The following is a 48,023-nucleotide window of genomic DNA, read 5'->3' on the forward strand; positions in this document are numbered from 1 at the left end:
CGAAGTTCTTCGCGGCCCCGGAGGTCATGGCCTTGAAGCCCTCCGGGTCGGCGGCGGCGGCCCTGGCCAGGGTGAAGACGAAGGTCAGATGGGCGATCTGGTCCGCGACGGTCCAGCCGGGGGCGGGAGTCGGGGCGTTCCAGGCGTCGTCGTCGATGTTCTCGACCAGACGGGCGACCTCGTCGATCTCGGCGGACAGGTCCTTGAGCACGTCGTTCAGGGCGGTCATTCTCTTGCTCCTCTGCCTGTGAGGGGGCGGGTTTTTTGAAGCAACCCACTGGTCCGGAGAGAAGGACTCACTCGTGTGGCGAGTCCTGCGGGAGGGGTGTTACCGAAGCCGAGCGGGTCCTTTGGAGCAACCCACCGGGCCGAGAGAAGGGCGCTAGGCGGCGTGACCGGCCAGCGGGAGGGTCTGAACGGTGGTCCGGGTCGTGTACGGCTCCAGGGCCCGGGCCAGTGCGCCCGGGATGAGGGACGGGACCGTCGCGGTGTTCGGGCCGCGCATGCAGGCGATCCGCTGCCTGCCGCGGGCGACCAGGACCTCACCGCCGTCCTCGGCCACCTTGACGTAGTCGAAGGTGAACTCCAGCTGGGTCTGGCCCAGCTCGGCCAGCCGCATCCGGATCGACAGCTCGTCGAAGGCGGTGATCTCGGCGAAGAACTCGCAGTCCACCTTCAGCGTGAACAGTTTGAGGTCGTCCTGCACCTCGCGCAGCACCGCCGGCGCCCGCTGCTTGAGGAAGAGTTCCCGGCAGCGGCCCTGCCACCGGAGGTAGTTCACGTAGTAGACGTTGCCGACCAGATTGGTCTCCTCGAAACCGACGGTGTGGCGGTACTCGAAGTAGTCGGACATGGTGTTCACCCCTCGTTCGCTGTGCGTGGTGTGTGACGTGGTGTGTTGCTTCAAGCAACCCACTCGGTGGAGAGGTCCGCCCCGGGCGGTCCCCGCGTCGCGGGCACGTGGGAACCGCCCGGGTGCGGTGGTGCCGGGACCCGGTGGGGGAGGGTCACCTGCCGGTGAGCGAGGGCAGCAGCGGCAGGACGTTCCTGCGCGCGCTGCGGGATCCATCGGGCGCCGGCGCGCCGTAGGTCACGGCGACGCCCTTGCGCTGGGCCGCACGCACGATCCCGGGGATCGCGCGCTCGGCGAGCGCGGCGATGGTCATGGCCGGATTCACGGTCAGGGCACCCGGAACGGCCGAGCCGTCGGTGACGAAGATGCCGGGGTGGCCGCGCAGTTCGTTGCGGTCGTCGAGCGCGGAGGTCTGCGGGTCGTCTCCCATGCGGCAGGAGGCGAGGGGGTGCACCGTGTAAGCGCCGATCAGGTCGTTGGTCCAGGGCATCACCTTGGCCAGGCCGTCCTTCTCCAGGATCTCCTTGACCTCGGCGTCGGACTTCTTCCAGGCGCTCCACGTGTGGTGGGTGGGTTCGTACCGGAGGCTTCCCCTGCCGAGCATCTGCTGCGAGATGCGGTGGGCGTTGCCGGTGGCGGGGGGCGGGCCGAAGACTCCCTCGTTGTCGTCCTCGATCATCGTGAAGATGGTGAGCCACGAGGTCCAGCGCCTGAGGATCTCCTTCTTCTCGGGACCGAACCAGGTCGGTCCCGTGGCATCGGCCACCTGGGCGAGGATCGTCCCCAGGCCCGGCGGGAAGTAGAGCTGTTCCAAGGAGTAGCGGGAGTACTCGGGCAGGGATCCGTCGAGCCGGTCCCAGTTGGCGACCGTGGGGCCCTTGCCTATGTGGTTGGCGGCGTAGGCGAGTCCGTTCCCGCGGTCCAGGCCCAGGAGCTCGGCGGCCTTGTCCTCGTCGATGACGGCGGTGTTGAGCCGCTCGCCGTTGCCCGAGAAGTACCGGCCCACCGACCGGGGCATGGTGCCGAGCGCGGCCTCGCTGCGCTGCAGGATGACCGGTGTCGCGCCGGCGCCCGCCGCCAGGACCACGATCTTGGCCTCGATCGTCCCGTTGCCCACGTGGATGCGGTAGTCCTCGTCGTCCACGATGTCGAAGTGCACGCGGTAGTCGCCGGCGGCGGTCCGCGATATCCGCTGCACCTCGTGCAGCGGCCGTATCTCGGCGCCGTGGGCGAGCGCCGCGGGCAGGTAGTTGACCAGCAGGGACTGCTTCGCCTCGAAGCGGCAACCGGCCATCATGAAGTTGCAGTTGACACACTTGGAGTTGTCGACGGCGACCGGGAGCGGGTTGGCGGTCCGTCCGGCGTGGTCGCAGGCCGCCGCCCACAGTCCGCCGGCGTAACTGACGTCGCTCCACTCCTGCTTGGTGATGGACAGCGATTCGGCCACCCGGTCGTACCAGGGGTCGAGGGTGTCGCGGTTGATGGCTCCGGGCCACATCCGCCGGCCGATGGAACCGTGCCGTTCGAAGACGAAGCGGGGCGCCCGCGGCATCGCGGCGAAGTAGACGACGCTGCCACCACCGACACAGTTGCCGCCGAGGACGCTCATCCCGTCGCCGACCGTGAAGTCGAAGGCCCGGGTGTAGGAGGAACCCAGCTTGTAGTCGTGCTCGAACTCGCTGCTCTCCAGCCAGGGACCGCGTTCCAGGACGGTGACCTCGGCGCCGCCTGCGGCGAGGTGGTACGCGGCGATCGCGCCGCCGAAGCCACTGCCGATGACGAGTACGTCCGTACGTTCGGCTGTGCCGGTCATGCGGGACTCCCGGTGGACGTCGTGTCGGGGTGCAGTCGGGCGAACGCGCGGCCGTAGCCGAAGTCGCGGAAGCGGTACAGACCGTCCGGGTCGGGCCTGCCGATGCCCATCGCGGTGAGGCCGGGGTGGCCTTCCTCGACTGCTCGGGCGGTCGGCAGGTGCGCCGCCGAGTCGAAGGCCATGTTGCAGAAGAGCGAGAGCATCACCCAGAACTCCTTCTCCGGGTGACCGGGTTTCGTCAACCGCAGAACCAGCTCGGCCCGGTCCTCGTACGCCAGGGCCACGAAGGGGGGCACGTCCTGGTCGAGCGTGAGGTCCCGCTCCTTCGCGTAGGCCTCGGTGTGGTCGTTCAGCAGCCGAGCCAGCTCGTCGAGTCCGTCGTGGATCCCGGTGGCATCCCAGGCGAGCAGGTCGAGCGCACCGGCCTGGACCGCGCCGCCGCCGGTGGCGACACCGGCGACGGCCCGGTCCCCGGCCCAGCGCTTCTCTCCCGGGACGATGGTGTCCGCGTACGCCTCGAGGGTCATGGTGCGGTACTCACCATCGAGCGCCACATGCGTCCCATGGTTACTCACCTCGGCCTCCATTCTGCCGCTTTGTGGGGGAGCGCCCTTGCGGCGTAAAAGGAAGTTACGTCGATTCGGTGCGTTCAAGCAACTGCCCGAAGTAGCAGCGGGAGCGAATTGAACTACCCAGAGTTGACGCGTCGGTTCCGCAGGATTCCTTTCGCCTGACTCACGGTCACTAGGCTGCCCCTCCGGATACATTCCTCAGCCGCACGTGACATTCTTCTGCGCTGGCATCCGCGCTTGCGGAAGTGCATCTCGGTCTCATGTTGGAGGAAACGTGAAAAGCGTCGGCGATTCACAGCCCGTACCGGAGCACTCCGCGCGCACCACGCACCGCGTGCGGATCGACGACCTCGTCCCCGCGGACTCGCCGCGCCTGAAGGGCATCGACAAGGCTCACGTGCGCCGGCTCTCCGCCATCTACCCGCTGCTGCCGCCCGTGCTCGTGCACCGCCCCACCCTGCGGGTGGTGGACGGCATGCACCGCATCGGTGCCGCCGTGCTGCGGGGCCTCGACACCGTCGAGGTCCAGTACTTCGACGGCGCCGAGGACCAGGTCTTCCTGCGCTCGGTGACGGCGAACATCGCAAACGGCCTGCCCCTGTCCGTGGCCGAGCGCAAGACGGCCGCCTGGCGGATCCTCGCCTCGCACCCGAGCCTGTCGGACCGGGCCGTGGCCGCTTACGCGGGACTCGACGCGAAGACCGTGGCATCGGTCCGGGGGTGTTCAACCGCGGGATCTCCCGCGCTGAACACGCGCACCGGCGCCGACGGCAAGTCGCACCCCCTTGACCGCACCGCCGAGCGCCTCCACGCCGCCGAACTGATGACGAGGGATCCCGAGCTGTCGTTGCGGGCCGTCGTCAAGGAGACCGGCCTCTCGCTCGGCACCGCGCACGACGTGCGACGCCGGCTTCTCCGCGGCGAGAACCCGGTTCCGCCCGGACGGCAGAGCAAGCCCGTACGGGCCGCCGCGCGCAGCACGCCGGCCCGTACGGCCGAGGTGCCCCGTGCGGCCGAGGTGCCCCGTACGGCCGAGGTGCCCCGCAAAGCCGCCCCCGCCGTCCCGGACCGCCCCCGCGCCGCCGTGCCCGCGCGCACCCCGCAGGGCAGCCCGGTGTCCCCCCGCTCACGCGGCCCCCTGGAGAGCCTGCGCAACCTGGCCAACGACCCGTCCCTGCGCCACTCGGACAGCGGACGCGACTTCGTCCGCTGGCTGCACACCCACTTCATCGTCGACGAGGCCTGGCAGAAGCGCGCGGGCGCGGTCCCCCCGCACGCCACCGAACCCGTGGCCGAACTCGCCCGGCACTGCTCGGACGCCTGGCGCCGCTTCGCCGAGGACATGTCCCGGCGCAGGCACGCCGTCGACAGCCGCGGCACGGCCAAGCACGACTCAGCCAATTCGGCGTTGACGCCGCGCCACCCCGGAGGGTTACGGTGACCACGACCACCGTCGAGCACGCTGTCCGCCGAGTCATCCGCTATATGCACATCAATCTCGGCCAGGACCTGACGATCGATGACCTGGCGCGCACCGCGATGTTCAGCAAATTCCACTTCACCCGGATATTCAGGGAAGCGACGGGGACCTCTCCGGGGCGTTTCCTTTCCGCCCTGCGGATGCAGGAAGCGAAAAGACTCCTACGGGACACGGATTTCAGTGTGGCTGATATCAGCAGCCTGGTCGGTTACAGCAGCGTCGGCACCTTCAGCTCGCGTTTCAAAGCCTGTGTCGGGATCTCGCCGCGCGCTTATCGCGAGCTCGACGGTTCCTCACCGGGATTACCCGCCACGACGGCAGTCGCCCCGGCCGTGGCGCACAGCATGTCGCTGCGCGGCCGGGTCGTGCTCTCGCCCGGTGCGGCGCTCGGCCGGATCTTCGTCGGGTTGTTCCCGAGCTGTGTGCGCCAGGGCCGCCCCGCACGCTGGACGATCCTCGACGGACCCGGCGCCTTCGAACTGAAGGACGTTCCGGGCGGCACCTGGCACGTCCTGGTCCACTCCGTGCCCTACAGCCACGAGGACGAACTCTTCGGCCGGCCCACCCCCGGCCTGCTCTCCGTCGGACGGTGCGGCCCGGTGACGGTGCGCCCGGGCGCCTTGCTGCAGCCGACCGAGATCACCCTGCGCCCACAGGACGCACTGGACCCGCCGCTGCTGCTCGCGATCCTGGACGTGACCGCCGCTCCGGAGCAACGGACCGGCCTCTGACCCATCACGACCGTCCTCCCCGAACCGTTCCGCACACGCACGCCGAGGGGGCGGGCCGGCCACCGTGTCCCGTGGCCGGCCCGCCCCGGCCGCCGTCGCCCGGAGCTCACTGCACCGGACGGACCGTCATCGGCAGACCGCCGTGCATCCGCAGGGAGAGCATGGGCTCCGCGACCGCCTCGTGCCCGGGCACGGTGCGCAGCTCCAGGTCGCGGGTGACCAGCGCCGTGACGAAGACCGCCTCCATCATGCCGAGGTTGCTGCCGACGCAGAACCGCGGTCCTGCGCCGAACGGGATGTAGGCGTACCGCGGCCGCCTGGCGACCCGCTGCGGTTCGAACCGCTCGGGGTCGAAGTCCTCCGGGGCGTCCCACAGGTCCGGGTGGCGGTGCATGATGTAGGGGCAGACCAGGACATCCGCCCCGGCCGAGACGGTGTAGCCGCCGACCTCGTCGTCCTGCTGGGCGACGCGCGGCAGCACCCAGACCGGCGGATAGAGCCGCATGGCCTCCTGGACCACCATGGTGGTGTAGGTGAGGCGGTGCAGGTCGTCGACCTCCGGGTTGCGCCCGCCCAGGACACGCACGGCCTCCTCGCGGACCCTCATCCGTGCCTCGGGATGACGGTCGAGCAGATGCAGGGTCCACCCGAGGGTGCTCGCCGTCGTCTCGTGCCCGGCGAGCAGCAGGGTGACCAACTCCTCCCGCAGTCGGTCGCGGGCCGCCTCCGGGCCGAAGTTCCGGCGTGCCGCCCAGATCATCCGGGACAGCGCGTCGTCGGCTTCCTCCCCGTCGGCCATGCGCGCGGCGCGGTCGGCCAGCAGGGAGTCGACCACGTCGTGCAGTTCCCGGCGTGCCCTGCGGAAATTGCGCTGCCCCCGGGTGGGCAGCCAGCTCGGCACCAGGCCCTGGGTGACCATCTCGAACATGGCCTGGTCCTGGATCGCCTCGAAGGAGTGCGCCACGGATTCGTGCGCGCCGAGGTCGCTGTCGAGCAGGGACCGGCCGAGCACCCCGAGGGTGAGCCCGGTGACCTCGCGCAGGACGTCGACGGGGCCGGCGCCCTCGTGACAGCGCAGCAGGGCCACCAGTTTCGAGGCCTCCTCCGCCACGACGTCCGCCTGCTGGGCGATGCGGCCCGGCTTGAACGCGGGTTGCACCACTCTGCGCTGGGCCCTCCACACCTCGCCCTCACTGGTGAGCAGGCCATCGCCGAGGATGCGCCGGGCTTCCACGAGCCCGATGCCCTTGTGGTAGTTGGCGGCGTTGTCCGCCAGCACGTGCTTGGCGTAGTCGGGCCGGTTGAAGACGTAGAGCTTCTTGGGACCCATGGAGACGCGGACCGCGTCGCCGAGGGCGGCCGCGTCCCTCATCAGGCCGAGCCGGTCCACGGCCAGTTTCCTCAGCAGTCCCGGCAGGTCCTTGGCGGCAGGCCCGGGTGGGTGCACGGTCATGCTGCCCTGCCTTCACTCGGCTCGGGGGCGGCCTGGCGGAACCTGCCGTTGTGGAAGAGGAGCGCCTCGTGACCCGGGCACCTGGCTGCCGCGAGCACCCTGCCGAGGAAGATGGTGTGGTCACCGCCGTCGTACACCCGCCACTTCTCGCACTCGAGCTGGGCCACGGCACCGGCGATCAGCGGGGCGTCGCTCCCCCGGCCCGGCACCCAGCCGACCGCGGCGAACTGCCCGGCGCCGGCCGGCCGTGAGCGGTTGGCGAAGTGCCGCGCCACGGACTCCTGGCCGGCGTTGAGCACGGACACCGAGAACGTGGCCGCCTGTTCGAGGCGGCGGTGCATGACGGCGTCCCTGTTGACGCAGACCAGCACGAGGGGCGGCTCCAGGGAGACGGACGTGAACGAGTTCGCCGTCATGCCCCGGGGAGCGTCCCCGCCGACGGTCACCACGGTGACCCCGGTGGGGAACGCTCCGAAAGCTCCGCGCAGTTGTTTCCCGTCTTCGAGATCGACCGGCTCCTCGGACGGAGCCACCAGGAGAGTCATGTCTGCCTCCCTGCCGGCGGCCGGGGTCCGGCCACCGCGTAGGGCGCCGGCGCCCGCGCCGGCACGTCGGGGATCGGTGTCGGTACGACGGAGGACCCCGGTCCGCGCACACGGGCGGGCCGCCGCCCGCTCCGTGCCGCCGGTGTCTCCGCGCCGTCCGTCACCTCGGTGTGGTGGAACGTGGTGCCGGGCTCTGTGCGGCCACGGCCGGCCTGACGACTCGCCGGAGGCCCTGATCCCGGCGGGCGGCTCGCGCTCCGTCCGCGGTGTGATGGGCTCCGGCTGCCCCGGTGCGCCGGTGGGGACGCCGGGTCCCGGTCGGCGGGGGGACCGGTCCGGGCGTCCCCCCGCCGGCGGAGGAGGTGCACGTGGTCCGCGGTTCCGGACAGGCCGGACCGCGCACCCGTGACCGCGTGACGGTGTTCGGGGCGGCCTCCCACGGCTACGGCCGCCCCGAGGAGTCGGGACCGCTCCCCGCGAGCACCGCGAAGACGGCGGGCTCCGCCGCGTCGCGCAGTGCCGTGACGAAGGTCGCGATCCGCAGGTCGCCCGCGGCCATGACCACCCAGTTCGCCTTGTCGCACGGAGCCAGGGTCAGGGGGGCCGCAGCCATCACCCCGGCCTTCCTCAGGCACTCGACGGCGCTCCACACACGGGTGGCGGCGGTGTCGGGCGCCTCGCCGGTCTCCTTGGCCACGAGGGCGGCCAGCGGGGCGTGTTCGCCGAGCAGACCCTCCCACGCGGCCTCGGTACGGACGTTCACCGCTTCGACGTCGCAGGCCACGGTCTGCCCGGCGGTGTCGGAGACCACGCCGAGGGTGACGCCCAGGGCGTGCGCCGCCGACATCCGCCGTCCGCCCGCCAGCTCGGGGCGGCCGTCGGGGCGGTAGCGGACCTCCTCCGGGGCACCGACGGCTCGCTGCACGGCGGCCGCCGTGCTGGCCCGGCGCTGCTCCGTGCCGTCGCCCCCGTACGGCTCGACGGCGACGGCGACGTGCGTGCCGAGCACCTCCTCGAGCGCCCGCTCCAGGTAGGAGCCGAGCAGCGGCGCCACCCACGGACCCGAGCCGTCCGTCTTGCGCACGGCATGCAGGGTCAGGCCCTCCCAGCGCTCGACGGCGGTGCCGTCGGGGGCGCGGACCACGATGTCGTACACATAGGTGTCGCCCTCGTGGTACCGCTCGGAGGCGCAGTAGCGCAGTTCGCCGGGAACGTCGGTGGCGGAGCCGAGCGGGTGGAGCCGCTCGATGCCGGACGGCAGCAGGGTGGCGTCGGGGACGCAGACCTGGTTGCCGTGCATCAGGGCGTCGCGCATGCCGGGGTCGGCGAGCAGGAGCGTGCCGGGCAGGAAGCCGGCGAACCAGTTCCCCGAGGCCTGGACGGAGACGTCCGCGTCCACGTGCCGGGCCGCCGCCCGGTGGAAGCGGCGCAGCCGGTGGAAGCGATCGCCCTGGAAGTTGACGCCTCCGTAAAGGTCCGTCTTCGGGTCGAGCGGGGCCGCCGGGACCGCGGGGTCGACCTGCTCGGGCGGGCCGTCGGGGACGGCCGCGCCGCCGTAGAGGAGACGGGCCCGGAAGTGCTCGGCGACGAAGCCGGTCTCCTCGGCCCGGACGGCCACGTCGACCGTGGCGGATCCGGTGACCGTGGCGGCGATCCGGATCCGGGTGGTGCCGTTCGGCTGGACCACGATGGGCCGCAGGAACTCGACCCCTTCGAACACCGGGACGCCCGCCCAGCCGGTGGCGGCGGACGCGACCTGGGCCATCGCCTCCATGCCGATCACCGCGGGCAGCAGCAGGTTGCCGTCCAGGAGGTGATCGGCGAGGTAGGGGTCGGTGCCGGCGTTCAGCTCGACCTCGGTGACCAGCTCGACGCCGTGGTAGCGGATGAGCGGGTTGCCGATGAACCGCAGCAGCGGCAGCTGCGGCAGGTCACGGCGTACGGTCTCGATGCCTTCCGTACGGCCGCTGATGACCGTGACCACCGGCGCGTCCGGGTCGTTGACCAGGCGCAGCAGGAGATCGATGCCCTGGTCGGGCGAGACCGGCGTGATGCCCTCGCGGGAAAGGGACTCGACGACGGAGAGCTTTTCGCCCATGCCGATGCCGGACCACACCGACCACTCCAGGCACACGGCACGGCAGCCGGGCCGGGTGTGCGCGACCCGTTCGGTGAGGTCGGCCAGCCACTCGTTGGCGGTGGCGTAGTGCGCCTCACCGCGCAGTCCCGCACGGCCGATGATGGAGCCGAAGGTGACGAGCAGCTTCAGGTTGTCCTCGCCGACCGCGTCGAGCACGGTGCGCAGTCCGTCGACCTTCGGGGCGAGGGTGGAGCGGACGGCGTCCATGTCCAGCGAGGCCAGCGATCCGGGCTCGTTGCGGGCCGCGCCGTGCATCAGCGCGGTGACCGGTCCCAGTTCCGCGGTGAGTTCGTCGACCGCGGCGCGTACCTTCCGCGGGTCGGTGACATCGGCGGCGGCGTAGGCCAAGCTCACCCCGCTGTCGGCCATGCGCTTCAGGTTCGCCGCGAGGTCGGCGTCCTCGGCCGGGTCGGAGCGGCCGAGCAGGGCCAGGCCGGCTCCGCTGTCCTTGGCCAGCGCCAGGGCGCACTCCGCCGTGATGCCCTTGCCGCCGCCGGTGACCAGGAGCACGTCCGAGGCGTCCAGGACGCGCTCGGTGCGCTCGGGGACGACCGGTAGCGCGCGCAGCGTCGGCACCCGGCGCACGCCGTCCGCGTCGTAGCGGACCTCGGTGAACCGCGTGGTCGCGGCGACCTCGGCCACCACCTGCTCGATCGCCTCGTACGACACCGGGGTGTGCACGATGGTCGTCCTCAGGTGCGGGGCCTCCAGGTGCAGGGTCTTGGCGAGTCCGGCCGCGCCACGGCCGGACTGCACCAGGACGAAGCGGCGGTCGCGGTCGCCCGCGAGGGCGTCCTTCGCACCGTTCAGGGCCTGTTCGACGTGCTCCTGCGGGCAGTCGGGGGCCAGGCAGACCAGCACGCCGGAACCGACCTCGGCTTCTTCGAGTGCCTGCTTCAGCCGGGCGGCGAAGGGGTGGTCGCCGTCGGCGAACAGTTTCCAGGCGCCGCCGGTCTGTCCCGGTGCGGCCGGTGGGACGGGCAGCTCGTCGAAGTCCACGGCGAAGGCCCTGGCCCAGGCGGCCGCGCCCGCGACGACGGGTGCGGCCGTGTCGTTCGGACCACTGTTCCGTGCCAGCGATTCGAGGGCTTCGGCGAGTTGCCCCACGCTCGCGGTGGCGAAGTTGGTGGGCACGTGGGCGGCGGCGAGGCCGAGCTTGGTGGCGGCCTGGTTGACGATCTGGCCGACTGTGATCGAACTCATGTGCAGGTCGTCCAGGAGGCTGCTGTCGTCGGCGACCAGTTCGGCCGGCAGCTCGGCGCGTTCGGCGACCAGCGCCCGCACCACTTCCAGGACCGGTTCCCCCGCCGCGTCGCCCGCGTCCGCGACGGTGCCGGCGCCGTCCTCGACCGGCCGCGACACGGCCGGGACCGCGGGCAGCTCGACCTGCGGAGCCGTTTCACAGGGGCTGGTCAGGAAACTGAACTCGGCACCGATCTGCAGGGGCCGGGTGAGCCGGTCCTGGAACAGCCGTTCGTGGATCAGCGGGGCGCCGATCACGTAGGCGGCGCCCACGACCTGGAGGAGACCGCGCAGGGACTCGTCGTCGGTGTTCACCGCGAGGGACGGCACACCGGTCGCGGCGGCGGTGAGCGAGCTGAGCACCCCTCCGGGACCGACCTCGACGAACAGGTCGACCTCGTCGGCCGCGACCTGGACAGCCTGGCTGAACAGGACCGGTTCGGTGATCTGCCGGCGCAGCACCTCGGGCAGGTCCGTTTCCGCGTCGAGTTCCCCGCCGGTGACCGTGGAGACGACCCGGCGCTTCACCGGCCCGAGACCGGCGCTGTCGAGCCACTGCCCGAAGGAGTCGGCCGCCGACGCGACCAGCGGTGAGTGGAAGGCGTGGGACACCGCGAGCCGGGTGCAGGTGATTCCCGCCTCGGCGGCCCTGGCCGCCATGGTCTCGATGTCCGCCACCGGTCCGGCCACGACCGTCTGCTCGGGGCCGTTGTACCCGGCGACGACGACGGGCAGCCCGTCGGTGAGGACCGTGACCCGCTCCGGCCCGGCGGCGAGCGAGGCCATCGTGCCCGAGGCGCCGTGCTCGGCCATGGCCTGTCCGCGCACCCGGGCGGCGTCGAGCAGCTCCCGGTCGTCCAGGGCGCCCGCCCAGTGCAGGGCGGACAGTTCACCGAGGCTGTGGCCCACGGCGACGTCCGCCTCCAGGCCGAGCGCTTCCAGCACCCGCAGACCGGCCGTCGAACCGGTGACGATCCGCGGCTGGGCCACGTCGGTGGCGACCATGTCGCCGGTGGCGGGCAGGTCCGCCCGGTCGTAGACGCCGGCGGCCTCGGGGAAGCGACGGCGCAGCGCGCCGCCCCCGGTGCTCCGGCCGGAGCCCTGGCCGGGGAAGAGGAAGCCGATCCGGGCGTCCTCCCCGGCCCGGCCGAGGAAGACGCGCCCGTCGGGGGAGAACCGGCTGGTCTCACCCGCGTCGACGGCCTCGAGCAGTCGGCGCAACCGCAGTTCGGCGTCCTCCGGGGAGGAGACGACCGCGGCCGCCCGGTAGGGCAGTTCACGCAATTCGCGCTGCAGCGTCGCGGCGAGGTCGCCGACCTGCGCGTACGAGAGCCGCGGCACGAAGTCGGCCACCTGGCTGATCCGCTCGCGCAGGGCCGCGGGTGACTCCCCGTCCAGCAGGAGCAGTTCGCTGTCCTGGAGCGAGCCCGCGAGGGTGGTGGCGCGGCGGCTGAGCGGTGCACGCCGCCCGGACACCCGTTTGTCGAGGACGACGTGGGTGTTGATCCCGCCGAAGCCCATGGCGGTGATGCCGGCCCGTCGTTCCTGGTCCTCGGGCCAGGCCTCGGCCTTGCGCAGCACCCGCAGGGTGGCCCGGTCGTCGGTGAGCAGGTCGTGCGGGTCGACACAGCCGATGGCGGGCGGCAGCATCCCGGTTTCCACGGCCATCGCGGCCTTGATCAGACCGGCGACTCCGGCGGCGGCCTTGGTGTGGCCGATCATGCCCTTGATGGAGCTGATGGCGGCTCTCGGCGCGCCAGGGGCGGCCTCGGCACGCGCACTCGTGATCGCTTCGAGCTCGGTGGCGTCGCCGACCCGGGTGCCGGTGCCGTGCCCCTCGAAGAGCGGTACCGTGCCGATGCCGAATCCGGCCCTCTCGTACGCCCGGGTGAGGGCCATCCGGTAGCCGTTCACCTCGGGGCGGGTGATGCCACCCTGCCCGTCGGAGGAGATGCCCCAGCCCGCCACGCTCGCGTAGATGCGGTGACCGGCGGCGAGGGCGTCCTCCTCACGCATCAGGACGACCATGCCGCAGCCCTCGCCCGGCCAGAAGCCGTTGGAGCCGCGGTCGTAGAGCCGCATCTCCTTCCTGGCGAGCGCTCCGGTCTTGGCGAAGCCGATGATCTCGAAGGGGTCGATGGACAGGTCGACGCCGCCCGCGACGGCGACGTCGAGGTCGCCGCTGAGCAGGGAGGTGGCGGCCGTGGTGACCGACAGCAGCGAGGAGGAGCACGCGCCGTCGACCGTGTAGCCGCCGCCGTTGAGGTCGAAGTAGTTGCAGATCCGCCCGGCGATGGTGTTGGCCAGGCCGCCGGCGAGGGTGTCCTCGTCGATGGCCGGGAACGGCTGCTTGTACGCGCTCTCGACCCCGGCCAGGAACTCAGCCGTGCGGTCGTCGTCCCAGTCCTGGTCCCTGAGCGCGGAGGCCAGCACGCGCCGAACGTAGGGCCACCGCAGCCGCATGCCGTTGGCCCGGGAGAATTCACCGGTCAGGGTGTTGCCGACGACGACGCCGGTTCTTGCCCTGGGCAGCCCCTCGGCCGCCGGGAACCCGGCGTCGGCCAGGGCCCGGCCGGCGATGTCGAGGGCCAGCCAGTGGGTGAGGTCGGTGGAGCGGTAGGTGCTGCCGGCGATCCGGTGGGCGATCCGGTCGAACTCGTAGCCCTCCAGGACGGCGGCGTTGCGGGCGTAGAAGCGGTCGGGGGCCCGGGGGTCCGGGTCCCAGTAGTCGTCCAGGTTCATCCGGACATCGGGCAGGCGCCGGAAGGCGCGCCGGCCGGCGACCGCGTTGTCCCACAGCTCGTGCGGGGTCTCGGCGTCGGGGTAGCGGCATGCCATCCCGACGATCGCTATCCGGTTCATACGGGGACCACCACCTTCTTCTCCGCCGCCTTCTGCTCGGCGGCCCGAGCGGCCGCGCACTTGCCGTGCGCGCAGGTGCCTGCCGCGCAGGCGTCGGCGGGCTTGTCGGGGACGGGCCCGCCGGGTGCCGGCTTGACGGGGACGACGGCCCTCGTCTCCTCGGCCCGCGCCGCGCGCTGTTTGTCGAGGAGGTGCAGGCCCCACAGGTAACCGCCGCGGATCAGGCAGACCAGGGCCGTGGCGAAGAAGATGCCGTAGGCGATGCCGAGGGCCGTGAGCAGGCCGTACATCGCGGCGACCCCGCCGCCGAACGCGATCTGCGAGGAGCGCTTGGAGGGAGAGGTTCCGGGGTCGGTGACCATGTAGTTCGTGAAGAGCACGAAAGCCACACCGGTCATCATGCCGAGCGCCGCGGGGATGGAGGTGCCCAGCCACAGACCGCGGATGATCGCCTGCAGCGCGAAACCGACCAGCCAAGCGCCGATGAGCCACATGCGGCCCGTCAGCTTGGCGTTCAGCATGGTGCCGAGCGTGATGATGATCGCCGGCAGGACCCAGTCGCCCGGGCCGTGGAGGTGCTCGGTGAAGTGGTAGGGCGGCGCGATGCTGGCCCAGGGGAAGAGCAGCAGGATGATCGCGATGCCGAAGTTCGACGGGTTCATGTAGTGCCGCATCCGGCCCTTGAGCGGGGCCCTCAGCACCCACTTGGTGCCGACGGCGACCAGCACCCCGAACATCATGACCCAGACCCGGTCGTTGACGTAGGTGAGCATGTTGACGGCGAGACCGGTGATGTGGGCCGGGTAGAGGAACTCCATCAGGCCGCGTGGACCGTTGCCCGCGTAGCGGGGTCTCCGGCCCTCCGTCCTGGCGGCGATCGCCTCCAGGAGGATCTCCACGACGTAGGCGGTGCCGACGGCGATGAACGGCCACAGCCAGGGCTGCTCGAATCCGAGGAACGTGTAGCCCGCGATGTTCAGGACGGTGATCGAGATCGCGAACCGGCGCAGTGCGGTGATGATCTTGTTGTCGTGCCGCGGCGGGGCGGGTGGCCTCTGGGGTGTCGTCCCGTCCTGAGCGTCCGGTATCTGTGAGGTGGTGGACACGGTCACTTCTCCTTGGCCTCGGCGCCGAGCTCGAGCGTGTGCCAGCCGGGACTCAGCTCGAGATCCTGGTTACGTACCTGGCCGCTGCGGTCCCGCCAGGTCAGGTGGACCTGCAGGGGTCCGTCGGCCTGGTCGCCCAGGCCCATGTGCAGGTCGGTGCTGCGCTTGCCGGAGTGACCGCCGCCGCCGTCGACCCGGCCGACGCGGATGCTCCCGTCGGACACGGTCACCGTGGCCTGCGCGCCGACCACATCGGATCCGGCCTCGTCGACGAGCTTGAGCCCCAGGTAGCCGCCGTCGCTCTCGCTGGTGTTGTGGTAGAACACCGGCGCGTCCCACTGCCGGGCCACGGCGAGGTCGAGGCGACCGTCACCGTCGGCGTCGCCGGTGGCGATGCCGCGGGTGGGCACGGGCACACCCAGCCCGAGGTTCTTGGACAGGTTGCTGTAGGAACCGTCTTCGTTCTTCACGAAGAAGCGCAGGAACTGGTCGCCCGCGAGGTCGTCGCCCTCTTCCACGTTGGGCCAGAAGGAGGGGTGCTTGACCAGCGCGTCGTTGGCGGTGGCCAGCTCCTGCAGCTGCGCCCAGCGGTTGCGCTTGCCCTTGACGAAGCCGGTGGCCTGGGTGATCTCCAGCTCGCCGCTGTTGTCGAAGTCACCCATCTTGGTGTCCCAGCCCCAGCCCGACCAGGCGAGGTTGAGCGGGCCGCTGCGGTCCTTGAACGGGGCCTCGCCCTCCTTGAGCCTGGCCCGCAGGTCGGCCTTGTCGTCGGCCGTGTCGAAGAAGGCGAAGTTCGACTCCTGGATGCCGAAGGACGTGGTGATGTTGGAGACGAACAGGTCGTAGAGGCCGTCGTTGTCGAGGTCACCGAAGTCGACGCCCATGCCCTTGAAGGAACTGCGGCCCATCTCCTTGGACTTGGGGACGATCGGCGAGTGCTTGCCCTTGACCTCGGTGAACTCGAAGGTGCCGGGGCGCGACTTGTTGTAGAGGAGCGCCGACGTGCCGAAGTCGTGCGCGAGGTAGAGCTCGGGCCGCTGGTCGCCGTCGAGGTCGTTGGCGGACGCGGCGAGGGTCCAGCCCCTGGAGAGGTTCTTGGGCAGGACGTTCTTCTGCTCCTCGAAGCCGTTGCCGGTGTGACGGAAGAACTTCCCGCCGCCGCCGTTGCGGGCCTGCGACAGCGAGTCGTTCATCTCCACGCCGCCGTCCTTGGACGGGTCGAGGACGGGGCTGTCCGGGAAGTAGTTGCCGATGAAGATGTCGTTGTGGCCGTCGCCGTCGAAGTCGGCGACCGTGGCGGCGTTGGAGTTCCACAGCGGGCCGCTGTAGACGTCACCGCCCCTGCCGGGCACCAGCTCCACGGGCGTGAAGCACTCGGCGGCCAGCGGCGGCTGCTCGCCTTCCGCCGGCTTCTTGGCCTGGAAGATGACCGGGGTGCGGCCCCAGTAGTAGACGAGGAGGTCGGTGCGGCCGTCCTCGTTGAAGTCTCCGGGGACACAGCCGATCGGCGCCGAGGTCCTGCTCTTGGGCAGCGGCGCGAGGTCGAGTGCGAACGGCTTGTACGACGGGCTCTTGCGGCCGGGTACGGGCGCGGGGGTCACGTAGACCTGGTCGATGCGCGGGTCCGTGACGCACAGGTCGTTGGGCAGTCCGTCGCCGTCGATGTCGTTCATGGCGACGCCGGCGCCGACCGAGGAGATCCACGCCTCGATGTGCTTGTAGGCCTTGTTCACCTGTCGGACGGTCTGCTGCGGGTAGCCCTCGGGCTGGGCTATGGACATCGGCTGGAAGCCGAAGTTCTTGGCGAGTTCGGCGTTGTCGGCGGCCGAGGACTCCGCCGGCTTCACCGCCTGGAACGCGGTCACCATCAGCGCGAAGGCGACGACTCCGGGAGCCTGCCGGCGCAGCCAGGCTATGGGGTTGGTCATGCCGCGGCACCTTTCCGGACGGACGGGAGGGGGGAGAGCTGGGCGGCGATCTGCTGCCGCCAGATCTCGAACGCCGGCACCTCGCCCCGGTCCCCGCGTTCCCGCATGGCGGGAATCAGGTCGGTGCACACCCGGGCCGCCTGGGCGGGGGTGCGCTCGCCGCACAGGACGTGCGCGGCGACGTGCGTGTGCGCGGTGGTCAGGCCGGCCTTCTCGCGGGCTTCGCAGGCGAAGGCGGAGCCCTGGGCCAGCCGGGGAAGGTGGGGCCCGGCGTGCTCGGCGAAGCGCCGCAGCTCCGATTCGTCGGCGGCGCCCGCGTAGGTGCAGGCGAGGCCCGCTCCGGCGAACAGGTCGGCGTGGCGGTGTGCCGGGTAGGCGTGGATGAGGTCGGCGACCACATCGGGGTCGGTGCCGCCCACGAACCACAGCGCACGGCCGATGCCCTGGTCGACGGCGCGCAGGCTGTACGCGTCGAAGCCCACCGCCCAGGTGAACGGGTGCCGGCGCTCCGGAGCGCGGACGTAGTCGTCCGTGCGGAAGTACGCCTGGTGAAAACCGTAACCGTCCAGGATGAGCCAGCGCAGCAGCGGGTCGTAGGCGGTCACGTCCGGCCACATGAAGCGCGGCAGCCGGGCCATCGCCCAGCCGACACCGACCATGATCATGTAGTCGTGGTTGCGTCCCTCGCCGGCCAGCAGCCCGCTGAGCCGCCGCCGGCTCCCGGTCAGCGCGTCGAGCATGGTCGCACCCATTCCGGCGCCCTCGTAGGCGAATCCGCGATAGGCTCGGGGAACGGTCGCGAGCCACTCCTCCGTCTCGGCCGCTGAACGTGCCTCGACCGCGTACGCGTACCCCTGGATGAAGGTTTCGCCCACGGTTTCCAGCTGTAATTTCGCCTCTGCGTTCTTGACGTGGAAACCGCGCCGCGCCAGCCGGGTTTCACGGGCATTGGGTGTGAGAATTCTGCGCCTCAAAGCGCGCAACATGGACACCTGACCAACCCCTTTTCGAGAATCCCTGGAATTTTCTGAGATCGCTGTACACCGCATGCGAATACCACGTGGAATGTGTCAAGTCGCTCGCTGCGGCGTCTACTTCGGAAATGCTCAGACAACTGCACGGACGTGCAGCCGGTCGCGTACCGAACGGCGCCAGAGCTCATAGGCGGGACCGTGGCCGGAACCCGAGGGAACGTACGTGTCGTCGGCGAGTCCGGCAGCCGCCTCGACCGAAAGGCCCGTCAGCGTGTGGGTGGCGATGCGGGTGTGCTCGGGGACGGTGCCCGAGTGGTGGCGGGCCTTGGCCGCGAACACGCAACCCTGTCCCAGATGGTCGCGGAATTCGCCGGAGGCGGCGCGCAGGGCGGCGAGGTCGTCGGGCGTCGAACAGCCCGCGAAGGTGGCCGCGAGCCCGACCCCGGCCCACAGGTCCGCATGGCGGTCGGCGGCGAACCCGCGTACGGCCGCTGCGACCTGGGTGACACGTGCTCCGTGGATGAACCACAGCGCGCGCCCGATGCCCTGGTCGAAGGCGCGCGGGAAGTAGTCCGCGTCGCCCTCCCAGGCGTACGGTCGGTCCACGCGCTGACCGTCCACCCAGCGGTCGGTGTCGAAGTAGGCGCGGTCGAAGCCGTAGCCGTCGACGGCGAGCCAGCTCATCTGCGGGTAGTACGCGTCGCCGGTCAGTTCCGGCATGACCTTCTTCCACAGCGGTCTGGGCAGCCGGGCCATGGCGAAGCCGATGCCGATGTAGTTGAGGAAGATGTGCCGCTTGCCCGGGCCCTCCAGCAGTTCCCGGGCGCGGCGGCCCCTGCGCGGGCCCATGGCGTCCCGGATCGTGCAGGCCATGGTGGCGCCCTCATAGGCGAAGCCCTGGACTTCGGGATCGACCAGGGAAAGCCGTCGTTCGAGCTCCCACAGGCCGGCTGCGTCGATGCCCCACTCGAAACCGCAGACGACCGACTGCGGGATCGATTCGAGCTGTCGGGTGGCGGCCGTCTCGGTCACGGGGAAACCCCGCCCGGCGAAGCTCACTTCCTCCAGGGACGGAGCCATGACCAGTCTGCGCAACGCTCCCATCGCCGTCGCCATGATCGCCTCCTCTGTGTGACCACCAGATGTGGGCAGGAGGCTCATCGTCTTGCGCGCCGGAGGGGGGTGCATCTTCGCAAGTGCCCAGCAGCGGTCCGGGCCGGTCGCCGGGCCGCGGTGTTCAGCGGACCAGGCGGACCACCACCTCGTCGTCGTGGACCGGACGTTCGCACGTCACGCAGTCCAGGTGCGCGTTCACCTGGCCGTCGCAGCCGATGTGCTCGGCCCGGCGTGGCGGTCCGAGCTCGGGGGACAGGTGCCGGTCGCCCCACTGCATCAGGGCGACGACGGCACAGGTCAGGTCACGCCCCATCGGGGTGAGCCGGTACTCGTAGCGCACCGGCCTGTCCTGGTAGGCGACCTTCTCCATGATTCCGAATTCGACGAGCCGGCCGAGTCGGTTGGCGAGGACGTTGCGGGCTATGTCCAGGTTTCCCAGGAACCCGTCGAACCGCTTCACGTCGAGCAGCGCATTACGGACGATCAGAAGAGTCCATCGCTCACCGATCAGTTCGAGTGAGCGGGCCAGGTTGCAGTCCTGCCCCTCGTATGTGTTTCGCAGCATTGCTCCACCGTAAGGGAATTCAGTTGCGTGAAAAAACCCATACGCGCCTGTCGTCTCGACTTTGGCATTACTCTTCGAGGATCTTTCGGGCCACCGTGACCGGCGACGGGACGGGCACCGCCGCGGAGGTGGAACCCCGCGCCGCCGCTCTCGGGGGATGCGGGCGGCGGCGCGGGGAGAGCGGTCGCGCGTCAGGCCGTGCAGACCTCGGGGACCGCCTCGACCGCGGATGCTTCGAGGCGGTCGTAGGCGTACGCGGCGGAGACCAGGGTCATGTGGTGGTGCCAGCCCGGGTAGGAGCGGCCCTCGAAGTCGAGCAGTCCGAAGCCGCGCTCCAGGTTCTGCAGCGTCGACGTCGCCCGGCGCCGGTACTGGGTCAGCGCGAACAGCTCGTCGACCCGGCGGTGCACCATGTTGGTGAGCCACAGCTGGGTCGAGCGCCGGCCCGCGGGGTGGCGGACCCCGAACATCCGGTAGGTGCGGTGCGGGGCAAGCCGGTTGAGACGGATTTCGGGCAGCCGGACCAGGCCTGTCACCAGCGACGGCTGTCCCGGACGCTCCTCGCGCGAACGCACACCGTCATAGCGGGTGCTGTGCTGCTTGGGCTCGAAGAAGCGCTGTGCCTCCATGACCGCCGGCAGTTCGTTGCCGTACTCGGGCCGGGCCGCGAGGTGTCCGCCGGTCGTCACCGGCATCCGGCCCGGCACGGCGACGACGAAGTTGTGGCCCCGTTGGGTGAGCCCGCCCACCAGTGCGGTGGTGGCGGCATGGGCGCTCAGGTCGGCAACGACCGGCAGATCGCCCAGCGCACCGCTGGCGGCGAGCGCGTCCACCAAGTCGAGGGCATCCTGTTCGAGGGCCCGCGCGGTGATGTCCGTCGGGATGCGGGCGCGTGCCCGGCTCCGCTGGTCGTTGAGCCAGGTCCTGGGCAGCAGCAGCCGCCAGTCGACCGGGATCGCCTCCGCATCGGAGACGGCGAACGCCCCCACCCCCACCTGGCAGTTGACGGACCTTCCGGTGGCCGGGACGAAGCGGCGGTGCACCCCGCAGGAGTGTTCGCCCCGCTTGCGCAGCACCGCGACGTCGAGCACCCAGACCCGGGGCACGAGGCGCTCCTCCGTCCACCGCATGAGCTCGGCGCGCGCGGGCGCCCAGTCCCAGGGACTGGCGTTGACGAACTGGTGCATCGACTGGGAGGCGGTCGGCGAGTCGGAGACCGTGGCGGCGAGGCGACGCACTGACTTCTTGCCCTCGGTGCCGAGCAGGCCCATCAGGTAGGCCTGAGCCCAGTAGCGCTGGTCGGTTCGCGGCAGGTGGCCGAAGATCCGTTCAGCGAACATCGAGACTGAGGCCCGCGAACGGGGCAGACCGCGCGTTTCCATGAGGCGTTTCCCTCCCTGTGCCGAACGGTGCCTGGGGCTCGCGAACATCAAAACAATAGCGAACGATCTGTTTTTTATCCAGGGGTGTGCGACCCGTCCTCCGGCACCGCGAAGCGACGCCCCGACTTCGGCAGGTCGCGCCTTCGGCGGGTTCCGCGCGCCGAGGTGCCCGTGCCGCCGGCGCGGACCCGGAGGCGGGCGGGCTCCACCCCGGCGTTCGCCACTTACCGTGAGCTACTTGGGCAACTGTCTGTTGCGTCCCGACCACCCGCGGGACCAGGCTGCCTGGGGAACAGGCGCCACCGGTGGGAGCAGTGGCGCGCAAGCCTGTCGGGCGGCGGGCCCGGCGCACAGGAAAGCGCGGGCTTTGGATGGAACCGGGGGGACTTTGGAGAGGACATGGTCAAACAGGAGAGGGCCGCGCGCACCCGCAGCGCCCTCGTGCAGGCTGCCGCAACGCGCTTCGACTGCGACGGCTACGCGGGTACGTCACTGAACCGGATCAGCAAGGACGCCGGGATCTCGATGGGGGCGCTGACCTTCCACTTCGCGTCCAAGAGCGAACTGGCGGATGCCGTGGGAGAGAGGGGCCGGTCCGCGACCCGGGCGGTCCTCGACGACGTCGATGAGCGGCCCACCGACCCGTTGCGGCAGCTGGTCGAGCTGACGGTGGCCCTCACCCGGCTGCTGGAGACCGACGACACCGTGCGCGCGACGGTGCGCCTGGAGCGGGAGCATCTCGGCACCTCGAGCTGGTGGTCCTGCTGGCTCCCCACCGTGCGCCGGCTGCTGCGCCAGGCGGACGAGGAGCGGCTGCTGCGGTCCACGGCACGGCCCGAGGCGGTGGTGGCACTGGTCACGCATCTGGTCGGGGGAGCGGAGATGCTGCTGCGGCACCGGCCCGTGGTGGCCGCGGAGAAACCGGTGAGTTCGGCCGCCCTGGTCGGACGGGTCTGGAACCTCGTACTGACGGGCATCTCGGTGCCCGAGCACAGTGCCCGGGGACCGCGCGACTCCGCGGACGCGCACGAGGGATGACGGCCGCTCGCGAGCGCGGCCGACCGCGGAAGAGGTCCTGGGGCCTTTTGCGCACCGCGGTGGCCGGGCGGGGAGCCCCGGCCCGGCCACCGCGTGGTGCCGCCCTGTCCTACGCTGCCGTCCAACCACCGTCCACGGGCATCGCGACACCGGTGACGAAGGAGGAGCGGTCACTGCACAGCCAGGCCGCGGCCTGGGCCACTTCGACGGGGTCGGCCATGCGCTTTTGCAGGGACCGGGCGGTGAAGGGCTCCACGAGTCCGGGGTTCTCGTCCAGGACATCCTGGAGGAGTTCGGTCAGGGTGCTGCCCACGACCAGCGAGTTGACGCGGATCTTACGCTCGGCGTACTCGGCGGCGGCCGCCTTGGTCAGTCCGATCACCGCGTGCTTGGCGGCGACGTAGGACGCGGTGGCCCCGGTGGCGACCAGTCCGGCGGTGCTCGCGGTGTTCACGATGGACCCACCGGATCCGGAGTCGAGCATGACGGGCACCTGGTGCTTGAGGCAGTTCCAGACACCGCGCACATTGACGTCCATGACCTGGTCGAACACCGCGTCGTCGGTCTCGTGGATGAGGGTTCCCGCCGTCGCCCAGCCCGCGTTGTTGAACGCCGCGTCCAGCCTGCCGTAGGTCTCGACCGCCGTGGCCACCGCGCGTTCGACGTCGTCCGTCCGGGTGACGTCACCGACCGCCGCCGTGGCACGGCCGCCGCTTTCGGCTATCTCCTTCACCAGTGTGTCGAGCCTGTCCTTGCGGCGGGCCACGAGCACCACCACCGCTCCTTCGGCCGCGAACAGCCGGGCGGCCGCGGCACCGATGCCGCTGGACGCTCCGGTGACCATGACGACCTTGTCTTCCAGCATCCGTTGCTCGCTCATACCGTCCTTCGACTGCCGTTGGGGTGGGGAGGAGGGATTCGCGGAACCGGGAGGACTAGGCCGCGAGCCGTTCTTGCACGGCGGCCCCCGCCGGAAGAGGGACCTCCGCGTCCCACGAGAGGCCGGCTGCGGCTTCGCGGTCGACACGGCGAAGCAGGTCCTCGTCGATCTCGTGGAGCGAGCCGACGAGGTGACGCACCCCCACGTCCCTCATCAGACGCCGCTGGAAACTTCCCTCGAACGCACTGGGGTGCCCGATGAAGGAGGCGCCCAGCTCGCGCGCGCACTCCGCCACCCGGGCGACGTCGTCGATGACCAGGACCTGGTCATAGGCGAGTCCGGACACCTCGGTGACGATCTCCCGGATGCCGGGACGGAAGGCATCGGTGCAGAAGTAGCCCGGAGCGTCGAAGAGGTCCGCGTACGCGCCGAGGTGCGTGTCGAAGTGGGACCTGTCCAGACCGCCGTAGCAGAGGGTGGCGAGGCCGAGGGATCTCAGCCGTCTGAGCAGGTCCAGCGCCCCGTCGTTCAGTACGACCGGGTGCTGCCGGAGGAACTCGGCGCGTTCGGCGAAGTAGTACGTCAGGGCCTCCTCACCGCTGACCCGCAGCCCGGCGGCGGCGGCGATCTCGACTCCGGCGACGCGCCGGGACTGCGAGAAGATACGGCGCTCGACGTCGGCCGTGTAGCGACCGCCGCGGCTGGTGACGAAGTGATGGATGACCGGACTGAAGGTGTCGTTGAGCAGCACGCCGTCGATGTTGACCGCAGCAAGACGAAGCTGTTGGAGATCCTCACGCACGACTGTCTCCTAAGGGCTGCCGAAGGGGCATGGAAGGTGCCGCGAAGAGCTACGAGGTGAGGGCGGCGATGCGCTGGGTGTTCACCTCGATGGTGTGGCCGGTGTTCTCGGTGGCCAGGACCGGGATCAGCAACTGCCACATCCTCACGGTCCGTTGGGGCAGGTCCGAGCGCCGTGAGGTCATGTCCGAGTACATCTGCATACCGGTGCACGTTTCGACCACGAGCTCGGCCACCTCGCGCGGGTCGATGTGCTCGCGCAACTCACCGGTCTCGCGGGACTCCAGCAGGCACTCCTCCATGATCTGCTCCCACTCCTGGTAGGGCGTGACGTCACGCAGGCCGAAGCTGGTCTGCTCACCGGTGAGCCGTACGCCTGCCCGGAGAATCGGATCGACCTGGAGCTGATGGGACCACAGGAGAGTGATATCCACCAGACGCTGCAGTCCGCGTGACGTCAACTGAGGCATGATCGTTTGAGGTTGGGCGTTCATGACCGCCAGTGCGAGCGCTTCCTTGCTCGGGAAGTGGAAGTACACGGCGCCGAGCGTGACTCCGGCGCGTTTCATGATCTCCCGCATGCTCGCGCCGTTGTATCCGTGCTCGTCAAACACCTCCGCAGCTGCGGAAATGATCGTCTGGCGTGTCCGGACCGCCCGCTCCTGCTTCAGTTCGGCCATCGCGGGTCCCGCTTTCTCTCTCGACAAACAAAACGAACACGTTTTATCTTACTGGCCGAGTCAACGACCAGCCGGGTCTTCACCAGCGACCAGCAGGGTCTTCACCAACGACCGGTCGAGCCTTCGTCATCGACGTCATCGACCGGTCGGATCTCCGCCAGCAATCGGTTAGATCTTCGCCAACGACCTCCGAGGTCTTTGGGCCCTCACTACGCACGCCCCAGGGGAGAGGCATGCTCACATCACTGGAAGGCCCCGCACCCGTACGCCCCGTCCTGACCACCACCGTCGCGAAGGAGTTCGTCCACCGCGCGGCACTGGCCGACGTCTTCCTCACCGGTTGGTCCGCTGCCGCACCGGACACCTTCGACATCTCGGCCCAGTGGCCCAGATGCCACAGCTTTTACCTGACCGAACACGGCCTGTACGACCCGCTGCTCCTGTGCGAGACCATCCGGCAGACATTTCCGCTGCTGGTCCACGCCGCCTACGGCGTCCCGTTCGGCTACCAGCTCAGCTGGTCGCGGTTCCGCTATGTGGTGATGCCTGGCCCCATGCGCATCCAGCGCACTCCAGCCGAAATATCGCTGCGCGTGCACTGCTCCGACATCGTGTACCGCGACTCGCTGCCGACCGCGCTGACCATGCGCTTCGAAATCAGCCGGGGCGACGAGTTCCTCGCGGTGGCGAGCACCGCCTTCCGCTGTCATACGCCTGCCGTGTACCGGCGGCTGCGGCCCGGGCGGGTGGACCGGGAGCAGGTCTTCGTCGACGCTCCTCCGCCGGCGCCTCCCCTGCCCCACGACGTGTGCGGACGCGAGCGCCCACAGGACGTCGTCCTGGCGCCGACGGACCAGGAACGGTGCTGGCAGCTACGGGCCGACACCGGACATCCGGTGCTGTTCGACCACCCCGTCGACCATGTCCCCGGCATGGTGCTCCTGGAGGCGGCGCGGCAGGTCGCGCATGCCTGCGGGGACGACCGGGCGGCTGGCTGGCCCTCCTCGATGGACGTCCGCTTCTCCCGCTACGTGGAGTTCGACAGTCCGTGCCGGCTCACTGCCGAGCCCGCACCTCCCCCACAGGATGACATGGACAGGACACTACGGGTGGAGGCCACCCAGGACGGCAGGTCCTGCTTCGACGCGACGGTGACCACCGCCCGGATCCGCTGACCGACGGCGTGACACACCACGCGTTCCGTCTGTCGCGGGCGGGGCGCACGGCTCCCGCGCGCGCGTCCCGGAAGCCGGCCGGCCGACGCGGATCTGTGCGTCGGCTGCGGTCCCCGCGCCGGACGGCGCGGGGACCCGAGCACGACCGGGGACACGGAAAGGGTCGCGGCGGGCCAGCATGCGCACGTCCCAGTACAGGACCATGAACGTCCCCGCCGCGATGAAGGCCGCGGCGGTCACGGCGGAGACGCGGGTGGGACGTGCCGTCATCCAGCGGTGCAGCCGCTCGCCCGCCAGCAGGGTGATCAGGACGAACAGCACGCCCATCACCGCCAGGTTGCCCAGCGCCTGCAGCGAGAAGGCCGCCGCGCCGTACAGCACGTTGCCGCTCTCGGCCGCGTCGTGGAACAGACGCCTGAACAAGGGGTAGGGACGGCCGACGAGGAAGCCGCCGATGAGGACGCCCATGACGACCAGGGGGGCGTTCGGGAAGCGCGCGGCCACCCGCGCCAGCGGGTCGGGCACCAGGCCCAGCGAGGCCAGGCCCAGCCACACCATCACGACACCGATGATCCCGTAGGTCACCATGGCCTGCACGAGGACCGGGGGGAAGCCGCCCGCTCCCGGGGGGCCGAGCCGGAACTGCGGCATGCTGGTGCCCACGAGCGCGACGACCACCCCGTAGACGGCGGACACGGCCACGGAACCGGCCGCCAGGTACCCCAGGGGTCTGACCGTCTGGGCCAGCCGGCTGCGCCGCGACCGGGACTGCCCCGCCAGCGGGGCCACCGCGCTGAACACCGCCACGTTGCAGGCGGTGAACGTCCCCGCGACACCGGTCGCCAGAGCGAACGCGATGCCGATCAGGGAACTGTTCAGGGAGGCCGTCGCGGCGTCCTGGCCCAGCAGCGCGCCGGCGACGTTGGCGCCGATGGTCTGGTCGACGAACTCGTGCGACCACACGACCGTCAACGCGAATCCGAAGAGCGCGGCGAGGCCGATGACCAGGGCCCGCCGGCGGGGGAAGTGGCCGTTGACGAACAACGACCGCAGTCGGCCGTCGTCGGGGGAGCCGGGAGGGACACGTAACCTGGCGGACGTCCTGTCTGTAACGGAGTGCATGGATTACACCCTTTCCGTCATTTCCTGGTGGTGCGTCGGATGGAGGGAAGTCCAGCCGCCCGTCGACCGCTCGGGACGCCGGGAACGGCGGCATCACCGACGGGCGCCCCCGGCACCGGGTGGCCCGCCTCTCACTGGATGTGCGCGGTGGACGGGAGCACTCCACCGGGGACGGCGTCCCGTCTCCACGCGCCCTGCCGGAGCGGACCGCGCGGCACGGTCCGCGCAGGGCGACGCCGGGACGTCAGGACGGCGTGCCGGTCACGAAACGGGGAGCGGGCCGGCGCCCGTACCTCGTTCCGGTCAGTTCCTCCGACAGCTCCCACAGCCGCCGCCCCGCCCGCTCGTCCCGCGAGATCCGGCTCGACCGTGCCGGCGCCGGGACGCCCCGGGTCTCCAAGAGCCTCCCCGGTCCCAGATACGCGCCCGCGGGGACCCGGTGGCCGGTGGCGGCCTGCACCACCGGCTCCGCCGCCCGCGCCTGCGGCCGGGCGAGGAACCTCAGCGCGACCCGGCTCACCGGGCGCAGCGTCGCCGGTGCGTCGCCGTGCCACAGGCCGGTTGCCGACAGGCCGGGGTGGGCCGCCACCGCGACGGTCCGAGCGCCCTCGTCGGCCAGCCTGCGCTGCAGTTCGCGGGAGAACATCAGGTTCGCCAGTTTGGAGCGCCCGTAGGCGGCCACGGACCGCCGCCCGTCGGCGGAGCGGGCCGCGTCGGCGTCCAGACCGCCCAGGGCCGCCCGGTGCGCCAGGCTGCTGACGGTCACGACCCGTGAGCCGGGCACCTGCCGCATCAGGTCCAGCAGCAGGAGCGTCAACGCGAAGTGCCCCAGGTGGTTGACGCCGAAGTGGATCTCGAAGCCGTCTTCGGTGCAGTGGTGCGGGGGGAACATCACCCCGGCGTTGTTCACGAGCAGGTCGAGCCGCCCGTACCGGCCGCGCACCTCGGCCGCGGCCTGCCGTACGGAGCCCAGCGAGGCCAGGTCGAGCCGTACGACGTCCGCGTCCCCGTCCAGGCCGGCCGCCGCCGCACGGCCCCGCTCGACGTCCCGGCAGGCGAGAACGGTCCGGGCGCCGCGGGCCGCGAGCACCCGGGCCGTCTCCAGGCCGATCCCCGTGGAACCGCCGGTGATCAGAGCGATCCTGCCCCGCTGGTGGGGGATGTCTGTTACAGAGCGGTCCACATCGTCCTCCTCCGGGAAAACGGAACGAACGCCGTGTCAGCGCGCGGAGCAGTAGCCGTGCCTGACGATGCGCTCGGCGGAGGAGCTGTAGTAACCCGGGTCGGAGGGCAGCGCGGTGGCGAGCCCCTGGACGTACCGGTTGAACATGCAGAAGGCCGCCGCGATCAGCACCGTGTCGTGGATGTGCGCATCGGTGGCGCCTTCGGCACGGGCGGCGGCGACGGCCCGGTCGGAGACCGGCTGTGTCTGTGCCTGCACCTCGGCGGCGATGCGCAGCAGTCCCCTGAGCAACGGCGTGACGGGGGCGGCGTCGGGATCGGCGAGGACCGCCTTGACCAGCTCGGCCCCACCCTCCAGCTGTGCCGCGGCGAAGGCGCTGTGGGAGTCGGAGCAGAACCGCGTCCGGTTGAGTTCCGACACGTATGCGGCGATCAGTTCGCGTTCACCGCGGCTGATCGGGGACTCGCCGCTGCGCAGCAGCGTCTCGGCCAGCCGGGAGAGCGCGCCGCCCGTGTCGGGGTACTGGGCCATGAGCCCGCTGATGCCAGGAAGACCATGGGTGATCTCGATGTGTGCCATATCCCGTCCCTCGCTGACGTGGACTGTCCGGTGCCTCATCCTGGGCACCCGCACTCCGGGCGGCCAACTTCGAGGATGCGCACACCGCTCCGCGCGGAGCCGGCCCCCTCGACCCGCCCGGCCACCGTCGTCGACCGGGGCGACATCACGCGTACGCTCCGCCCGGACACTCCCCGGGCCCCGCCTTCGGGTGCGCGCACCCCACATGTGATTACCATTCGTACTGGATATTTCACTGCCGGTTACGTGCTCCGGCCTTCGACGCCTGCCTCCAGGGCGGCGCATCCTGTTCGTCCGGCCCTGGGCTTCGTCCGGATCCCGGGCGCCGGGCGGCAGCGGCACGCTCGGACGGAAGGCGAGAGGCATGACCCACAGCCGTCCACCGGCCTTTGCGGAGCACCCGCCCCCGCGGTGGGGGCCGGGCGGGGCCGGGCCGCGGGTGGCGGCGGTCCGGGTGGCCGTGCCGCCGCACCGGTACCGGCAGGAGGACATCACGGCGGCGCACGCGGACCTGTTCCCCGGGCCCGCGAGCGCCCACCGCGCGCTGAGGAGGTTCGCGGCGAACGCCGGGGTGGTCACGCGGAACCTGGCGCTGCCGCTCGAGGAGTACGCGGCCCTGGGCGGGTTCACCGGTGCCAACCGTGCCTGGCTGCGCACGGCCCTGGACCTGGGCGAGCAGGCGGTGAACGAGGCGTTGAGCGCGGCCGGGGTGGCGCCGGACGAGGTGGACGTGGTGATCAGCACGACGGTGACCGGCCTGGCGGTGCCCTCGCTGGAGGCCCGCCTGGCGCCACGGATCGGGCTGCGCCAGGACGTCAAGCGCGTCCCGCTGTTCGGTCTCGGGTGCGCCGCCGGGGCCGCGGGCATCGCACGGCTGCACGACTACCTGCGGGCGTTTCCCGACCAGGTCGGGGTGCTGCTGGGGGTCGAACTGTGCTCGCTGACGGTGCAGGGCCGCGACCGGTCCACGGCCGGCCTGGTGGCCACCAGCCTGTTCGGGGACGGTGCCGCGGCGCTCGTCGCCGTGGGGGAGAACCGCGCCCGTGACGTGCGCGGTCCCGAGGTCGTGGCCACCCGCAGCCGGCTCTACCCGGACACCACCGACGTGATGGGCTGGCGGATCGGCGCGCACGGTTTCGGCATCGTCCTGTCCCCGGAGGTGCCCTCGGTGGCGGAGCGGGAACTGCCCAAGGACGTGACCGCCTTCCTGGCCGACCACGGTCTGACGGTCGGTGACGTCGCCGCGTGGGTCTGCCATCCGGGCGGGCCCAAGGTCATCGACGCGGTGCAGCGCGCCTTCGACCTGCCCGAGCAGGCCCTCGCCCACACCCGTCATTCCCTGGCCACGCGGGGCAACCTGTCGTCGGTGTCCGTCCTGGACGTGCTGCGGGCGACGCTGGAGGCCCCTCCCGCCCCCGGCTCCGCCGGGCTGCTCACAGCGATGGGGCCGGGCTTCGCCAGCGAACTGGTCCTGCTGCGCTGGTGACCCGGACGACCCGGAACGTCCCCGCCCGACCGCGGCGGCCGCCCCTCCGCCCGCCGCGAACCACCTCGAGGAGCCGGTACATGTCCCTTTCCGGGAAAGCGCGGCCGAACTGGCCGGTCCCCGCGCCCGCCGGGCACCGCGCGCGCCGCCCCGCGCCACCGGCCGGTGCGCGCGGATCGCGTCCGGCCCGGCGCACAGCGGCGGGAGGCGGGTGATGCGGCACGGCGTCGCGGAGCTGCCCGCGTGGCTGGTCGTGCTGGTGGCGGCGGTCGCCGCCGAGCGGCTGGCGGAGCTGGTGGTCTCCGCGCGGCATTCCCGGTGGGCCCGGGCGCGCGGCGGTGTGGAACACGGACGCGGCCACTACCCGGTCGTGGTGGCCCTCCACACGGCCCTGCTGGCCGGTGTTCTCGTGGAGGTCGCCGTCGCCGGACGGGCGTTCGTCCCCGCGGTGGGCTGGAGTGCGCTGTGCGCCGTGGTGCTGCTGCAGGGGCTGCGGTGGTGGTGCGTACGCTCGCTGGGTCCGCGCTGGAACACCCGGGTCATCGTCGTCCCGGGTCTGCCGCTGGTGCGGCGCGGCCCGTACCGGTGGCTGCGGCATCCGAACTACCTGGTCGTCGCGGCGGAGGGGGTCGCGCTGCCGCTGGTGCACGGTGCGTGGCTGACCGCGCTGCTGTTCACCGCCGCCAACGCCGCGGTCCTCACCGTGCGCCTGCGGGTGGAGAACGCGGCGCTCGGACTCGCCGGGTGAGCGGCGCCGTGTACGACACCGATCTGCTCGTCGTGGGCGCGGGTCCGGCCGGACTGGCCGCCGCGCTCCACGCCGCGCGGGCGGGCATGTCCGTGACGGTCTGCGAGAAGCGGCCCGACCCGGTGGACAAGGCGTGCGGCGAAGGCCTGATGCCCGGCGGGGTGCGACGGCTCCACGCCCTCGGGGTGCGGCCGGCGGGGGTGCCCCTGGTCGGCATCGACTACCTCGACCCGTCCGGCCGCCGGGCCCACGCGCCGTTCCCGGCCGGGCCCGGGATGGGCGTGCGCCGCACCGCGCTCCAGGCCGCGCTGTCCGCCGCCGCGCACGCCGCCGGCGCTCACCGGCTCGACGTCCGCGTGACGGAGGTGGCGCAGGACGCCACCGGGGTGACCGCCGCAGGGGTGCGGGCGCGCTGGCTCATCGCCGCCGACGGCCTGCACTCCCCGCTGCGCCGCCACCTCGGTGTGCCCGTCCGGCGCGGGTTCCCGCGCCGCTTCGGACTGCGCCGGCACTGGCGCACCGAGCCCTGGAGCCGGAGCGTGCAGGTGGTCTGGGGCCCGCACGCCGAGGCCTACGTCACCCCCGTGGCCGCGGACCAGGTGGGTGTCGCCGTCCTGTACCGCCCCGCCGCCACGTCGCCGGACACGGCGGCGCACCACGCCTACGCCGCGCTGCTGGAGACCTTCCCCCACCTGCGCCGCCGGCTCGCGCACGCCGATCCGGCGTCCGGCGTGCGCGGCGCCGGCCCGATGCGGCAGTACCCGGCGCGCCGCGTCGTGGGCCGCGTCCTGCTCGCCGGGGACGCGGCCGGGTACGAGGACGCGCTCACCGGCGAGGGCATCAGCCTGGCGCTGGCCCAGGCGGAAGCCGCGGTCGACGCCCTGGTCGCCGGCTCCCCCGCCCGCTACGGCCACGCCTGGCGGCGCCTGACACGCCGCTACCGGTGGCTGACCCGCGCCCTGGTCCTCGCCACCGCCCACCCCGGCGCCCGCTCGCTGCTGGTGCCCGGGTGCCGGGCCGCGCCTGCGGTCTTCCGCGCCGCGGTCCGTCAGCTCGCCGCCCCCTGAACCCCCACGCCGCGCACCCGCACCACGACGGCGTCCGCACACCACGACGGCATCCGCACACACCACCGCGGGAGGTGGAGCACCGTGCACGACGGGAAGTTCCCACGGGGCGGCCCGGGAGCCCCCTGGTGGGACCGCCTGTACGAGACCGACCGGGCCGAGTGGATCGACTTCGTCGACCACCCCGATCCCCGGCTGGCCGAGAGGGCGCGCAGGGGGCTGCGCGAGCTGGACCGGTTCCAGCGCGCCTCACTGGCCTACCGCACCTTCAGCCGACTGGCCCTGGCCGAGGTCGGCCGGCGGCGTGAACCCCGCATCCTCGAACTCGGGGCGGGCCGGGGCCACCTCGCCGAACGGCTCCTGCGCGACCACCCCACCGCACGCGTCACCGTCAGCGACATCAGCCCCGACTCCGTCCGGGCGTTCCGCGCGGGCCCCCTGGGCGGCCACCCGCGGGTCACCGCGCGCGTCATCGACGCCACCGCCATCGACGCCCCCGACCGCACCTGGGACCTGGCCGTCTTCACCATGTCCCTGCACCACCTGCAGCCGGCGCAGGTGCGCGGGGTGTTCCGCGAGGGCACCCGGGCCGCGCACCGTCTGCTCGTCATCGACGCCTGGCGGCACCCGGCGTACCTGGCCGTCGTCCCGCTGCTGTTCCTCCTCGGCGGGACCGCGGCCGCGCACGACGGTGCGATCAGCCTGCGCAAGGCCTACCACCCGTCCGCGCTGCGCGCCCTGGCCGCCGACTGCGGCGCACCGGTGCGCCTGCGCTGCGGGTTCCATCCCCCCGGCTACCTGGTGGCCCGCGCCCACCGCGGCACCCCCCAGGCGCCCGGCGACGGTGCGGCCGCCGCGGCCCAGGTCTGTTCATGACCGTCCGCCTACCGCCCGGTTCCGGCGGCAGAGCGCGCATTACTGATCGCGGTGGGCGCCTCTTCCCGGCATAGTTCTCGTACGACTCGACTCGTCCCGGGGGGGACCATGATCGCTCACGTCCGTCCGGCCCTGGCCGGCGCCCTGGCCGCGGCGCTGCTCGCGGCGACGCCCGCCGCGGCGTCCACGCCCGACGCCGCGGGTCCGTACACCCGGACCGTGGAGAAGGGGCACGTCCTCGCCTGCGCCGGAGAGGAGGGCGAGCTGCGCGTGGACGTCGAGCTCTACGAGAACTCCGCTTTCGGCACCCACGTGCAGGTGTCCGTGCGGACGGCGGAGGCCGAGTACGTGCGCGGCGGGGAGACGGACGGCGGCCTGTTCGACAACGGCACGATCTCCCGCCGACTGGTCGTCCGACCGCGGCCGGAGGAAGCGGGGTCCGCGCGGACGGTGGGCATCAACGGCACCTACGCCCTCGCCGGCCCGCGCGAGCGGGTTCACGAGGTGCACGACGAGCCGTTCGGCCAGGTCGTGTCGAAGGGATGGAGGACGCCTGTGTCGGCGGCCGTCGCCGTGAGCGCTCTGGGACAGCGGGTCGACCTGGTGTGCGACCCCGCCTTCGCCTTCGACCTGAAGGTCCGCCGCCCCGCGGGCACGCCGACCGCTGATCCCGGGACCGCTGATCCCGGGACCGCTGTTCTCGAGGCGAACCTCGCCCGGTGACGGCGCACACCGCCCCCGGCGAGCGAACCGGTGGCCCGCGGGACGGACGCAGACCGCCCCGCCCCGCGTCGTCCGCGACGCCCGGCGCTGCCTCGGCCGGCCCTGGACCGGACCCCACGGGTCCCGACGGGCCGAGCCCCGGCAGGCCGCGCCGAACGTGATGCTCTCCCCGCCCGGACACCCACTCCCGTCAACGAGGTGACCACTCCATGGACATCGTCGACCTCGCCGCGCTCGGCGAGTCGTTCACCCGCGACCCCTACCCCGTGTACGCCCGGTTACGGGCCCGGGGGCCGGTCCACCGCATCCGGATGCCGGAAGGGGGCGCGGAAGCCTGGCTCGTCGTCGGATACGAGGCCGGGCGTGCCGCCCTCGCGGACCCCAGGCTCTCGAAGGACTGGAGCAGGGCCTCTCCCGACCTGCCGCTGGGTGCCATCTCCTCCGGCCCGCACATGCTGAGGGCCGACCCGCCGGACCACACACGGCTGCGCGAACTGGTCGCCCGGGAGTTCACCACGCGCCGGGTGGAGGAACTCGCCCCACGCATCCGGAAGACCACCGACGCACTGCTGGACAGGATGCTCGCCGCCCCCGACGGGCGCGCCGACCTCGTCGAGGCGCTGTCCTTCCCGCTGCCGATCTCCGTGATCTGCGAACTCCTCGGCGTACCGGACCTGGACCGGGAGTCCTTCAGGACCTGGTCGAACGAGGCCCTCGGGGCCGCCGACCCCGAGGTCCGCAAGGCCGCGGCGGCCTCGATGGCGCGCTCCATGGAGACGCTGGTGGAGGGCAAGCGTCAGCGGCCCGGCGACGACCTCATGAGCGCGCTGATCCACGGCTCGGACCAGGACGGCGACCGATTGTCCCGCGAGGAACTCCTGGGCATGGCCTGGCTGTTGCTCGTGGCCGGTCACGAGACCACCGTGAACCTCATCTCCAACGGCGCCCTCGCCCTGCTGACCCACCCGGAACAACTGGCCGCCCTGCGAGCGGACCCCTCCCTCCTGGACAACGCGGTCGAGGAGATGCTGCGCTACGAGGGACCCCTGGAGACCCCCACGTTCCGCTTCACCACCGAACCCGTGGACATCGACGGCACGGTCATCCCGGGAGGAGGCGAACTCGTCCTCGTCGCCCTGGGCGACGCCAACCGCGACCCCGCGCGTTTCCCCGCACCCGACGACTTCGACATCACCCGCGACGCCCGCGGCCACCTCGCGTTCGGTCACGGCATCCATCACTGCCTGGGTGCGCCACTGGCCCGCCTGGAGGCGCGCATCGCCTTCAAGGCCCTGCTGGACCGCTGTGCCGACCTGACCCTGGACATTCATCCGGCGGCGATCACCTGGCGGCCCGGGATGATGATCCACGGTCCGCTCGGTCTGCCCGTGCGCTTCACCCGGTAGGCCGGCGGCGGACCCGGTTCCTCCCCGGCCCGGCAAGGCGCCCTGAGGGGCCCTTGCCGAACGCCTCGTCCGTACGGCTGGGATCCGAACGGAACCGCCCGGCGTTCCGACCGCACGGGTCCACCGGGCTCCCCGGACCGGTGCGGAGGGCGTCAGGACCCGGCCCGCGCCCCGGTCACGGCGTGCCGCCGCACGTGCGGGCCCGCCCGGTGCCGCCGCGTCCGGGCACGGCCGGCAGCCGCGTACCAGGAGCCGGCCAGGACGACGGCCAGCGCGGCTTCGACCAGATCGCCCCCGTAGTACATGACCTGGGCGCCGGTGTGCAGGTCGGCGGTGCGGAAGGCGGTGCCGGGCGGTTCGGCCGCGTACAGGCTCTTGGCGAGCACGGCGTGCGCGGCGCCGGCGGCCAGCAGGGTCGCCCCGCGCACCGCCGGGCTCCAGCGGCGGCGCACCGGGTCGAGCTGGCAGACGGCGAAGGTGAACAGCAGCCCGGCGGCCAGGACGTGGGTGTGGACCAGGGCGTGCAGCCACGGCTCGTGGTGCAGGGCGGCGAACAGCCCGGTGCGGTACAGCAGCCACAGCCCTCCGACGTCGAGCAGGGCCGCCAGGGGCGGGAAGACGAGCCAGGCCACCCCGCGGGAGTGGGCCAGGGTCAGCAGCCCCCGGCGCGCGGTTCCGGGGGCCAGGGCGCGCAGGAGCAGGGTCAGCGGGCGGGCGAGGACGAGCAGCAGCGGGGCCGTCATGCCGACGACCAGGTGCTGCACCATGTGGGCGGTGAAGGGACCGCCCGGCAGTGGACCCGCCGCCGCCCAGGCCAGGGCCGCGCCGCCGGTGGTGAACGACGCGTCGCGCCACCGGGGCCAGGAGTCCCCGCGGCGCCGCAGGCGGGCCGCGGCCGACGCGTAGACGACGGCCGCCAGCAGTGGGGCCGCCGCGGCGACCAGCCCGGCCGGGCCGGGGTCCACGGCCGTGCCGGGGTGCACGTGCGCGAGGATCACGGTGCCGTCCCGGTCCGGCCGCGACGGGCCGCACGGACGGCCAGGCCGACGCCGATCAGCAGCAGGAGCAGGCCGCCGAGGTTCCACGCCCAGTCGTAGGGAGTGACGTCCACGCCGTAGCGGATCTGGTGCAGGCGCAGCAGCTTGTGGTCCACGATCCCGTCGAAGAGCTGGAAGGTCCCCAGGCCCAGGAAGAACCCGGCCAGGGCGTGGGCCGGGGCCAGGGCGCGGCGGCGCCGCAGGTCGGCGAAGAGGAAGAACCCGGCGACCAGCGCCAGCAGCTCGGCGGTGTGCAGCAGTCCGTCCGACAGCAGCCCCACGCGGGTGGTGGAGCGGTCGTAGAAGTGGTGCCAGCCGAGGATCTGGTGGAAGACGATCTCGTCGACCGCGGCCATCACCGCGGCCCCGATCACCGCGCACACCACCATCGACCTGCGCGGCTCGGGCCGCGCTCCGGGGGGCGCGGGCGGGTGGGCCGGTGTGCTCATGAGCCTGCCTTCCTGGCACGGACGCGTGTGCTGCCCCGTACGTCTACCCCCCCTCGCACCGGCCGCGTGCCCGGCGGGCGCGGCATCCGGGTGAGCCGGTCCGGCGGCCCGGGGCAAGGTGCCGACCGGTGGGTACCCGCAGCGGCATGTTCAAGCGCGCGTTGTGGCAGGGACTGATCGCCGGCACCGCCGGAGGCGTCGTGATGACCCTCGGCGAGAAGCTCGAACAGGCCGTCACCGGACGGCCCGACTCCCACGTGCCGGCCCGGGTCCTCCAGCGCCTGACCGGCCTGCCCGAGCACCCCGGGAAGCAGCCCCTGCCGGTGAACTGGGCCATGCACTTCGGCCAGGCCGCCCTCCTCGGCGTGCTGCGCTCGGTCATGGCCCAGGTGGGACTGCGCGGACCGGTCGCCTCGGCGAAGTTCACCGTCGTGCGCCTCACCAACGACCAGATCCTCGAGAACGCCACCGGCGTCGGCGCCCCGCCGCCCACCTGGCCCCGCGGGGAACTCGTCGTCGACGTCCTGCACAAGGCCGTCTACGCCTTCGCCACCGGCGCCGTCGCCGATGCCCTCGCCGCACGGAGCGTCGGCCCCGGCCCCGGACAGCGCCACGCCGCCCTCCGCCCCGGCCGCCGCACCGGCGTCGGCCCCCTCCCCCGCGGGGACGCCCACGGCCGGTAGACCGGCTCCGCGCCCGCGCGGTCCTCCCGCCCTTCCACCGACTGCCCGGCCCGGGCCCCGGCCGGTTCGCGCGGCGCCCGTGCGCGATGCGGGGAGCACGGGTCCGAGGCGTCGTCGGTGGATCGACCTCGAAGGGTGAGAGAACCCTGTCGACGCCGCGAGGGTCAGCCGGGTCCCGGCTGACCCTCGCGGGTGTGCTCCCGTCGTGGGACTGGTGTCCGTCAGGTCACTCGGCGGCGGATCCACCAGGCGCAGAACCCGGTCAGGGCCAGGGCGAGGCCGAGGTGGATCCCGGTCTCGGCCCACTGAAGGGCCCAGAAGTTGCCGGCGGGCTGGTACGTCACCTGCTGCTGGTAGCCGAGTTCGCCGAGGTCGGCGACGCAGCGGTCGACCTGTTCCATGGAGGGCAGGCCCGGCTCGGTGTGCAGGCAGTCGGCGAAGGACGACGGCGCGGGGGCGGGCTGACCGGCGGCGTTCAGCGTCTGCTGGGAGGTGAGCCAGGCACCGGGCTCGTCGAGTGGCACGACGAGTTCTCTGCCCTCCTCGTGGATGCCGAGGGGGGTACCGGCCGCGATCGGCACGGTGGTCCGGTCCGGGGCAGCCAGGTGGGGCCGGACCCACAGCGGCACCGCGATCTGGACGGCGACGTAGACGGCGAGCGTGGTGGCCATCGCGGGCAGGGTGCGGCGGATGACGAGGCCGAGGGCGACGCCCAGGACGAAGGCGAAGGCGGCGTGGGCCAGGGGGACGACACCCCGCGCGGCGAAGGCCATGGGGTCGATCCGCGGGAAGTACGTGTCCGTCGCGCCACCGCCGTCGACGGCCCGGTCGATGGGGCTGCTCCACCAGCTCACCGCGAGGCTGGTCAGCCCGGCAGCGGTCATGGAGGCCGCCGCGCCGAGGCCCAGCTTGGCCGCCAGCCAGCGCGTGCGGGTGACGCCCTGGTTCCACGCGAGGTAGTGGGTGCCGGCCTCCAGTTCGCGGGAGATCAGCGGCGCGCCCCAGAACATCCCGATGACCGCCGGCACGGCGAGCACGACCAGCAGTCCGGTGTAGTAGAGGGTCTGCTCCGCACCGGAGACCCGGTCCACCAGGCCGCTGCCGGCCGTCCGGTGGAGGTCGGCCAGCCGAGGACCGGTGACCGCGAGGATGACGGCGAGGACGGCCACCGCGGCGAACACCACGGCGGCCTGGGTACGGAACTGGCGCCAGGTCAGCCAGATCATCGGAGGACCTCCAGTGCGGGCCGGGTGTCACGTACCGCATCGGCGGGCCGGGTCATGTAGGCCAGGACGATGTCTTCCAGACCGAGCGGGCCGACGGTCCAGGACGGGTCGTGGACCGCGGTGTCGGTGCGCACCAGGAGGGTGGTCTGTCGGTCGGTGTGGCTGGCGGTGACGACGTGCTGGCCGGCCGGGAGCGTGTCCGGGTCCCGGCGCGGTCCGGTCAGCCGGTGGTGGCAGGCGACCAGGTCGTCGATGTCGCCGGCCACCTGCACCCGGGAGTCGACCAGCACGATGACATAGTCGCAGGTCCGCTCCACGTCGGAGACCAGGTGGGAGGAGAGCACGACGCTCAGTTCGTGCTCGGCGACGGCCTCCATCAGGTCCTGCATGAACTCCCGCCGGGCGAGCGGGTCCAGGGCCGCGACCGGCTCGTCCAGGATCAGCAGCTCCGGGCGCTTGGCGATGCCCAGGGTGAGGGCGAGCTGCGCGCGCTGGCCGCCGGACAGCTTGCCGGCCCGCTGCCCGGGGTCCAGCCCGAGGCGACGGATCCGGTCGCGCGCCACGGCGTCGTCCCAGTTCGGGTTGAGGCGCTTGCCGAGGTCGAGGTGGTCGGCGACGCTCAGCGCGGCGTAGATCGGGGTGTCCTGGGCGACGAAGCCGACCTTGGCCAGCTGTTCCACGTCCGCAGCAGGACGGCCGCCGCACACCTCGATGGTGCCGGCCGTCGGGGTCAGCATGCCGGAGGCCAGGTTCAACAAGGTCGACTTGCCGGCGCCGTTGGGGCCGACCAGGCCCACCACCCGGCCCGCGGGGACGTCCAGGTCGCAGTTCTGCAGCGCCCAGCGCTGCTTGTACTTCTTGCCCAGGCCCCGGGCCCGCAGGACAGTGCTCACGCCACGTCCTCTCCGGCGGCGTTGCGGAACGTGTTCACGAACAGCGCCTCGATGCTCTCGTCGTCGAGCCCGGCCAGGCGGGCCTTGGTCAGCCAGCGCTGCAGCTCCTTGCGGAGCGGTCCCTGCGCGGCGAGCGTGCCGTCGGCCAGCGTCCGGGTCACGAACGTCCCGACGCCGGGGCGGGCGGCCACCAGGCCGTCGTGCTCCAGCTCGCGGTATGCCTTGAGCACCGTGTTCGGGTTGACCGCCGTCTGCTTCGCCACGTCCTTGACCGTCGGCAGCCGGTCCCCCTCCTTCAGCAGACCCAGGCGCAGTGCGTGCCGAACCTGCTGGACCAACTGCTGGTACGGGGACAGGCCGGACCGGCTGTTCAGGTGGAACTCAATCACCGGTTCCTCCATTTATCTAGTTGGCTAGCACTATAGAGCTATACGTCGACCGTTCGGCACGTCGTGCACTGCGGGCGCCGTCCGTCCGGCACCGAGGGGAGCCGGCCGCGCGGGGCCGTGAGCGCGCGGCGGGCCCCCGGGTGAAGTCCGCGACCCGCCGCGCGACGGGGCCGGTCAGGCGGTGAGTCGCCCGCCACGGGATGCGTACGGCTCCCGAGCCGGGCGCGGACCGGGCGGCGGCGTCGCGCCGCGTCGGTACGGGGACGTCGCGGGCCGGCCCCTCGGTCCTCGGCCATCGCCCGGTCCCGGGACCGCGTCGGGCTCGCGGCGGAGGACGTCGGCGCAGTGCCGGCAGCGCAGTACCGGCGGCGCGGCGGTGGCCGCGAAGCTGCTGGCCGACGAGGCCGGCCGAGGCCGAGGAAGACGTCCGGCCCAGGAGCTCGCCACCCGGCGGTGACGGGTGACGGGCCGCCCGCGCCCGGCCGCACGGGAAGGCCGTGCTCGCGGCTCCGGCGTGCGCACAGGGAAGAAGCCCCGTCCCCACTGCAGCGGGGACGGGGCTTCTCGTGGAGCGCCGGGCAGGCCTTGCACCTGCATTTCCCCGCAGGAAGCGGGGCGTCTTTCCTTAGACGACCAACGCACAGGAGCGTCTCCGTCGGTGCGGAGCGCGCCTTCAAGATCGACTATAGCCCGGATCCGTGGGCAATGCACACCAGGACCGGCCACCCGCGCAGCCACCCGGCCCGGGCACCGGCCCCGGCCGTGGAGCCGAGGCACGGGCGAAGTCCCCTCGCGCACCACTCCGGCGGCACCGAGGCAGTCCGTCCTGGCCCGCGTGCGACACCGGTCTCGGTACTGGTGGGCTCGCGTATTCGATCGAGCTGTCACCCGACGAGATCGAAGCCCTCCCCGCCGGGTGGTCGTCATGCTGGACCCCGAGCGAGCCCGAGTGAGGTCGCGCAGCGGTTGGTCGGGATCAGCACGCCCTGGTACGTGGCCGTGGGCCGGGCGCCGGACTTGTTCCGCGGCACGCGGACGCGCGCTCACGGAGACATGGGCCGTGACCTCTGATCCTGAACAGGCGTCACGGCCCGGTGTGACCGCCCGAGAGCCTGGGAACGAACCCCCATCCGCGCAGCGGCGTCCGGCACGCACGCTCACGGGTTGCCGAAAAGCCCCGGTCGACCGGCTTGGTTCGCGGTCCGGGATCGTGGTTGCCGACCAGATCACTCCGTCCTGGGCAGGCACTCGGCGAGCAGGTCGACGACGTCCCGCCAAGCTCGCTGCGCGTGCTGAGGGTGAAAACCGACCCCAGGAAGCACGACGTGGTCGACCGGTGGGTGATGGAAGGCGTGCAGGGCGCCGCCGTAGACCACGAGGCGCCAGTCAACGCCCGCAGCCTGCATCTCGGCAGTGAATGCGTCCCGTTGCGCGGGCGGCATGATCGGGTCTTCCGACCCGACCCCGGCCCACACCGGGCGCAGACGGGGTTTGTTCACAGGCTCCGACCGACTGTCGCCGGTCCCCGAGGAAGCGGGCCTGTCGGTGACCTTGCGAGGACCAAGGCAGCACGGGCGGTATCACCGGTCCGCGTGGGGCTGAGGCTGATGCGCTTCACAGTGCGCCAGCGTTCCCTGAGTTCGGCGGCGGTGCGTTCGCCGAGGGATCGGACGTGTCTGATCAGGGCGTTCGTCATGCGGGTGTCGATGTCGAGAGCCTTCTCCGAGCGGCCCTCGGAGCGGCGAACAGGGACACGGAGGCCGATCCCCGGCGCCGGTGCACCCCTTGCCCGCCGGGGTGGGCAGGCCACCGGCGGCGGCCTTGTACAGCGCCGGCAGCACGTGCGGACCAGTCGGCTGACGCGCCACGCGGTGGCGGAGGGAGCCGGCTCCCGAGCCGAAGGTGCGGGTCTCGACCAGTTCGAGACCCACCCGGCGCTCGTGCCGGGGGAAGAACGGAGTGCCGCCGCCGACCAGCACCGGGTGGACCCCGGCCCGGTACTCGTCGATCAGCCCCGACGCGGCCGCCTCGGCGGCGGGAGTCGCGCCACCGATCGCGATGTCGCCCTCTCCCGGCCCGGCTCGCAACCGCTCGATCTCCTCGAACGGCTCATCCAGCGCTCCGAGACGTTGCTCACCTGGGCGGCCCTCACCCTTGTGACCAGGCGTCCGGCCCGGAACGGGGCCACCCCGGCTGACCGAGGAAAGCGGCGGCGGCCAGCCGATCACCCAGACCGTCTACGCGCATCCTGGCTGCTCGGACAACCATTGCGTTGCCGCGTCCAGGACGGGATCCTTGCTTCCCCCGCGACCGAGGTTGTCGACGACTGGCTGGTCGGGCGGAATGGGGCTGTCGTAGGTGCGTCCCGTGCGGTCGGCGTCCAGCACCTCCGTCAGGTTGAGGATCGCCCCGTCGGACAGTCGATGTTGTGCGTTGCCGGTGGGGACGCCTGTGGTGTCCTCGCCGAAGGAGCGCGTATCGGGGCGCCCACGGAAGGCCACGGCCACCGCCTCCCCGGAACTGGCGGTGGAACGGCTGGTGAGCACCGCGACAGGGGCTGATCCGCCGCCTACGGGAGGACTCGTTCCCCATCCGGTGGATTCGCCGTTCAGACGAGGGCTGCCCTTCTCAATGGACCACACCGTCTTCTCGCCGTCCGCATCGACGAACGACCCGACGTCGCCGTCACCGAGGATCGGTCCCACGACGGCAAGCATCGGCCACATGTTGCCACCGCGGTTGCGGCGGAGGTCGATCACCCAGCCGCAGGCGTTCGGACGATCAGCCTTCGCCACGGCATTTCGCCCCTCCCGTACATACTGTTGGTAGACCTTCTCGGATCCCTGGACGCCGGGGAGCGACAGATACCCCACGCGGCCGGCCAACGCCCGCCCTTCCACGGGGTTGCGGATCTGCTCGTCCCCGTGCAGCTCTTTCGCCCCCTTCGGATCGTAGAAGCCGCTGTGTCCGTCCCCTAATTCGTCCAGGGCCGCCTCGATGGCCCGATAGGTATCGCCGGGGCGCCGCGCGCCGCCGGCTTCGGTGAAGGCTGTCCGCCGTACCTCGGCCCAGTCGACATCGTCGCGGCGAAGCGCGTTGTCCTCCATGACGGTCAACGCGGTGGACAGGTAGGACCGGGCCTCCTCAGACATTTCCGCCCCGGGAGTCGGCGCTTTCCCTCCCGAGCACCCGGTCCCGGTAGCGAGAACACATACCAACCCAGCAATTCTCAAACGCAGCAAACGCCCCACACCATGCGCCCCCAGTCAGCCGAACCAGCCGATCCATCACTTGCTCCAACGCCTGACGATCATTCCACCACGGCGCCTTCGGTTCGGAAACAAGCACTTTACGGCCGCGAGCAATGAACCAACGGCCGGCGACTGCATCCCGGGGTGGGCCCGATCCTGCCGGAGGCCCACCTGCCGGGATGCGCCGATCCGTGGGAGGGCGCCGGTGCCCCGCGAAACGGACGCGCTCCCGGTTCAGGACTCCGCGGAGGCCAGCAGCACGGCCAGGCGGGGGGACGGATTCCGCGCCGTAGGCGACCGCTCCCACCGGGACCCGGTCACCTACGGCCTCGATGACCTTCGCCGCCCATACCGGGCCGAAGGCTCCGCACAGTTCGATGAGCTGCGCCCCGTCGTCGACCAGTGCCTCGGCGGACCGCATGGACGAAGCGTGGGCGCGAAACGACCGTGACACGACCCCGATGCGTTCGAAGTAATCGGCCGATTACTCCTGTGTACCATCACGGTGCAGGGGAATCGACCGGTGCTCGGGCCCATTGGAGCTGAGCGTCGTCTGGAATGCACGCATCATGGCGACCGGCGCACAACTCCCTGACGGCGCGTTCACCATCCGGTACCCAAACTGGGCCCCACCCGGAACTTCGATTTCGACGACCACGGCGAAATGACTCGTCGACCGCCCCGTTCGGCGGCTCCCTGCCTGGAGCAGGCGGAAGCCCGCAGTCACACGGCAGGTCGAACGGCGGGGGGCACTCACGGACATCACATCACTGCCCGTCACACCATCAGGGCCGGACGACGGCCTACAGCTGGTCCCCCGTGCCGGCTGGTTCCGGAGGGTGCGGCCCGCCACCGTCCTTCATGTCCTGCTCGCAGGTCCGTCCGTCGTAGGACTGGTCATTGGGGATCAACAGCACTCCGGCGACCCGCTCGGGGTGCTCGACGGCGAGCCAGTCGTCGCCCTCGAGGTCACCGTCCGGTCCGAGCGCCATGGACGAATGGACCGTCAGGCACCCCAACGCCACGCGCTCCTCGTCGACCGCGCAGGCGTCCACCGCGGGGCCGGACCTCTCGTCGGCACCGTCGAAGCGGTAGTGGAAGTGGACCTGGTCGCCTTCGGAGGGCACCTGCGGGTGGGGCTCGAGGCGCCAGTCGAGGACCTCGGCGGTGACGCCGAGAGGCCGCCCGGACGTGTCCTCGACCTGCACCCTGACACCGGCCTCACCGCGTTCCGCAGTCGTGTCGGTGCAGTTCCAGAGGAGGGAGGAGCAGCCGGACAGGGCGAGCATCACCAGAGCCAGCGGAGCACCGGCGACTACCCGTGCGGGGAACACTCGGGTGACCTCCAGTCAGGGCGGAGCGGAGCAGTGTATCCCGGGGCACGGCGGCCGCGGGTGACCGCGACGAGCGCCCGCGGCGGTGGATCCCCGTCCTCACCGCCGTCCTCACCGCCGTCGTCGCCATCGGCCCCCTCGACTGCCGTCGGCTCACCGCTGGACGGCACCGCGCGGCCTGCGCCGGTCCGGCACACCGTCGCGCAGTTCACGCCTTTCCACGGGTGATCGCCTGTGTGATCGCCACGGCGACCGCCAGGAAACCCGCGGCGACGGCGAGCAGGCCCCCCGTGGGCACCAGGGCATCCGCCGGGTCCGAGGCGTCCTGCAGGTGGGTGAGCATGATGTTGACCGGGGAAACGCCTCTGCCCAGCAGCGCGGCCAGCAGGAGCACCAGGGCGAGGACGAGCGCGTGGCCCTGCCGTCGGAACACCAGCCGTGAGCAGACCAGTCCGATGGCGATGCCGGTGAAGGCACAGGTGAGCTGGGCCTCGATCCCCAGCGCCAGGTCCGCGGGGCCGGGTGTGTGGGTTCCGAGCATCAGCGGCAGCACCAGACCGGCAGCCGCCAGCAGCAGGCACCACACGGCGGCCGTCCCGACCGCCGCGAGCAGGACGCGCAGCCGACTGCCAGCGCTGACGGCGACGATCGAGCGGTGCAGCTGGTCCTCGAGACCGATCAGTGCCATGGTCAGCCAAGTCGAGCACAGCAGCATGGCCCCGGCCACCGAGGCGTAGGTCGCGGTGAGCGGGCCGGCGTCGCTGCTGGTCAGCACGGCCACCAGACCGAGGAACAGCAGCAGCGGCGCGAGGTAGCGCTGGGAGAGCACCAGCACCGTGGACATGTAGCGGACCAGGGCGATCACAGGGCGGTCCTCCTCGCGTCGAACCGGGCATCGCGTCCGCCCACGGCCCCGCTGAGGCCCGCCACCGACCACCGGTGCTGCAACGCCGTCAGCAACACGGCGTCCGAGTGCTCCCGCGCCACCCGCAGGACGACCTTCCCGCCGCGCCGGGCGGAGTCCACCACGCCCGGCAGCGCGGACCAGTTCACCTCGGCCGGCTCGACGCCGGCGGGCGGCACCGTCAGGATCAACTCGACCACCGGGGCCCGGCCCCCGGCGCGCCGGCCGCCGCGCAAGGTGACCCGGCCTTCGCTGATGACGTGGACGCCGTCGGCGTGCGTCCCGGTGATCGCCTCGCGGTGGTCGGTGAAGACCACCGCCCCGCCCTGTGCGGCCGTTTCGTCGATGATCCCGGCGAGGACCCCGTGGGCCGAGGCGTCCAGACCCGACCAGGGTTCGTCGAGGACCAGCAGGTCGGGCCGGACGAGCAGGGCCTGGGCGAGTGCCACCTTCTGCGCGTTGCCCTTCGACAGCGTGCGCAGCGGCGCGTCCCGCCTGCCCACCAGGGACAGCCGCTCCAGCAGGTGACCGCCTCGGGCACGGGCGGCGGAGGCCGACAGGCCGCGGATGCGCCCCATGTGGGTGAGGTAAGCGATCGCCGAGATGCGGTCGTGGGCGGTGAAGCGGTCCGGTACGTAACCGATGTGCGGTGGTCGGCCCGACACGCTTCCGGAGGTGGGCCGGGACAGTCCGGCGAGGATCCTCAGCAGGGTCGACTTCCCTGAACCGTTGCCGCCCACCACCGCGAGGACGTCACCGGCCGAGACCTCCATGTCCACGTCGCGGAGGATCCACCGTCCCCTGCCGTACCGTTTGCCGACCGCCTCACAACGCAACAACTCGACTCCCCACTGTGGCCCACGCGCTGGCCCCTCCAGCCTGACGGTCCCTTCCAGCCCGACGGTCGAGCCGACAGCCCGAGGGCGGCGCCTGAGCGCGGACCGGCGGGCCCTCGTGCTCGGGCACACGCAAGAAGCACGGCACGAACGTACGGCCGAGGGAAAAGGCTCGATGTCCAAGTGTTCCCGACCCGACGGTCCGGTGGGGTGCGCACCCTCCCACTCGGCGCCCCCTCTTCGACGAGGAGAATCCCAGCCGGATGGGCACGTGGATTCCAGGAGACACCCGGTCCGTCCCCTGTGAATTCAGGAGGGGTTCCTGCGGACTCGCCACACTGCTGGAACCGCCCGGCCGCACACCGGGTTCCGCATGCGCGATCCAGGGATTGACGAGCGTCAGTCCCGAGCGCTACGCCCGATTCATTTCCGTCTGCGGAATTTGTAAGTGTGTGAGCCGCTCATCCGGCTGCGGCGACCGACCCCGAAGTGAACTACCTGCAAGTGGAATCCGAGTGAACTGTGTAGGATGAATTGCGCTGCGCACTTCTTGGCGCGACCTTCATTGCGGGCTTCTTTTCAGGATTACCACGCCTTCATGTTCTTCCCTGTCCCGAAAGGCTCACCATGGCGATGACCCGTACATGCGGGGCACCGCCGGGCATTTCGGTTGCAGCCTTTCACCGCGTCCACGACGACGCTCGGCGTGGACCGCGCCGCCAACGGCAGCGCAGCGGCATCCGCGACCACGGCCGGCGACGGGATTCCCCACACCGCCGAAGACTTCGGTCACCCGGGCGCAGCCGGGGTGGTTGAGGAGACGGGCGCCTTCCCCGAGCCCGGCGACGGTCGCGGGCCGACGACTCCACCGGTTACGGCGGGTCGGGTCCGGAAGGTGAGCCCGCGATGCCCTTCGGACTCCGCGTCCCGGGCTGGTCCGTTTCGCACACGCCACGCCACACCCCCCACAGTGCCCTGTCCCCTCTCACGGAAAGTTGCGACAACGTGCCCACCAGACGTCTCCGCCTCGCGCGGAGCACAGCACTGCTGGCTGCCACGGCCGCCGTCGGTGCCTTCACCGCCACTCCGGTCCAGGCGGTCACCGGCGCCCCGGTGACGGACCAGGCCCACGCGTACACCGCCCGTCTGATCATCGGCAACGACGACCGCGCCTGCTCGGGCGCCCTCGTCGACCCCCAGTGGGTCATCTCCGCCGGCTCGTGCTTCGTGGACAACCCCGCGGAGGGCGTGGCGCCTCCCGCCGGCAAGCCGGCCAAGACCGTCACGGTCACCGTCGGCCGCAGCGACCTCACGTCGACCACCGGGCTCGTCACCACGGTCACCGAACTCGTCCCCGCCCCGGGGCGCGACCTGGTCATGGCACGCCTCGCGAAGCCCGCCACGAACGTCACCCCGATCGCTCTGGCCACCCGGCCGCCCGCTGCCGGTGACACGGTCCAGGCCGCCGGTTTCGGACGGACCAGGACGGAGTGGGCGCCGCTCGCCCTGCACACCGGTGCCTTCACCGTCGACTCCCTCGACGCCGGTCAGCTGGCCATCACCGGACAGGACGGCGACGCCATCTGCCCCGGCGACGCCGGCGGCCCGCTGTTCCGCGAGAAGGACGGCAGGGCCGAACTCGTCGCCGTCAACAGCAAGTCGTGGCAGGGCGGGTGCTGGGGCGTCGACGAGGCGGAGCAGCGCACGGGAGCGATCAGCACCCGTGTCGACGACCTGACCGCGTGGATCCACCAGGTGCGCTCCCTGCCGCAGCAGGCCCAGGTCACGTCCGGCGACTTCGACGGCGACGGCAAGTCCGACGTCGCGGCCCTGTACGACTACGGCAAGAACGCCCAGGGGCGTGCGCAGAGCGGCCTGTGGGTCTTCAAGAGCGACGGCACGTCGTTCCGCGCGCCTTCCGTGGCGTGGGACAGCGGCAACCAGAGCTGGACCTGGGAGCGCAGCAAGCTCACCTCGGGCGACTTCAACGGCGACGGCAGGACCGACGTGGGCGTCCTGTACGACTACGGGGCGACCGACGGCAGGGCCAACACCAAGCTGTGGGTGTTCACCAGCACCGGCGACGGCTTCCAGGCCCCCAAGGTCGCCTGGGACAGCGGCACCACCAGCTGGGCCTGGAGCCGCAGCCAGTTCACCTCGGGCGACTTCAACGGCGACGGCAGGACCGACCTCGGTGTCCTCTACGACTACGGGGCGACCGACAACAAGTTCCAGACCAAGCTCTGGGTGATCGCCAGCACCGGCGACGGCTTCCAGGCCCCCAAGACCGTCTGGGACAGCGGCACCACCAGCTGGAACTGGAACCGCAGCAAGCTCACCTCGGGCGACTTCAACGGCGACGGCAGGACCGACGTGGGCGTCCTGTACGACTACGGGGTGACCGACGGCAGGGCCAACACCAAGCTGTGGGTGTTCACCAGCACCGGCGACGGCTTCCAGGCCCCCAAGGTCGCCTGGGACAGCGGCACCACCAG

41 protein-coding genes and 2 pseudogenes (1 of these 43 only partly in view) are annotated in these 48,023 nt (G+C 71.8%); 12 read left to right on the plus strand and 31 right to left on the minus strand.

From position 1 onward, the window contains the following. From ACZ56B_RS11670 to ACZ56B_RS11685, 4 genes are all read right to left on the minus strand, one after another. Positions 1-229, minus strand: partial view of a TIGR03084 family metal-binding protein gene (locus ACZ56B_RS11670; protein WP_468788767.1) — the 5' portion only. The gene continues 575 nt to the left of window position 1, outside the view; the window shows 229 of its 804 coding nt (coding positions 1-229); it begins with the start codon at positions 227-229; its stop codon lies beyond the left edge, outside the window. A 153-nt stretch (positions 230-382) separates the two neighbouring features. Continuing rightward, the gene (locus tag ACZ56B_RS11675) at positions 383-853 is read right to left on the minus strand and encodes an acyl-CoA thioesterase (RefSeq protein WP_468788769.1); all 471 of its coding nucleotides are present in this window, start codon (positions 851-853) and stop codon (positions 383-385) included. Positions 854-1,007: 154 nt separating this feature from the next. Continuing rightward, on the minus strand, positions 1,008-2,666 hold the full coding sequence (locus tag ACZ56B_RS11680; RefSeq protein WP_468788771.1) for an FAD-dependent oxidoreductase: 1,659 nt from the start codon (positions 2,664-2,666) through the stop codon (positions 1,008-1,010). Next, positions 2,663-3,193: a DUF5987 family protein gene (locus tag ACZ56B_RS11685; protein WP_468788917.1), complete on the minus strand. Its 531-nt coding sequence runs from the start codon at positions 3,191-3,193 to the stop codon at positions 2,663-2,665. Before ACZ56B_RS11685 ends, ACZ56B_RS11680 begins: the two co-directional genes overlap by 4 nt. A gap of 319 nt (positions 3,194-3,512) precedes the next feature. Here ACZ56B_RS11685 and ACZ56B_RS11690 point away from each other — a divergent pair, with 319 nt between their 5' ends. Both ACZ56B_RS11690 and ACZ56B_RS11695 read left to right on the plus strand, forming a co-directional pair. Then, positions 3,513-4,679 (plus strand): ParB/RepB/Spo0J family partition protein, encoded by a 1,167-nt coding sequence (locus ACZ56B_RS11690; RefSeq protein ID WP_468788773.1) that lies wholly within the window; start codon positions 3,513-3,515, stop codon positions 4,677-4,679. Further along, entirely contained in the window at positions 4,676-5,449 is a 774-nt protein-coding gene (locus tag ACZ56B_RS11695) for a helix-turn-helix domain-containing protein (protein WP_468788775.1), read from the plus strand. The genes ACZ56B_RS11690 and ACZ56B_RS11695 overlap by 4 nt, the downstream gene beginning before the upstream one ends. 106 nt (positions 5,450-5,555) lie before the next feature. On the opposite strand, the gene ACZ56B_RS11700 is transcribed toward ACZ56B_RS11695, so the two are convergent. The 9 genes from ACZ56B_RS11700 to ACZ56B_RS11740 form a co-directional block, all read right to left on the minus strand. Then, positions 5,556-6,902: a cytochrome P450 gene (locus ACZ56B_RS11700; RefSeq protein WP_468788777.1), complete on the minus strand. Its 1,347-nt coding sequence runs from the start codon at positions 6,900-6,902 to the stop codon at positions 5,556-5,558. After that, positions 6,899-7,447 (minus strand): flavin reductase family protein, encoded by a 549-nt coding sequence (locus ACZ56B_RS11705; RefSeq protein ID WP_468788779.1) that lies wholly within the window; start codon positions 7,445-7,447, stop codon positions 6,899-6,901. Before ACZ56B_RS11705 ends, ACZ56B_RS11700 begins: the two co-directional genes overlap by 4 nt. Positions 7,448-7,889: 442 nt before the next feature. After that, a complete protein-coding gene (locus ACZ56B_RS11710; RefSeq protein ID WP_468788781.1) occupies positions 7,890-13,691 on the minus strand; it encodes a type I polyketide synthase in 5,802 nt (1,933 codons plus the stop codon). After that, entirely contained in the window at positions 13,688-14,779 is a 1,092-nt protein-coding gene (locus tag ACZ56B_RS11715; protein WP_468788919.1) for an enediyne biosynthesis protein, read from the minus strand. The genes ACZ56B_RS11710 and ACZ56B_RS11715 overlap by 4 nt, the downstream gene beginning before the upstream one ends. 20 nt (positions 14,780-14,799) lie before the next feature. Further along, a complete protein-coding gene (locus ACZ56B_RS11720) occupies positions 14,800-16,725 on the minus strand; it encodes an FG-GAP repeat domain-containing protein (RefSeq protein ID WP_468788783.1) in 1,926 nt (641 codons plus the stop codon). Then, complete coding sequence (locus ACZ56B_RS11725) at positions 16,722-17,711, minus strand: DUF1702 family protein (RefSeq protein ID WP_468788921.1); 990 nt, start codon at positions 17,709-17,711, stop codon at positions 16,722-16,724. The genes ACZ56B_RS11720 and ACZ56B_RS11725 overlap by 4 nt, the downstream gene beginning before the upstream one ends. A 120-nt stretch (positions 17,712-17,831) precedes the next feature. Further along, entirely contained in the window at positions 17,832-18,815 is a 984-nt protein-coding gene (locus ACZ56B_RS11730; RefSeq protein ID WP_468788785.1) for a DUF1702 family protein, read from the minus strand. Between the two features lie 121 nt (positions 18,816-18,936). Further along, a complete protein-coding gene (locus ACZ56B_RS11735; RefSeq protein WP_468788787.1) occupies positions 18,937-19,380 on the minus strand; it encodes a winged helix-turn-helix transcriptional regulator in 444 nt (147 codons plus the stop codon). 191 nt (positions 19,381-19,571) lie between these two features. Next, positions 19,572-20,762, minus strand: a complete 1,191-nt coding sequence (locus ACZ56B_RS11740) for an IS701 family transposase (protein ID WP_468788789.1) — start codon at positions 20,760-20,762, stop codon at positions 19,572-19,574. A gap of 399 nt (positions 20,763-21,161) precedes the next feature. On the opposite strand from ACZ56B_RS11740, the gene ACZ56B_RS11745 reads away from it, so the two are divergent. Then, positions 21,162-21,800, plus strand: coding sequence for a TetR family transcriptional regulator (locus tag ACZ56B_RS11745; protein WP_468788791.1), 639 nt, complete (start codon positions 21,162-21,164; stop codon positions 21,798-21,800). A gap of 109 nt (positions 21,801-21,909) precedes the next feature. Here ACZ56B_RS11745 and ACZ56B_RS11750 read toward each other — a convergent pair whose 3' ends face one another. The 3 genes from ACZ56B_RS11750 to ACZ56B_RS11760 are packed head-to-tail and all read right to left on the minus strand — an operon-like array spanning position 21,910 to position 24,161. Continuing rightward, on the minus strand, positions 21,910-22,680 hold the full coding sequence (locus ACZ56B_RS11750) for an SDR family NAD(P)-dependent oxidoreductase (protein ID WP_468788793.1): 771 nt from the start codon (positions 22,678-22,680) through the stop codon (positions 21,910-21,912). Between the two features lie 55 nt (positions 22,681-22,735). Continuing rightward, entirely contained in the window at positions 22,736-23,482 is a 747-nt protein-coding gene (locus tag ACZ56B_RS11755; protein WP_468788795.1) for an HAD family phosphatase, read from the minus strand. A gap of 49 nt (positions 23,483-23,531) precedes the next feature. Then, entirely contained in the window at positions 23,532-24,161 is a 630-nt protein-coding gene (locus ACZ56B_RS11760) for a ScbR family autoregulator-binding transcription factor (RefSeq protein WP_468788797.1), read from the minus strand. Between the two features lie 233 nt (positions 24,162-24,394). On the opposite strand from ACZ56B_RS11760, the gene ACZ56B_RS11765 reads away from it, so the two are divergent. After that, entirely contained in the window at positions 24,395-25,336 is a 942-nt protein-coding gene (locus ACZ56B_RS11765; protein ID WP_468788799.1) for a ScbA/BarX family gamma-butyrolactone biosynthesis protein, read from the plus strand. Here the strand turns inward: ACZ56B_RS11765 and ACZ56B_RS11770 are convergent. From ACZ56B_RS11770 to ACZ56B_RS11780, 3 genes are all read right to left on the minus strand, one after another. Continuing rightward, positions 25,265-26,380: a hypothetical protein gene (locus tag ACZ56B_RS11770; protein ID WP_468788801.1), complete on the minus strand. Its 1,116-nt coding sequence runs from the start codon at positions 26,378-26,380 to the stop codon at positions 25,265-25,267. The two genes, ACZ56B_RS11765 and ACZ56B_RS11770, sit on opposite strands and share 72 nt — an antisense overlap. A gap of 322 nt (positions 26,381-26,702) precedes the next feature. Next, complete coding sequence (locus tag ACZ56B_RS11775) at positions 26,703-27,641, minus strand: oxidoreductase (RefSeq protein WP_468788803.1); 939 nt, start codon at positions 27,639-27,641, stop codon at positions 26,703-26,705. A gap of 36 nt (positions 27,642-27,677) precedes the next feature. Continuing rightward, the gene (locus ACZ56B_RS11780) at positions 27,678-28,220 is read right to left on the minus strand and encodes a carboxymuconolactone decarboxylase family protein (RefSeq protein ID WP_468788805.1); all 543 of its coding nucleotides are present in this window, start codon (positions 28,218-28,220) and stop codon (positions 27,678-27,680) included. A gap of 364 nt (positions 28,221-28,584) precedes the next feature. Between ACZ56B_RS11780 and ACZ56B_RS11785 the strand changes: the two genes are divergently transcribed. The 6 genes from ACZ56B_RS11785 to ACZ56B_RS11810 all read left to right on the plus strand — a co-directional run bounded on the left by ACZ56B_RS11785 (position 28,585) and on the right by ACZ56B_RS11810 (position 34,526). Beyond that, the gene (locus tag ACZ56B_RS11785; RefSeq protein ID WP_468788807.1) at positions 28,585-29,706 is read left to right on the plus strand and encodes a type III polyketide synthase; all 1,122 of its coding nucleotides are present in this window, start codon (positions 28,585-28,587) and stop codon (positions 29,704-29,706) included. Positions 29,707-29,920: 214 nt separating this feature from the next. Then, complete coding sequence (locus tag ACZ56B_RS11790) at positions 29,921-30,454, plus strand: isoprenylcysteine carboxyl methyltransferase family protein (RefSeq protein WP_468788809.1); 534 nt, start codon at positions 29,921-29,923, stop codon at positions 30,452-30,454. After that, the gene (locus ACZ56B_RS11795) at positions 30,451-31,521 is read left to right on the plus strand and encodes an NAD(P)/FAD-dependent oxidoreductase (protein ID WP_468788811.1); all 1,071 of its coding nucleotides are present in this window, start codon (positions 30,451-30,453) and stop codon (positions 31,519-31,521) included. Before ACZ56B_RS11790 ends, ACZ56B_RS11795 begins: the two co-directional genes overlap by 4 nt. Before the next feature lie 84 nt (positions 31,522-31,605). Then, positions 31,606-32,397, plus strand: coding sequence for a class I SAM-dependent methyltransferase (locus ACZ56B_RS11800; protein WP_468788813.1), 792 nt, complete (start codon positions 31,606-31,608; stop codon positions 32,395-32,397). A gap of 108 nt (positions 32,398-32,505) precedes the next feature. After that, the gene (locus ACZ56B_RS11805; protein ID WP_468788815.1) at positions 32,506-33,120 is read left to right on the plus strand and encodes a hypothetical protein; all 615 of its coding nucleotides are present in this window, start codon (positions 32,506-32,508) and stop codon (positions 33,118-33,120) included. 209 nt (positions 33,121-33,329) lie between these two features. Then, entirely contained in the window at positions 33,330-34,526 is a 1,197-nt protein-coding gene (locus ACZ56B_RS11810; protein ID WP_468788817.1) for a cytochrome P450 family protein, read from the plus strand. A 152-nt stretch (positions 34,527-34,678) separates the two neighbouring features. On the opposite strand, the gene ACZ56B_RS11815 is transcribed toward ACZ56B_RS11810, so the two are convergent. Together ACZ56B_RS11815 and ACZ56B_RS11820 are read right to left on the minus strand one after the other, a co-directional pair. After that, positions 34,679-35,524: a cytochrome c oxidase assembly protein gene (locus ACZ56B_RS11815; protein WP_468788819.1), complete on the minus strand. Its 846-nt coding sequence runs from the start codon at positions 35,522-35,524 to the stop codon at positions 34,679-34,681. Next, positions 35,521-36,012: a DUF2243 domain-containing protein gene (locus tag ACZ56B_RS11820; protein WP_468788821.1), complete on the minus strand. Its 492-nt coding sequence runs from the start codon at positions 36,010-36,012 to the stop codon at positions 35,521-35,523. Before ACZ56B_RS11820 ends, ACZ56B_RS11815 begins: the two co-directional genes overlap by 4 nt. Before the next feature lie 146 nt (positions 36,013-36,158). Here ACZ56B_RS11820 and ACZ56B_RS11825 point away from each other — a divergent pair, with 146 nt between their 5' ends. Then, entirely contained in the window at positions 36,159-36,695 is a 537-nt protein-coding gene (locus tag ACZ56B_RS11825; protein WP_468788923.1) for a hypothetical protein, read from the plus strand. 221 nt (positions 36,696-36,916) lie between these two features. On the opposite strand, the gene ACZ56B_RS11830 is transcribed toward ACZ56B_RS11825, so the two are convergent. The 10 genes and pseudogenes from ACZ56B_RS11830 to ACZ56B_RS11875 all read right to left on the minus strand — a co-directional run bounded on the left by ACZ56B_RS11830 (position 36,917) and on the right by ACZ56B_RS11875 (position 45,471). Then, the gene (locus ACZ56B_RS11830; protein ID WP_468788823.1) at positions 36,917-37,921 is read right to left on the minus strand and encodes a transporter; all 1,005 of its coding nucleotides are present in this window, start codon (positions 37,919-37,921) and stop codon (positions 36,917-36,919) included. After that, positions 37,918-38,814, minus strand: a complete 897-nt coding sequence (locus tag ACZ56B_RS11835) for an ABC transporter ATP-binding protein (RefSeq protein WP_468788825.1) — start codon at positions 38,812-38,814, stop codon at positions 37,918-37,920. The genes ACZ56B_RS11830 and ACZ56B_RS11835 overlap by 4 nt, the downstream gene beginning before the upstream one ends. Beyond that, complete coding sequence (locus tag ACZ56B_RS11840; RefSeq protein WP_468788827.1) at positions 38,811-39,215, minus strand: GntR family transcriptional regulator; 405 nt, start codon at positions 39,213-39,215, stop codon at positions 38,811-38,813. The genes ACZ56B_RS11835 and ACZ56B_RS11840 overlap by 4 nt, the downstream gene beginning before the upstream one ends. Before the next feature lie 1,214 nt (positions 39,216-40,429). Continuing rightward, positions 40,430-40,690: pseudogene (locus tag ACZ56B_RS11845) on the minus strand (dienelactone hydrolase family protein); the annotation flags it as partial. Positions 40,691-41,062: 372 nt separating this feature from the next. Next, positions 41,063-41,305, minus strand: a pseudogene (locus ACZ56B_RS11850) (dihydrofolate reductase family protein); the annotation flags it as partial. Positions 41,306-41,440: 135 nt separating this feature from the next. Further along, positions 41,441-42,355: a S41 family peptidase gene (locus ACZ56B_RS11855; RefSeq protein WP_468788829.1), complete on the minus strand. Its 915-nt coding sequence runs from the start codon at positions 42,353-42,355 to the stop codon at positions 41,441-41,443. Next, positions 42,348-42,875: a DUF6506 family protein gene (locus ACZ56B_RS11860; RefSeq protein WP_468788831.1), complete on the minus strand. Its 528-nt coding sequence runs from the start codon at positions 42,873-42,875 to the stop codon at positions 42,348-42,350. The genes ACZ56B_RS11855 and ACZ56B_RS11860 overlap by 8 nt, the downstream gene beginning before the upstream one ends. Before the next feature lie 382 nt (positions 42,876-43,257). Further along, entirely contained in the window at positions 43,258-43,788 is a 531-nt protein-coding gene (locus tag ACZ56B_RS11865; protein ID WP_468788832.1) for a hypothetical protein, read from the minus strand. Between the two features lie 208 nt (positions 43,789-43,996). Beyond that, positions 43,997-44,653: a hypothetical protein gene (locus ACZ56B_RS11870; RefSeq protein WP_468788834.1), complete on the minus strand. Its 657-nt coding sequence runs from the start codon at positions 44,651-44,653 to the stop codon at positions 43,997-43,999. Further along, a complete protein-coding gene (locus ACZ56B_RS11875; RefSeq protein ID WP_468788836.1) occupies positions 44,650-45,471 on the minus strand; it encodes an ATP-binding cassette domain-containing protein in 822 nt (273 codons plus the stop codon). Before ACZ56B_RS11875 ends, ACZ56B_RS11870 begins: the two co-directional genes overlap by 4 nt. Before the next feature lie 1,062 nt (positions 45,472-46,533). On the opposite strand from ACZ56B_RS11875, the gene ACZ56B_RS11880 reads away from it, so the two are divergent. After that, positions 46,534-48,023, plus strand: a 1,490-nt coding sequence (locus ACZ56B_RS11880; RefSeq protein WP_468788838.1) for a trypsin-like serine protease, incomplete at its 3' end; no start/stop codon positions are given.

It is taken from the genome of Streptomyces sp. NPDC034670, from assembly GCF_055574875.1.

Excerpts from the sequence above, each read along its gene's own strand:
- ACZ56B_RS11785 (WP_468788807.1), top strand. The coding sequence starts at position 28,585 with ATGACCCACAGCCGTCCACCGGCCTTTGCGGAGCACCCGCCCCCGCGG.
- ACZ56B_RS11810 (WP_468788817.1), top strand. The coding sequence starts at position 33,330 with ATGGACATCGTCGACCTCGCCGCGCTCGGCGAGTCGTTCACCCGCGAC.
- ACZ56B_RS11750 (WP_468788793.1), bottom strand. The coding sequence starts at position 22,680 with ATGAGCGAGCAACGGATGCTGGAAGACAAGGTCGTCATGGTCACCGGA.
- ACZ56B_RS11685 (WP_468788917.1), bottom strand. The coding sequence starts at position 3,193 with ATGACCCTCGAGGCGTACGCGGACACCATCGTCCCGGGAGAGAAGCGC.
- ACZ56B_RS11705 (WP_468788779.1), bottom strand. The coding sequence starts at position 7,447 with ATGACTCTCCTGGTGGCTCCGTCCGAGGAGCCGGTCGATCTCGAAGAC.
- ACZ56B_RS11725 (WP_468788921.1), bottom strand. The coding sequence starts at position 17,711 with ATGTTGCGCGCTTTGAGGCGCAGAATTCTCACACCCAATGCCCGTGAA.
- ACZ56B_RS11735 (WP_468788787.1), bottom strand. The coding sequence starts at position 19,380 with ATGCTGCGAAACACATACGAGGGGCAGGACTGCAACCTGGCCCGCTCA.
- ACZ56B_RS11765 (WP_468788799.1), top strand. The coding sequence starts at position 24,395 with ATGCTCACATCACTGGAAGGCCCCGCACCCGTACGCCCCGTCCTGACC.
- ACZ56B_RS11720 (WP_468788783.1), bottom strand. The coding sequence starts at position 16,725 with ATGACCAACCCCATAGCCTGGCTGCGCCGGCAGGCTCCCGGAGTCGTC.
- ACZ56B_RS11860 (WP_468788831.1), bottom strand. The coding sequence starts at position 42,875 with ATGCGGTCCGCCGAGGCACTGGTCGACGACGGGGCGCAGCTCATCGAA.
- ACZ56B_RS11805 (WP_468788815.1), top strand. The coding sequence starts at position 32,506 with ATGATCGCTCACGTCCGTCCGGCCCTGGCCGGCGCCCTGGCCGCGGCG.
- ACZ56B_RS11825 (WP_468788923.1), top strand. The coding sequence starts at position 36,159 with ATGTTCAAGCGCGCGTTGTGGCAGGGACTGATCGCCGGCACCGCCGGA.
- ACZ56B_RS11745 (WP_468788791.1), top strand. The coding sequence starts at position 21,162 with ATGGTCAAACAGGAGAGGGCCGCGCGCACCCGCAGCGCCCTCGTGCAG.
- ACZ56B_RS11760 (WP_468788797.1), bottom strand. The coding sequence starts at position 24,161 with ATGGCCGAACTGAAGCAGGAGCGGGCGGTCCGGACACGCCAGACGATC.
- ACZ56B_RS11790 (WP_468788809.1), top strand. The coding sequence starts at position 29,921 with ATGCGGCACGGCGTCGCGGAGCTGCCCGCGTGGCTGGTCGTGCTGGTG.
- ACZ56B_RS11855 (WP_468788829.1), bottom strand. The coding sequence starts at position 42,355 with ATGTCTGAGGAGGCCCGGTCCTACCTGTCCACCGCGTTGACCGTCATG.
- ACZ56B_RS11780 (WP_468788805.1), bottom strand. The coding sequence starts at position 28,220 with ATGGCACACATCGAGATCACCCATGGTCTTCCTGGCATCAGCGGGCTC.
- ACZ56B_RS11820 (WP_468788821.1), bottom strand. The coding sequence starts at position 36,012 with ATGAGCACACCGGCCCACCCGCCCGCGCCCCCCGGAGCGCGGCCCGAG.
- ACZ56B_RS11710 (WP_468788781.1), bottom strand. The coding sequence starts at position 13,691 with ATGAACCGGATAGCGATCGTCGGGATGGCATGCCGCTACCCCGACGCC.
- ACZ56B_RS11700 (WP_468788777.1), bottom strand. The coding sequence starts at position 6,902 with ATGACCGTGCACCCACCCGGGCCTGCCGCCAAGGACCTGCCGGGACTG.
- ACZ56B_RS11840 (WP_468788827.1), bottom strand. The coding sequence starts at position 39,215 with ATGGAGGAACCGGTGATTGAGTTCCACCTGAACAGCCGGTCCGGCCTG.
- ACZ56B_RS11830 (WP_468788823.1), bottom strand. The coding sequence starts at position 37,921 with ATGATCTGGCTGACCTGGCGCCAGTTCCGTACCCAGGCCGCCGTGGTG.
- ACZ56B_RS11740 (WP_468788789.1), bottom strand. The coding sequence starts at position 20,762 with ATGGAAACGCGCGGTCTGCCCCGTTCGCGGGCCTCAGTCTCGATGTTC.
- ACZ56B_RS11675 (WP_468788769.1), bottom strand. The coding sequence starts at position 853 with ATGTCCGACTACTTCGAGTACCGCCACACCGTCGGTTTCGAGGAGACC.
- ACZ56B_RS11680 (WP_468788771.1), bottom strand. The coding sequence starts at position 2,666 with ATGACCGGCACAGCCGAACGTACGGACGTACTCGTCATCGGCAGTGGC.
- ACZ56B_RS11730 (WP_468788785.1), bottom strand. The coding sequence starts at position 18,815 with ATGGCGACGGCGATGGGAGCGTTGCGCAGACTGGTCATGGCTCCGTCC.